The sequence below is a fragment of the Paenibacillus albidus genome, from assembly GCF_014644435.1.
Classification (GTDB): domain Bacteria; phylum Bacillota; class Bacilli; order Paenibacillales; family Paenibacillaceae; genus Paenibacillus_AQ; species Paenibacillus_AQ albidus.
Genome location: NZ_BMKR01000038.1, coordinates 1 through 55,089 on the forward strand (window position 1 = coordinate 1; position 55,089 = coordinate 55,089).

The following is a 55,089-nucleotide window of genomic DNA, read 5'->3' on the forward strand; positions in this document are numbered from 1 at the left end:
TTGAAACATCTGACGAGAATTTGCATTCTCTACCGATTCATCTCCAGCATTCGCATGCTGTAAGAATCCTCTTTGTTTGGATTTCACTTTCGTGAATTCCCACTCACTCGTTGTTCAGTTTTCAAAGATCAATGTCTCGTTTTAACTCTTCACCGCGTCTCAGCGGCGACCTTTATAATATATCATAGCTTCTATCTATTTGGCAAGTGTTTTTTTGAAAAAGTTTATTTTTCAATTTCCTTTGCCGGCTACCGCCTTTAAGACAAGCAAAAGTGGCGCGAGATATAATTTATCACAGCACCACCCTTTTCGTCAACCTATTTTATTAATTAATTGTAAAGCTTATAAAAAACTAAGCGGCAAGGCTTATAATTTCAATGTTTGAACTGTGAAGAACGTCCACCCCAAGCATACTTGGAAAGCTCTTTCTGAGGTGCAAAGCGTGCATACATACGAAATACCGTTTTATATCGGTTAGCAATAGCGTGCCTGATATTTTGGTCCAAACGTTGATCGCTCATATCGAGCAGCATTTCATCAAGCTCTTTACGCAGTACATAGTCCAACTCTTTGCACTCCTTCTCGTTGAACAACATTCCCAACATATGCTCGGCCTCCTTCATGAGATCAAAATTAACAATGTGTCAAAATGCCGTCGGCTGCCTTTATATCATAGAAGTTAATACATTTAAGGGGGAAAGCTGCCTAAATAATCTGCTTACACTAGATTAACCCGAGTGCTGCATTTGTAACCATAATTTGAAAAATCATTACGGTTTTACCATGCTATCAATCCCCTGGTCCTAAAGCCTCGTAATTTTGACTTTACTGTTATGCTCAATTTCCATAAATTTTATGATAAAAGAGAAAATGTAATTGTACTTTCAATAACCGCCGCTATAAGCAGCAGAATAACAATCCATATTGAAGCCGTTAAGGTCTGGCGCATAAAGAAGGACCAATCAGCTTCTCTTCCCGTCGAGCGGGCTGAGCGTTTGAAGAGGCTGCCCGCAACCTTTGCTCCGAACTGCAATCCAAAAGCACAGGCAATGATAATGGCTGGAATCTCGATGATCCCGTGCGGCAGCAGCCCTTTTACGATCAATGTGAACAAGTCCTGGCCCTGCAGGATGGACAAATGAATGATATAGCCGATTACCGCTCCGTTAATTAACAAGAACAAAGCCGGCAATACCCCAAGCAGCGCCCCCAGAAATATGATAACTACACCTTTAATGCTGTTGTTCAAAAAAATAAAGATAAAAAAGCTCCATTGCGGGTTGTCTGAATCCCTGAGGTTGTTGCTGATTTCACTTAGTCCCTCGAGCTGCTGAATTAGAAGCTTTTCCATCGCCCCTGTTCCAATCCACCCGATTATGCCTCCTGCTATGAATAATATCGTTGCAAGGAGCAGCGCTTTGCGAATGCTCTTTACATCCTTTATAAACGTGAGAAACGATAACATAGAAACCTCCTGATAATTGGGATCTGTCATATATAAGGTCATAACCCGTCGGTACGAGCATACATTTAGAACAAACAAGCATTTCACATGGGAGAGGAGCGCTGTCATTCATGAATTCTTTTTATGTATTCAGCGGAAAAAAGATAAAACGGTTCCTTTATATCTTTGCCGCTATGCTTCTTGCCGCCGGTGTGGTGTATATCGAGAGGGGTAACATGACCGTATTCTCGGAAGCTGCCCCTTCTGCGATTTACAGTGTGCCGACGGAGAAGAAGCTGATTGCCCTGACCTTTGATATTAGCTGGGGGGAAAAGCGTCCCGAACCGATTCTGAAAGTGCTGGAGGATAAGAAAGTCGATAAAGCAACCTTCTTTTTGTCCTCGCCATGGAGCAAGACACATCCGGAGATTGTTACCAAAATCAAAAATTCCGGGTATGAGATCGGCAGCCACGGTCATAAGCATGTCAATTACAGCACGCTTAGCAGTGAAGAAATTCGTAATCAGATCTCAACTGCACACACTACACTTACCGAATTGACCGGAACTGCACCGAACCTGATCCGCATGCCTAATGGCGATTTTGACAAAAGAGTCCTGCAGGTCGCAAACGATCTCGGTTATAAAGTGATCCAATGGGATACCGACTCCCTCGACTGGAAAAACATCGGCGTCGATAATATTGTGAAACGGGTGACTACTAAAGCTCATCCTGGAGACATCGTCCTTCTGCATGCCAGTGATTCCTGCAAACAGACCCATGAAGCGCTCCCGCGCATTATTGATGAGCTGCGCAGCCAAGGTTATGAGTTCGTTACAGTCTCCGAGTTAATCAGCCAGAGCAGCGCAGAAGGCAAAGAAGTGCGCGACTCCGCCTATCTAAATGACAGTCTGGAGAATTCCGCAGGAATGTAACAGACCTTCATTCAATCCCGGGTACCGCAATTCCCGATCTATGGCCGGAAGCCTACAAAATTAATGTCGTGGAGAAATGAGCTCCGAGATATCGGGTGTGGGGGTGTCCAGTTTCGGATAGCTCAGCTCAAGACCCTCCAACGTCTGTACGACAATGGCTAGGGCCAAGTAATTGCGGTACCACCGGTGATTGGCCGGTATCCAGAACCACGGAGCTTGTTCCGTGCTGCTCTCTTTGAAAACATCCTCATAATATTTCTGATAGTCATCCCAGTAACCCCGTTCCTGCAGATCGCTCGCATCAAACTTCCAGTGTTTTTTGGGATCCTGCAGCCGCTCCTGGATCTTCTCCAGTTGCTTCTCCTTCGAGATGTGCAGGAACAGCTTGATCACTGTCGTCCCTTCTTCCACCAGCATCTCTTCAAATTGCCGGATGTAACGGAAACGGCGTTTGGCATCTTCTTTCGACAGATTGCCGTGTACCCGCGGAACCAGTACATCTTCATAATGTGAGCGGTTGAAGGCAGCGATATACCCCCTCGGCGGCGTCTTTTGGTGAACTCTCCACAGGAAATCGTGAGCCTCTTCTTCCAGGGAAGGCTTTTTAAAGCTGGTCACGATAAAGCCCTGGGGATTAATGCCGGAGAATATATGCTTGACCGTGCCGTCCTTGCCGCTGGAATCCATGCCCTGCAGAATGACTAGCAGGGCATGTTTTTTTTGCGCGAACAAAATATCCTGCAGCTCTGCCAGACGCTCTTTAAGTTGGAGTATCTTCACTTCGGCTTCTTTCTTGGAGTCGAGCCCGCCTGTTTCATTCGGATCGAGTGTATGAAGCAGGCCTTTGTTTGTGTCTTTTATCATATAACGCTTGGTGTTCATATATTCCCCTCCCCAAAACTTCATTCCGCCAAGATGATTGCGATGCTTTATGATTAACCTCATCACACCTGTTTTAATCCCCATTTAGGAAGTTAGCCCAAAAACCCCTTCTTCTGAGAACAGAGGAACGGGGCACTGTCATGCGGGTTCATTGGGCAATTGACGGTTTCAGTACACGGTGCAGCATCAAAATTTGGAACGCATTACAAGCAAGAAGCGGGACCACTATAAAGATAGTGGCATTATCTACGCCAATGCGAAGTACACCGATGATCTCCACGATAGTAATCGCTGTCATAAAGAAAAAAGTTGGAATCCACGCAGAGGCGTTGGTGCTTTTGACCTTAAAATAAGATACAGCAATGGCTGTCATTAAAATAAGGACTCCCAGAATCAAATCGGACAACCCGTTCCGCTCTCCGCCCACTACAGTACGGAGGAATGCCAGTTCAAGCAGAGCAAGTACAGCTAGCACCAGTTGTATGTACTTCCACACTTTTCGCGGAAAAACACCGATCCCCGTATAATTCAAAATCAGATAGGCGAAAAATCCAAGCTGGGCATAAACGCTTACAAGCATCCCGTAACCCAAAAGAATCAGAGGATAAATGAAAAAATCAGCCGTACTTTTGAAATCAATCTTGCCGTTCACCGTTTGCAGCGCCAAACCAGCAAGTACCGCTCCCCCCGCTCCAATGAGCAGCGTAGTCCAGAACAAATAAAACCACTTCTTAATACTCAGCCTGTTCACCTCCAAAGTAATCAGATTTATTTTACCAAGGTTACCGTGAAAAAACCATTGCCGTCCAACATTAAATGTAATCCCACGCGGCATACTACGTATCAGGAATTCTAAAAGGAGGGCAGCGCCAATGAAATGGAGAAGGTTATGGTCTCTCGGCTTATCTTTAGGCTGTGCAGTAGCCCTGACGGCTTGCGGAGGAGAACAAAACAGTTCTTCCGGACAGATGGGGTACAAGGAAATGAAGACCATGGTTGTAGATATATTAAAAAGCGATGATGGTAAAAAAGCAGTGGAGGAAGCTTTGTCCAGCCCCAGCTCAGACTCGGAGGGCGGTGGCGGTGGCGGCGGAATAAGCATGAAGATGATGCCGCTGCAGACCACAGAGGAAATCAAGATGGCGGTAAAGGATACGCTGACTGCGCCGGAGTACCAGAAGGAAATCGAAAAAATTATGACCGATCCGCAGTTTGCCGGTGATTTCGCCAAGGCCATCAATAAGGAAAGCAAGGAGCTTCATTTGCAGCTCATCAAAGACCCTACTTATCAAAAATCGGTTCAGGAAATTATGAAGTCGCCTGAAGTGGCCAAAATGTTCCTCGATTTAACCAAAACCTCCGATTACCGGAAACAATCGATGACCATTATGCAGGATGCAATGCAAAACCCTTTATTCCGTATGGAAGTGCTCGGCTTGCTTAAGACGGTGGTGCAGGAAGAGCTTCAACCGAAGGTTGAAAAGAAGGAGAAAAAAGGGGGCGAAGAACAGGGCGGCGACAGCCAGAAACAGGAAGGCGGCGGCGGCGGCGAGGATTCAGGTTCCTAAAAAAAGAGGCCTCCCCAACTTTATGTGCGGGTTGGCCTCTTTCACTGTACAGATCAGGATTGCTCGTATTTGGCAATCAGCTTGTCCGCTACCTCTGCGAACAACAAAGCTGTCGGACTTTCCTCTTTATAGACGGATGGAGAGAAATCAGGCTCGGAGATATGATTGTCCGGCGCCCCCAGCGGCACCTGGGCCAGCAGCTCGGTATGCAGTGTCTCCGCGAGTCTGGCTCCACCGCCACGTCCGAAGATATAGTCCTTCTTACCGCATTCTGAGCACTCGTAATAGGACATATTCTCAATGACGCCAATAACCTCATGATCGGTCTGGAGGGCCATAGCGCCCGCTCTGGCGGCCACAAACGCTGCCGTTGCATGAGGGGTGGTTACAATAATCTCTTTACTGTGAGGGAGCATTTGGTGGACGTCCAGCGCCACATCGCCTGTACCTGGGGGAAGATCGAGCAGCATATAGTCCAGCTCACCCCAATTTACGTCGCCTACAAACTGACGCAGCATTTTACCTAGCATGGGGCCACGCCAAATGACCGGGCTGTTCTCACGGATAAAAAAGCCCATGGACATGACCTTTACTCCAAAACGCTCAACGGGAATAATTATGCCTTCCTCTACCACTGGCCCTTCTTCAATTCCCATCATATCCGGAATGCTGAAGCCATAGATATCGGCATCAATGAGGCCGACTTTTTTGCCCTTACGTGCAAGAGCTACGGCCAAATTCACCGTAACCGTTGATTTACCCACTCCCCCCTTGCCACTGGCCACAGCGATAAATTTCACGCCGGAGTTCTCATTGAGTAAATCATGGTTTTCCATCCCTGCAGCATGTCCTTTGCGCTTCACTTCCTCCTTTGTGGGAGATTCCTCTTCGGAGCCGGTACCCCGCAAAAGAGAACGTTCATAGTCTGTGGCATCACGCAGCCGGATGTGGACATTGTCCACTCCGCCTTCTTGCAGACGGTCACGGACCTGTTGCTCCAGCTCCATACGGTTATGCTCCTCATTATCGAGGCAGACAATCGACAAGGAGATCCGATCTTCTTTGATCATAATATCGCGAATCAGCTGTAAGTCGATCAGGCTTTTTCCGGATTCCGGGTCTGTAATAGTCTGCAGCAGTTCCTGAATTTGTTCCCTGGTCAGCATGGAAAAGCACCTCTATTTTCTGCCGGATCAGATTCCTCCGGTATTTTCGTCTATTATAGCATTACCTTTCTGGCGATGAGTAGTCCTTCCCGGACTCAGACGATGCAAAACTAAGGATTCCCCGGTAAATGCTGGTTGCGACTTTACGCTGGTAGATGTCATCCCCCAGCAGCGCAGACTCCTGCGGATGAGACAGGAAACCGACTTCCACCAGGACAGATGGCATGGTCAGCATTTTTAGAAGATACACCGTATTCACCGTCTTGGCAACACGGTCTGTATTCTCCAGCGTAGCTCTCAGTTCCGCCTGCAGGGATTCCGCCAGCGCCTTGTTATTCTCATGATTGGGATAATAAAAGGTCTGAGCCCCGCTCCAGCGGCTGGAAGGAACACTGTTCATGTGTATACTCACAAAGAGGTCCGGCCCCTTCTCCTCAATGCTTCTGACCCTTTGTTTGAGATCCTCTGTCTTCCGCTTGGAGTAACCTTTGGTAAGGTCCTGAGCGAGATCATAATCGCCCTCCCGGGTCATTACCACAATAGCCCCAGCCTGCTGCAGGTAATCACGCAGATATAGCGAGACGGCTAAATTAATGTCCTTCTCAATGAGCCCCTCCCGGCTCACCGCCCCCCCATCAGGCCCGCCATGGCCAGCATCAATGGCAATGATTTTACCGGACAATGGCAAGCTCCAGTAATTCAAGGTTTTGGCGGTTGGCATATCATACGCTATAATTCCGATCATTAATGCCAGCAGCGCCATGCCCAGCATGCTTTTTTTGATACTGCTCCAGGTAATCCAGACCGAGACTTTACTGTGTTTTCGGCCAGACATAACAAAGACCCCCTCGTCCCGATAGATTCTACTCATCTATATGGGACAAGAGGGCCAAATAGTACTGGCTCTGTTTACTTAAGCTGTCACTTCTTGAGACATTCCTTCAATCAGGACCTTGGCAACTTCGGGACGGGTAAACTCCGGCGGCGGGCATTTCCCGTCACGCAGCAGGCCGCGTACTTTGGTGCCGGACAATGTCATGTGATCCTCACTGGAGTGAGGGCAGGTTTTGTTCGAAGCCATATTTCCGCATTTGGTACAGAAGAAGCTGTGTTCAAAGAACAACGGCGTAATTCCCAGTTCTTCCGCAGTAAAATTCGAGAAAATCTGCTGTGCTTCATAAGTGCCGTAATAATCGCCTACACCGGCATGATCGCGCCCAACAATAAAGTGGGTGCAGCCGTAATTTTTCCGCACCATAGCATGGAATATCGCTTCTCTTGGTCCTGCATAACGCATCGCTGCCGGGAACACACCAAGAAAGGTGCGGTCCTTCGGATAATAGTTCTCGAGCAGCACCAGATAACTCTTCATACGCACATTCGCCGGCACATCATCCGATTTGGTCTCGCCGACCAGCGGATTCAGGAACAATGCGTCTACAACCTCCATAGCGCATTTCTGAATATATTCATGCGCCCGGTGAACCGGATTGCGAGTCTGGAAACCTACAACAGTTCTCCAGCCCTTCTCAGCAAAAATTGTACGCGTCTCTGCCGGATCAAAGTAGAACTCTCCGAACTTCTCAGGCCGGGGGCGGTTCAGTACAGTAATAGGTCCCCCTACATACGTGGAAGGACGGGCCAGCAGCTTGCTGACACCAGGGTGTTCAGGGTCTGTAGTCTTAAATACATTCTGCGCCTCTACATTCTGATCCACGTTATAAATACTCTCAACATCCAGTAATCCATAAATTACGCCGTCTTCTTCACCGATCAGCGACACCTGGTCACCTACAGTCAGGCTGGCGGCTACGTCATCCTGGACGGCCAGAGTAACTGGAATACTCCAAACCGTACCATCAGCCAGACGCATGTTTTGGACTACGGAATGATAATCCTGCTCGTTCAAAAAACCGGTAAGCGGCGAGAAGGCTCCCACAGCAATAAGATCCAAATCCGAGATAGTCCATGTATTAATAGCGATCGACTTGTTGTTCCCTGCTGCCAGCAGCAGCTTATCGCGCTGCTCCCCTTCTGCCAAGCGTGAGACCAGTGTTCCACCATGCGGAAGTATTGATGTCATTCTGCATTCTCCTCTTCATCTCTTGTCACTGTGTACTGTTCATCTTATTTGTGAAGGCCGCACTCCGTCTTCTCCGACCCGGACCAGCGTCCGGCACGAGGATCTTCTCCAGGCATAACTGCACGGGTACATTGCTCACAGCCGATACTTGGGAAATTGCGGTCATGCAGCGGGTTATAGGTGACATTATTCTCTCTGATATAGTTCCAGACATCATCAGTGGTCCAATGCGCTATTGGATTAAATTTAACAAGGCCGAATTTATAATCATATTCTACTTTTTTGGAGTTGGCACGGGTTGGCGCCTGATCACGCCGGATTCCTGTGATCCAGGCATCGTATTGAGAAAGAATTCGCGTAAGCGGCTCTACCTTGCGAATAGCGCAGCACTGGTTCGGGTCAACAGTCCATAACGCATCACCGTATTGAAGCGCTTGTTCCTGCGGAGTGATCTGCGGTGATACCCGCACAAATTCCAGCCCGTATTTCTCAGCCATTACATCTCTGGTCTCATATGTTTCTTTAAAATGAAAATCGGTATCCAGGTAAAATACATCTGTTGTGGGGCTTATTTTGTGCAGCATATCTACAAGGACCACATCTTCGGCACCGAAGCTGCAGGCAAAGGTTATATTAGGGAAAGTATCAACCGCCCAGCGGATAATCTCCTCTGGGGAAGCGTGCTCCAACTCCTCAGCTTTAACCTTGATCAATTCTTCTTTCTCCAGCAAATTCATGATCCTATTCCTCCATCCAAATATACAAATAGGCAAGTACACCTTATCCACCGCTAATACCAACTATTCTTATATGGAATAGTATATAGGTTTCACAGGGGAAGTCAATGAATTTGTAGTAAAAAAACGCTGATGTACGGGAGAGTGTAGCCTGTTGACTGGAGTTTCTTTTTTGACCGGGGAGACCTTCTGAAGATTAACGCAAGGAGGTTAAGACATAATAAAAACCCCTGGCCAGATAGGCCAAGGGTTGAAATTCCTTGATACACAAGGGATATTAACGTTTCGAGAACTGAGGTGCACGACGTGCAGCCTTCAAGCCGTATTTCTTACGTTCCTTCATACGTGGGTCACGAGTCAGGAATCCGGCTTTCTTGAGTGAAGGACGGAATTCAGGATCAGCTTTGAGCAATGCACGGGAAATCCCGTGACGGATTGCGCCTGCTTGACCAGAGATACCGCCGCCATGAGCAAGTACGATTACATCGTAGCTGTTCAGGGTTTCAGTCAGGTTCAAAGGTTGTTTTACGATCAATTTGAGTGTTTCCAAATCGAAATATTCATTGATGTCGCGTTTGTTGATGACAATGCGTCCTTCACCCGGTACGAGACGAACACGTGCTACCGAATGTTTACGACGACCTGTCCCATAGTATTGTACTTGTGCCATGAAACTGTCCTCCCTTATCTTATCCGCGAAGTTCGTAAACTTCTGGTTTTTGTGCTGCGTGTGGATGCTCGACACCTGCATAAACTTTCAATCTCAGCTTCATGTGGTTACCTTGACGAGTCTTAGGAATCATGCCGTGTACAGCAGATTCGATTACACGTTCAGGCTTCGTATTCAGCAGAGTTTCAGCATTAGTAACTTTCAGGCCACCTGGGTGCATCGAGTGACGGTAGTATTTCTTGTTTTGCAATTTCTTACCTGTCAGGTGAATCTTCTCAGCGTTGATAACAATGACGAAATCCCCTGTATCAACATGTGGAGTGAATTGCGGTTTGTGTTTGCCACGGATCAAAGCAGCGGCTTCGCTTGCCAAACGACCAAGTGTTTTGCCTTCGGCATCAATGATGTGCCAATTGCGCTCAACTTCGTTCAGCTTCGCCATATAGGTGGTACGCATGAATGTTTCCTCCTTGTTCTCGTACGAAAATCTGCTGTTTCGTATATCTTAATTTCTCATTAGTTTACGATTATGTGAGTAAAGCAAAGCATTTTTTGGCATTTTCCTGATCGGGGCTGTGGGATAGCCATCAAGAAAACACAACTTTTATATTACAGCATAAACATGATAAGTGCAAGTGATTTCTAAACTTTCAGCCTACTTTTTTCAAGTGAAAATATAGGTGGATTTGTTCAGTCCACGCTCTCGTCATATTCCACACTCCACAGTGCAAGCCCCTTCGCCATTGCTGTTGGACCTGCAGCTGCCCGGTTGCAAGCCGCTAATATATCAGCCACATCATCCGCCTGAAGTTTGCCTTCTCCAACATGAATCAGCGTCCCCATAATAATACGAACCATGTGCTGCAGAAATCCGCTGCCGGTTATAAAAGTATGGATCACTCCCTGGTCCAAAGATCCGGGTCTGCACATACTCCGGTCTACTTCCATATGAGCTTCAAAGATCGTACGTACATGTGAGGTCTTTGTAGACCGTCTTGACGCAAACGAAGTGAAATCATAGGTTCCCACCAGATGTGTCAGCCCCTGCTGCATGGCCGCAATATCCAGCTTCACCGGATGGTGCATCTGCCAGCGGCGTTGAAACGGATCCGGGAACCGGTTGCCGCTAATCGTGTACCGGTAGGTTTTACGCTTCGCTCCCCTACGGGAGTGGAACGAGAGCGGAACCTCCCTTGCCTCAGTAACAACGATATCTTGCGGCAGCCTGGCGTTTAAGGCCAGACACCAGCGTTCCAGCGGAATTTGTGAGGAGGTGATGAAGTTGAACGGCTGCCCGTAAGCATGCACACCTGCATCCGTACGTCCTGAGGCTGTTATTTTAAGCTCCTCGCCCGTCAGATGCAGTATAGCTTGTTCCAGCCGGTCCTGAATCGTATTGCCCTTAGGCTGGGTCTGAAAGCCATCATAGCCGGTCCCGTCATAATTGACTTTCATCAATAGATTACGCATTTCATTCTCCTGCCTATCCATTCTCGTGCTTCAAAAAAAAAGAGCCCCTGATGGAGCTCCTTCTATTGCTTACAAACTACGCGCGGTCTACCAGTTCAAGATAAACCATAGGCGCAGCGTCGCCACGACGAGGCCCCAGCTTCAGGATACGAGTGTATCCGCCTGGACGCTCTGTGTAACGAGGAGCAATATCAGAGAACAATTTTTGGATTGCATCTTGTTCACCGTCAACTGTCTCGCGACGTACAAATGCTGCTACTTGACGGCGAGCATGAAGATCGCCCTTTTTCGCTTTAGTAATCAATTTCTCAGCGATGGAACGAACTTCCTTCGCTTTGGCTTCCGTTGTCTGGATGCGCTCGTACAAGAACAAATCCGTTACCATGTCGCGGAATAATGCTTTACGCGCACTGGAATCACGGCCCAATTTTTGGTATGCCATGTTTTTCCCTCCTTTACTCTAGCAATCGGATCACTATTCTTCTGTCCGGAGTCCCAAACCAAGTTCCTCCAGCTTTTCCTGAACTTCTTCCAAAGATTTGCGACCAAGGTTACGCACCTTCATCATATCTTCTTCAGTCTTCGTGGTCAGCTCCTGCACGGTGTTGATACCGGCACGTTTGAGGCAGTTGTAAGAACGGACAGAAAGATCAAGCTCTTCGATTGTCATCTCAAGCACTTTTTCTTTTTTGTCTTCTTCTTTTTCAACCATAATTTCGGCGTCTTTCGCTTCATCCGTAAGACCTACGAATAATACGAGGTGCTCGTTCAAAATTTTGGCTCCGAGGCTTACCGCCTCTTCCGGTCTGATGCTGCCATCTGTCCAGATTTCCATTGTCAACTTGTCGTAGTTGGTTACTTGACCAACACGAGTGTTGTCAATAACATAGTTCACACGGGAAATTGGTGTGTAGATAGAGTCAACCGGGATAACACCAATCGGCTGGTCATCGCGTTTGTTACGGTCCGCTTGGACATAACCGCGACCACGGCCTGCAAAAATGCGCATGTGAAGTCTCGCGCCAGGTCCCAGCGTTGCAATGTGAAGATCCGGGTTCAGGATCTCGACGTCGCTGTCCGCACGGATATCACCTGCGGTAACGACGCCTTCCCCTTCAGCATCAATCTCGAACACCTTCTCTTCGTCTGAATGAATCTTCAGAGAAAGAGCTTTGAGGTTCAAGATGATTTCTGTCACATCTTCCATTACGCCAGGAACGGTCGAGAACTCATGCAGAACGCCGTCAATTTGGACCGAAGTCACTGCGGCTCCCGGAAGGGAGGAAAGCAGGATCCGGCGAAGCGAGTTCCCCAGAGTCGTGCCATATCCACGTTCCAGCGGTTCAACTACGAATTTCCCATAGGTTCCTTCATCATTGGCTTCTACGGTCTCAATCTTCGGCTTTTCGATTTCTATCACGAGTGTACCCCTCCTTCAAACGTCGCTCCTATATGAAACAGTCACCCCATCAGGTGCATCATGTAGTATGCCTAAACACCTATTATTAGCAGATGCGTCAGAATTATACCACACTCACAATTCTGATTTCACTATACGCGACGACGTTTCGGCGGACGGCATCCATTATGAGGAACCGGAGTTACATCTTTAATGAGGTTAACTTCAAGACCAGCGGCTTGAAGGGAACGGATGGCTGCTTCGCGGCCCGCGCCCGGTCCTTTAACCATAACCTCAACGGATTTCATGCCGTGTTCCATAGCAGCTTTCGCTGCCGACTCAGCTGCCATTTGCGCTGCAAACGGAGTTGATTTACGGGAACCTTTAAATCCTTGGCCGCCGGAGCTTGCCCAGGAAATTGCATTACCGTGAGGATCCGTGATGGTAACGATGGTGTTGTTGAACGTGGAACGAATATGTGCCACGCCGCTTTCGATATTTTTACGGTCGCGACGTTTGGTACGTACGACTTTTTTCGGTTTAGCCATTGTCTCTTATCCCCCCTTATTATTTCTTTTTGTTTGCTACTGTACGACGCGGGCCCTTACGGGTACGGGCATTCGTTTTGGTGCGTTGACCGCGAACAGGCAATCCACGACGGTGGCGAACACCGCGGTAACAGCCGATCTCGGTAAGACGCTTAATATTCAAGGAAATTTCACGACGAAGGTCACCTTCAACCTTAACTGTCTTGTCGATCGTTTCACGCAGTTTGCTGACTTCATCTTCCGTCAAATCACGGACACGTGTGTTAACGTCAATGCCTGTTTCATTAAGAATTTTCTGGGAAGTCGTTTTACCGATTCCGAAAATATAAGTCAAGGCGATCTCAACGCGTTTGTCACGTGGCAAATCCACTCCAGCTATACGAGCCATTTTACGCTACACCCCCTTCTTATCCTTGTTTTTGTTTGTGTTTCGGATTTTCGCAAATTACCATAACAGTCCCTTTGCGGCGGATGACTTTGCATTTCTCGCAAATGGGCTTTACAGAAGGTCTTACCTTCATGCTAATTACCTCCTCAAAGTTCTGCGAAGCAAAACTTTTTTCGTAGTTCCCATCTATTTACGGTAAGTTATACGACCCTTAGTCAAATCATAAGGCGATAACTGCACGACCACTTTGTCTCCGGTCAATATACGGATAAAGTGCATCCGCAATTTCCCGGATACATGGGCAAGTATTTGATGACCGTTCTCAAGCTCAACCTTAAATGTAGCATTCGGCAACGGTTCAAGAACCGTTCCTTCCACTTCAATGACATCTTCCTTAGCCACAGTTAGTCTCCTTTCTCTACAGCACTTATTCCGGCAGGCCTGCATACTTCATCACTGCAAAACGCAGTTTTCCGTTTGTAACCCGTCCGGTTTCTTCCAAACTGTTCACAATCTCGCTGCTGATGAAGGGTATGAGCTCCAAATGAAGAATATTCTTCTTCTTGGGCTGGTCAAACTTGCGTTTGTCCCCATCGGCAATATATACAAATCTGCTATCAACAACTGCGATAACAACGGCAGCCTCTCCGGCATCTTTGCCTTTGAGAATTCTCACCAATTGACCAACCTGCGGGCTGCTCCCAGTATTCACGTGAAGATCACCTACGCATTCAGTTTTGTGAAAATTTCCATGCCGTCCGGAGTAACAGCTACTGTATGTTCGAAATGAGCACACAATGAACCATCTACCGTAACGACCGTCCAGTTATCTTCCAGTGTTCTGACATACCGTTCACCTGCGTTAACCATCGGCTCGATCGCAAGCACCATGCCTGGTTTCAGCCGCGGTCCGCGGTCCGCTGTGCCATAATTCGGAATTTGCGGTTCTTCATGCAGTTCTGCCCCAATGCCATGGCCGACATACTCGCGTACGACTGAGAAACCAGCCTCTTCGATGTATTGCTGGATAGCATGGGAGATTGTAAACAAGCGCACATCCGGCTTCACAAGCGCCAGTCCTGCGTACAAGGAGCCTTCCGTAACGTCCAGCAAACGCTGAGCTTCTGCGGAAATGCTGCCCACTCCGTAGGTCCAGGCGGAGTCGCCGTGATAACCACGGTATTCTGCACCGATATCGAGCGTGATAATGTCGCCTTCCATCAATTTGCGTTTACCTGGAAATCCATGCACCAATTGTTCGTTGACTGAAGCGCAAATGCTGGCAGGAAAACCATTGTAGTCTTTGAAAGACGGCACAGCACCTTGACTGCGAATGTATTGATCGGCGATTCTGTCGAGCTCTCCAGTTGTGATCCCAGGCTCAATGGCTTGGGAAATCAGTCGGTGACTCTCGGCAACAATTCGACCAGCTTCCCTCATAAAGGCAAGTTCCTGTTCGGATTTACATATGATCATTACATTAACCCCGCAATAAAGATACTATTTCGGAAGAAACGACATTGATTTCGTTCTCTCCGTTTACCTGGCGCACAAGACCTTTATTATCATAAAACGCAAGCAAAGGCGCTGTTTTATTATCGTACTCATCCAGGCGCTTGCCTACACTCTCTTCGTTGTCATCCGGACGTTGATACAATTCACCGCCATCAATGTCACAAATGCCATCTTGCTTCGGCGGATTAAAAATCAAATGGTAGGATGCTCCGCATACAGTGCAAATCCGGCGTCCTGTAAGGCGCGCCATCAGCAAGCCGCGGTCTACATTCAAGTTGACGACATGTTCCAGCGAGGTGTTCAAGCGGCTTAGAATTTCATCCAGCGCTTCCGCTTGCGAAAGGGTTCTTGGAAAGCCATCCAATAAAAAACCTTTTTCGCAATCGGACTGCTGCAGCCGTTCTTCAACAATCCCAATGGTCACATCATCCGGCACAAGCAAACCTTTGTCGATATAGGATTTGGCTTTAAGTCCAACAGGAGTCCCCTGCTTGATTGCCAAGCGGAATGCATCACCTGTCGAAATATGAGGAATACCAAGTTCTTTCACTACAACTGCTGCTTGTGTTCCCTTGCCTGCCCCAGGAGGGCCCATGAATAAAATGTTCACGATTTCTCTCTCCCCCCAAAAGTTCGCCACCAAGCAAGAAACAGCACAATAGGTGCCGGGAAGTCTGTAAACCTCAAGCTTCGCCGGAACCTATCAACTATTTATTGATGAAGCCTTTGTAATGGCGTTTGATCAGTTGGCTCTCGATCTGCTTCATGGTATCCAATGCGACACCGATAACGATCAGGATGGAAGTACCACCAATCTGAACGGAATCAGGCAACCCGGAGAGCTTTCCGAAAAATACAGGAAGTACGGATATTACCGCCAAGAACAGCGCGCCGGACATGGTCAGGCGAGACATTACTTTGGTTAAGTATTTCTCCGTTGCTTTACCAGGGCGGATACCCGGAATATATCCACCATTCTTCTTCATGTTGTCAGCCATCTGCTGTGGATTCATCTGAACAAACGTGTAGAAGAACGTAAATCCAATGATCATTACCACATACAGAACCATACCAAGCGGCTCATTAAACTTCAGGTTGCCAGCAACCCATTTCGCCCAGTCATGTGTTGACCAGAAGCTGGAGAGTACAACCGGAAATTGCAGCAGAGATACAGCGAAAATGACAGGGATAACGCCTGCTGCATTAATCTTCAGCGGAATATGCGTATTCTGTCCACCATACATCTTGTTGCCGACTACGCGTTTGGCATATTGCACGGGAATCTTCCGTATTCCTTGCTGTACGAAGATTACCCCTGTAATGATGGCCACAAGCACGATCACAACAATCACGACTTTAAGAATATTCAGGAACATTTGATCCGGCTGAATAAAGCTGGACTGAGCCGTAGCCACGATATGTCCCGGAACGCCTGCGACGATTCCCGCAAAAATCAGGATCGAGATCCCGTTTCCTATTCCCTTCTCGGTGATCTGTTCACCAAGCCACATCAAGAAAGAAGTACCGGCTGTCAAAATAATGGCAACCAGCAAGTAATCGGCAAAGGTCGCATTAGGCATCATCTGAGTTCCATAAATTCTGTTAAAACCTATAGAGGTTGCAAAACCTTGGATCAGAGCCAATATTACAGTACCGTAACGGGTAATTTGCGCCAACTGCTTTTTCCCGTGCTCCCCTTGTTTAGCCCATTCGGCAAACTTGGGTACTACATCCATCGACAACAATTGCACGATGATGGAAGCGGTAATGTACGGGTAAATACTGATCGCAAAGATTGAGAAGTTTTTGAGAGCACCACCTGAGAAGGTGTTCAAAAGACTCATCAACGCGTCACCAGTCTGATTCGCCGATTCTAAAACATCTTTATTCACACCAGGAACTGGTACAAATGATCCGATGCGGTAGATGAACAGAACAAACAAGGTGAACAAGATCTTTTTGCGCAAATCTTCGACATGCCAGATATTCTTAAGCGTCTTGAACATTAGATCACCTCGGTTTTACCGCCGGCAGCCTCGATTTTCTCTACCGCAGATTGAGAGAACTTATTAGCTTGCACAGTCAATTTAACGGAAATTTCGCCATTGCCGAGAATCTTAATGCCGCTTTTGGAATTCTTGACAACACCAGTTTCCATGAGCAACTGAGGAGTCACTTCTGTTCCTTCTGCAAAGCTATTCAGATCTTCAAGGTTCACAATCGCATACTCTTTACGGGTAGGATTAATGAAACCACGTTTAGGCAGACGACGATAGAGCGGGTTTTGTCCACCCTCGAAGCCCGGACGTACACCACCGCCGGAGCGGGAGTTTTGACCTTTATGGCCACGACCGGAAGTTTTACCGTTTCCGCTACTAGGACCACGACCAACGCGATTGCGTTCTTTGCGGGAACCCGGTGCCGGAGCAAGTTCATGTAACTTCATCGTTTGCACCTCCTTATGTTTGTTAATTTATACGAGGCGATTAGCCTTCAATTTCAGTAACAGATACTAGGTGACTCACTTTGTTGATCATTCCGCGAATTGCAGGATTGTCATTGTGAACCACTGTCGAGTTGAGTTTCCGCAGGCCGAGCGTCTTAACAGTAACACGTTGTGTTTCTGGACGTCCGATTACGCTGCGCACGAGGGTAATTTGCAATTTTGCCATTGACGTTCCCTCCTTAACCGCGTAATTCTTCGACAGATTTGCCACGAAGTTTCGCGACTTCTTCAATGCGTTTCAGGCGGGAAAGTCCCTCCAAAGTTGCATTGACCATATTCATGGAATTCGAAGAACCCAAAGATTTTGTTAAGATGTCGCCAACGCCTGCCAATTCCAATACCGCACGAACTGGGCCGCCGGCGATAACGCCTGTACCTTCGGATGCTGGTTTCAGCAGCACGCGTCCTGCGCCAAAGTGACCAGTAACCAGGTGGGGAATCGAAGTTCCTACGATTGGAATGTGAATCAGGTTTTTCTTGGCGTCTTCAATGCCTTTACGGATGGCATCCGGAACTTCGCCGGCTTTACCGATACCAGCACCGACGTAGCCATTGCCATCGCCCACAACAACGAGTGCACTAAAGCTGAAACGGCGTCCGCCTTTTACAACTTTTGCTACACGGTTAATGTGTACAACTCTTTCTGTCAGCTCTAAACTGTTCGGATCTACACGCAAGTCGTTAACCTCCTTTTAAGAATTATTCTAGAATTCAAGACCAGCTTCGCGAGCTGCGTCAGCCAATGCTTGAATCCGTCCATGGTACAAGTATCCGCCGCGGTCAAATACAACCACTGCATATCCTTTTTCTTTAGCACGCGCAGCGACCAATTGGCCCACTTTGCTTGCAGCTTCAACGCTGCCGCCATTTCCGATCGTAGCACTCAATTCTTTATCCAGAGTGGAGGCAGATACGATAGTAGTGCCTGTCACATCATCGATCAATTGAGCGTAGATGTGTTTCGAAGAACGGAACACATTCAAACGTGGACGCTCAGTAGTTCCCTGAATTTTCTTACGAACACGCAGGTGTCTTTTGAGACGAGCCTTGTTTTTATCCTCTTTTGTAATCATGACTTCCCTTTCACTCCCTTCAGTTTGCCGTAAACAGCTTCACTTTAAGATGCACGGGGTATCTTACAATTAAGGGTCAGCTGGTTATTTTTTCTTACCAGCTTTACCTTCCTTGCGGATGATACGCTCGCCTTCGTATTTAATACCTTTACCTTTGTACGGCTCAGGTTCACGTACGGAACGAATTTTGGCAGCATAAGCGCCAACGCGTTCTTTGTCGATACCTCTAACGATGATCTTCGTGTTCGCAGGAACCTCGAACTCGATACCCGCTTCCGGTGTAATTTCAACCGGGTGGGAGTAACCAACGTTCAGTACGATTTTATCTCCGGATTTGCTTGCACGATATCCGACCCCAACCAGCTCCAGAGATTTCGAGAACCCTTCAGTCACACCGCTAACCATGTTGCTGACAACGGAGCGGGTTGTGCCGTGAAGAGAACGATGCATTTTGTTATCCGACGGGCGGACAACGGTAATTTCGTTATTTTCAACTGTAACCTTCATGTCTTTATGAAGCTCACGAGTCAAAGAACCTTTTGGACCTTTTACTGTAATAACGGTGTTGTCCAAAGTGACATCTACACCGCTAGGTACTGCGATTGGTTTGCGACCAATACGAGACATGTGTTGCACCTCCTTATCTTGTGACGTTTATTACCAAATGTAGCAGACAACTTCTCCGCCGGATTTAGATTGACGAGCTTCTTTGTCGGTCATAACTCCCTTAGACGTGGAGATAATCGCGATCCCAAGGCCGCCGAGTACACGAGGCACTTCGTTGCTCTTCGTGTAAACGCGAAGGCCTGGTTTACTGATTCTTTTCAAACCGGAAATAACGCGTTCTTGGTTCGGGCCGTATTTCAAGAAGATACGGATAATCCCTTGTTTGCTATCTTCAACGAATTCAGCATCACGAATGAAGCCTTCACGCTTCAAGATGTCCGCGATTTGTTTTTTCATTGTCGAAGCAGGCATTTCTACCGTTTCGTGACGCACAGTGTTGGCGTTACGAATACGAGTAAGCATATCTGCAATAGGATCAGACATAGTCATGTGTGTAAACCTCCTTCCCGTTTATAAACTTCTTACCAACTTGCTTTTTTGACGCCAGGGATCTGGCCTTTATAAGCTAATTCACGGAAACAAATTCTGCAAATTTTGAACTTTTGCAGTACCGAATGTGGGCGACCGCAACGCTCGCAGCGTGTATATGCACGCACTTTAAACTTAGGCGTACGTTGTTGTTTAACTTTCATTGAAGTTTTTGCCACTTAGCCTGACACCTCCTAAACATTTTCGGAGAATTAGATCAACCGTCCTTATTTCGTGAAAGGCATTCCCAGCTGCGTAAGCAACTCACGGGATTCCTCGTCCGTCTTAGCAGTCGTTACGATAACGATGTCCATACCGCGGACTTTATCCACTTTATCATACTCGATTTCCGGGAAGATCAATTGTTCTTTAAGACCCAGTGTGTAGTTACCACGGCCGTCAAAAGCCTTGTTCGATACACCACGGAAGTCACGAACGCGTGGAAGCGTTACGTTGACCAATTTATCCAAGAAGTGATACATACGCTCGCCGCGCAGTGTTACTTTTACCCCAATCGGCATGTTCTCGCGCAGTTTGAAACCGGCGATGGATTTCTTGGCTTTAGTGATTACCGGCTTTTGACCAGCGATCAACTGCATGTCATTAACTGCAGCGTCAAGCACTTTGGAGTTTTGAACAGCGTCACCCACACCCATGTTGATGACAATCTTCTCGATCTTAGGCACTTGCATAACAGTCGTATAGTTAAACTTCTGCATCAAAGCAGGTGTAATTTCATTCAGAAAACGTTCTTTCATTCTTGCTGCCATGAAGATTTAACCTCCTTTCTTTAGAACTATATTAGTCGATAATCTCTCCGGATCTCTTAGCTACCCGAACCTTCTTACCGTTGTCCAATACTTTGTAACCGATACGGGTTACTTTACCGCTCTTCGGATCAATGTGCATTACGTTGGACACATGGATCGAAGCCTCTTGCTCAATAATTCCACCCTGTGGATTCAGCTGGTTCGGCTTTTGGTGTTTCTTCACCATGTTGACGCCTTCTACCAGGACACGGTTTTCACGAGGATAAGCAGCGATGACACGGCCTTTTTTACCTTTGTCTTTCCCGCTGATCACAAGTACCACGTCGTCTTTCTTCACGTGCAGTTTATTGTTATGGGATTCCAGAACTTTTTTCACTCTAGGCATTTAATTACACCTCCTATAACTGACCTTTAGGGTCGTGCAGGTCTATTGTTTTAGATAACTTCCGGTGCCAAGGAAACGATCTTCATGTAGTCCTTGTCGCGAAGTTCGCGAGCCACTGGTCCGAAGATACGTGTTCCGCGCGGGCTTCTGTCGTCTTTAACAACAACAGCTGCATTTTCGTCAAATGCGATGTAAGAACCGTCTTTACGGCGTACGGAACGCTTAGTGCGAACAACAACCGCTCTAACAACATCACCCTTTTTGACAACGCCGCCTGGTGTTGCTTGTTTAACCGAACAAACGATCAGATCGCCGATTGCTGCTGTACGGCGTCCAGTACCACCCAGTACGCGGATACACATCAGTTCCTTCGCACCAGAGTTGTCAGCCACATGCAAACGTGTAAATGGTTGAATCATTATAATTTCCTCCTTCCGGGAAAAATCATTAGATTATCTTAGATGATAACCGCTGCTTCCACTACTTCAACCAGTCTCCAACGTTTGTCCTTGGACAGGGGACGAGTCTCCATAACTTTAACGATATCACCAATTTTCGCAACATTTTGCTCATCATGTGCTTTGAATTTCTTCGTAGACTTGATGCGCTTGTGATACAAATTGTGTTTTTTATAGGTTTCAACAGCAATTACGATGGTTTTATCCATTTTGTCGCTGACCACTTTACCGATTAGCACTTTACGTGCATTACGTTCTTCGCTCATAGTTAGCCTCCTTCCTGAATACGGATGTTTACATCCGCCCTCACTTAACTAATCCCAAGCACTCTTTGATGGATAACGGTTTTAGCACGAGCTATTTCCTTGCGCACGTCACGAATCCGAGTTGGGTTATCCAGTTGGCCAGTTGCCAATTGAAAACGGAGATTGAAAAGTTCTTCTTTGAATCCTGCGATCTTTTGTTCAATCTCGGCAGTGGTTAAGTTGCGAAGTTCATTAGCTTTCATTTGCTTCACCACCCAATTCTTCACGTTTCACAAACTTAGTCTTTACAGGCAGCTTGTGAGCGGCAAGACGCATCGCTTCACGAGCGATTTCTTCCGACACGCCTCCGAGTTCGAACATAATCTTGCCCGGTTTAACTACGGCTACCCACTTCTCAACGTTACCTTTACCACTACCCATACGAACCTCAAGAGGTTTTTGAGTAATAGGCTTATCTGGGAAAATCTTGATCCAAACTTGACCGCCACGTTTGATATAACGTGTCATCGCGATACGGGCAGCTTCGATCTGACGGTTAGTAATCCAAGAAGGCTCCAGAGCTTGCAGACCGAATTCACCGAAGTTCAATTCAGTTCCGCCTTTTGCCATACCCTTCATGTGACCGCGTTGTTGCTTGCGGTGTTTTACGCGTTTTGGTACCAACATGATTAGTTGCCTCCTTCCTGAGCAGCTTGTTTCTTAGCTGGGGGAAGAACTTCTCCACGGTAGATCCATACTTTTACGCCGATCAAGCCGTAAGTAGTATGTGCTTCTGCTGTTCCGTAATCGATATCGGCACGAAGCGTATGAAGTGGAACTGTTCCTTCGCTATAACCTTCTGAACGGGCAATCTCAGCTCCGCCAAGACGTCCGCCTACTTGAGTTTTAATCCCTTTTGCACCGGAACGCATAGTTCTTTGAATCGCTTGTTTCAAAGCACGACGGAACGATACACGACGCTCCAATTGTTGTGCAATGCTCTCAGCAACAAGAATTGCATCCAGCTCAGGGTGTTTGATTTCGTTGATGTTGATGTGCACTTTTTTGCCGCCGGCGATAGCAGTAACTGCGCTGCGAAGTACTTCTACTTCTGCGCCGCCTTTACCGATAACCATACCTGGCTTAGCAGTGTGAATTGTAACATTTACGCGGCTTGCCGCTCTTTCGATCTCGATATGGGAAACAGCGGAATCCTTCAATTTGCCTTTAAGGTATTCCCGGATTCTTACATCTTCCATCAGAAGAGTTCCGAAATCTTTCCCTGCATACCATTTAGATTCCCAATCGCGAATAATACCGATTCGGAGTCCGACTGGATTTACCTTTTGACCCACGTGTTATCCCTCCTTATTTCTCAGATACCACTAATGTGATGTGGCTGGTACGTTTATTGATCCGGCTTGCGCGACCCATGGCGCGTGGACGGAAACGTTTCATCGTTGGACCTTGGTTAACGAAAACCTCGCTAACGAACAAGCTGTTCACATCCAAAGAATAATTGTGCTCTGCATTGGCAATTGCCGAGTTCAGCAGCTTCTCAACAACCGGAGAAGCGGATTTCGGAGTGTGGCGAAGAATTGCAATTGCTTCCCCCACTTGCTTACCGCGAATCAAGTCAACAACCAGTTTCGCTTTACGAGCGGAAATCCGCACCGATCTAGCATGCGCTTTTGCTTCCATTGTTTTCCCTCCTCTCGAACGAAGACCTTAATTATCTTCTCGTTTTCTTATCGTCACCCGCGTGGCCTTTGTAAGTACGTGTTGGCGCGAACTCGCCCAACTTGTGACCTACCATATCTTCCGTTACGTATACAGGCACGTGTTTGCGGCCGTCATATACACCAAACGTATGTCCGATAAACTGAGGGAAAATGGTTGAGCGACGGGACCAGGTTTTAACTACGACTTTCTTGTCTGCCTCGTTCAGTTCCTCAACTTTTTTCAGCAGGTAGCCATCAATAAACGGCCCCTTTTTTAAACTGCGACCCATGTGTGAATCCTCCCTTCATCCGGTTCTTCAAACCGCGAATCGACGCTTCGCGCTAAGCTAACATGCCAGAAGCGTCTTATTTCGTGCGGCGGCGAACGATATATTTATCAGATGCCTTGTTTTTCTTACGCGTTTTGTAACCCAGGGTTGGTTTGCCCCAAGGAGACATAGGCGATTTGCGTCCGATTGGAGCACGGCCTTCACCACCACCGTGTGGGTGATCGTTCGGGTTCATTACAACACCGCGTACTTCAGGACGTTGGCCAAGCCAGCGACTGCGTCCGGCTTTACCGATTTTGATCAATTCGTGATCTTCGTTACCTACGGAACCGATCGTTGCACGGCAAACGCTCAAGATTCTGCGAACTTCGCCGGAGTTCAAACGAACGGATACGTATTTCTCTTCCTTACCAAGCAATTGGGCTTCTGTACCAGCAGCACGAACCAATTGTCCGCCTTTGCCTGGTTTCAGCTCAATGTTGTGGATAACTGTACCTACCGGGATGTTCTCCAGTGGAAGAGTGTTACCAATTTTGATGTCGGCCTTAGGACCGGACTCTACTTTATCCCCAACTTTAAGGCCTTTAGGAGCGATGATGTAACGTTTCTCTCCGTCAGCATAGTGGATCAAAGCGATATTGGATGTGCGGTTCGGGTCATACTCGATCGTAGCAACGCTACCTGGTATGCCGTCTTTAGTCCGCTTAAAGTCGATGATACGGTATTTACGTTTGTGTCCGCCGCCATGGTGACGAACCGTAATTTTACCTTGGTTGTTACGTCCCGCTTTTTTGCTCAGCGGCGCAAGCAACGATTTCTCTGGCTGGTTTGTTGTGATTTCTTCAAACGTAGACACGGACATAGCGCGTCTTGCCGGAGAGGTCGGTTTGTACTTTTTGATTGGCACTGTAGTTCCCTCCTCACTTCACAGAGTTTTATTCAGCCGCTTCAAAGAATTCAAGCGGTTTGCTGTCCGGGCTAAGCTTAACGATGGCCTTTTTCCATTCCGGAGTATAGCCGGAATATTTGCCGTAACGTTTCAGTTTGCCAGGTACGCGCATTGTGTTCACATTTGTTACTTTTACTTTAAAAATAGCCTCGACAGCTTTTTTAATTTCGGTCTTGTTAGCACGGATATCCACTTCAAAAGCGTATTTCAATTCGCTCATGTATTCGGATGTGCGTTCCGTAATCACCGGACGTTTAATTATATCACGAGGATCTTTCATTACGCGAACACCTCCTCTACCTTCAGAACTGCTTCTTTAGTGATAATCAGTTTGTCGTACGTCAGTACGTCAAGAACATTAATGCCGTCAGCCGCTACGAATTTCACCCCAGGGATGTTACGAGCGGAAAGAGCTACGTTATCATCATAGCTTGTTGCTACGATCAACGCTTTGCGGTCTACTTTCAGGTTGTTCAGAATCGCTGCGAATTCTTTCGTCTTCGGAGCATTCATTGTCAAGCTATCCAATACGATAATGTCTTGATCCAATACTTTGGAAGACAATGCGGATTTGATGGCCAAACGACGAACTTTCTTAGGCAGTTTCCAGGAATAGCTGCGTGGAGTTGGTCCGAAGACTACGCCGCCGCCTTTCCATTGTGGAGAACGAATGGAGCCTTGACGAGCACGACCTGTACCTTTTTGTTTCCAAGGCTTACGTCCGCCGCCACGCACTTCAGAGCGTCCTTTAACTTTGTGAGTACCACGACGCAGGGAAGCTCTTTGCATAAGCGCAGCTTCGTGCAGTACATGCACATTCGGTTCAATACCGAACACTGTCTCACTCAATTCAACTTCGCCAACTTCGTTACCACTGATATTAAAAAGTGTTACTTTTGGCATTTCATGTTCCTCCTTTCTTCAGTAATTATTTCTTAACGGTTTGTTTAACTTTCACGAAGCTGTTTTTAGGGCCCGGAATTGCGCCTTTAACCAGCAATACATTACGTTCTACATCAACCCGGATAATTTCAAGCTTTTGAACCGTGATGGTCGTATGACCCATGTGTCCTGGCAGGCGTTTGCCCTTAGGAACGCGGTTAGCTTGAATGGAACCCATCGAACCCGGTCTTCTGTGGTAACGCGATCCGTGTGCCATTGGTCCGCGGCTTTGTCCCCAGCGTTTGATAACACCTTGGAAACCTTTACCCTTGGATGTACCAGTTACGTCAACAAATTCGCCTTCTGCGAAGATATCAGCCTTCAGCTCTTGTCCAACCTCGAGAGACCCGAGGTCAACACCGCGAATTTCGCGAACGTAGCGCTTAGGTGTTGCATTTGCCTTTTTGGCGTGACCCTGTTCAGGCTTGTTGGAGCGGCTCTCTTTCTTATCGGAGAAACCCAACTGCACTGCTTCATATCCGTCGATATTCAGGTCTTTCTTTTGCAGTACCACACAAGGTCCAGCTTCGATAACCGTAACCGCGATTACGTTACCTTCTGGAGTAAACACTTGAGTCATACCGAGTTTTTTTCCTAAGATACCTTTCAATGTTGACACCTCTTTTCATCCTTAAAGTTACTTAATAATAGAATTACAATTTAATTTCGATATCTACACCGGACGGCAGGTCCAAGCGCATCAAGGCATCCACAGTTTGTGGTGTTGGGTTCACAATGTCGATCAGACGCTTGTGAGTCCGCATTTCAAACTGCTCACGGGAATCCTTGTACTTGTGTACCGCACGTAGAATTGTAATGATTTGTTTCTCAGTTGGCAACGGAATCGGACCGGATACACCTGCACCCGAACGTTTTGCCGTTTCAACGATTTTCTCTGCGGATTGATCAAGAATTCTGTGGTCGTATGCTTTCAAACGAATACGAATTTTTTGCTTTGCCATTTTATTCCCTCCTTCTATCGCCCAATTTGGTATCGGACATACTCCGTGAAAATTTTCCGACCTCGTCCCCATGGCAAAGGGGCCGGGTGTGTCAGTAACCTCTCACATCATCGCAACGTCTCAGAACAACATTTATTATTATATATAATAGGCGGCGGTATTGCAAGAGTAAATGCAAAAAGAATGTATATTTTTTTGCAGCCTGTGTATTCCTTCATGAATTTGGGCCAAATCTAATCAAAAAGCAAGTGAATTCAATATATCTCTACGTACACACCGCTTCTACTCCATTATTTTTCACTTCATCTAACCCGATTTCAGCTATGTCATTTAATGCTCTGATGTTTCTGATATGAATATTTCTTTTACAGACCTCGATGATACGATTTTCTTCAAAAAAGTTCAGCTTTCGACTTAAGGTTTCCGGCGTGGTGCCGATCATGGCTGCAATCTCTTTTTTAGCCGCAGGAAGTGTGATGAAATCGTTTATTGCCTGATCTCCTGACTGAAGGCCGATTTTGGAGTACAGGTGCAGAAGCAGCTTGGCCAATCTTTTATCCACATCCAGAATGTGCAGAGCTCCTGCCCACTCCTCAGCTTGACGAAGCTGTTCACTCATGGTCATGAGGAAGCTGTATGCAAGGTCTGCGTTCTGCTTGATAAGCGGTATCAGGTCTTTCCGGTGAATGCGGCATACTCTACCGTTCTCCAGCATCTCTGCAGTCGCGTAATGCTGCTTATTCTGCAGGATATCAAACTGTCCGAAATAATCGCCAGGGAACAAAAATCTCAGGTTGTGCTGTTTTCCTTCATGGCTGATTTGCGATAGCTTCATTAACCCATTATTCAGAACATACAACGAGTCGGCCGGCTGGCCTTCCCTAAATACAATACTTCCTTTGCTGTATGGACTGGATTCAGTAATGGCTGCAATTTTAGCAAGCTCAACCTCAGCCAGCCCCTTAAATACCGGTACAGCCTGAACACATAAATCCGTATGACAACACGTACTCCGCATGCCGCTCTCTCCTTCCACTGCATATCCACACCATAGCATCATATCTAAATAGGCCCCGTGATTTCCCACACATTAATAGATAAAAATTGATCTAAATCAAGGAATATTCCTCTTTCCTCTGGCACAATAAAGATATAAAAACAAAGCAACAGGAGGTGAACCTCATGAAGAGCTACACATTTGAGGATATGAAAAAGATGAATCGGACTACACTGGGAGATATGGTCCCCCTGGAGCTGTTCCGTACCATCCGCCTAATTGGATTAAACCAGGGTCTTCCGATGGGGGGTAAAAGCACGACGCTCACCATTGGCCGGAAGATAGGCGAAAGCTTGCCTGTTAAGACCATTGATGAACTGCTGAAGATTTTTACAGATCTAAAAATAGGAATCCCCCGTATTATTCACAAGGATGAACGCAAGCTTAATATTGTTGTGGATGACTGCTTTTGCAAAGGCTTGCCTACACTGGAGGAGGAGAAGATGGTTTGTGATTTGGAAGGAGCTATACTTGAAGGAGCCCTTTCCAAAATGTTTAATAGCAAGGTTTCAGTAAAAGAGATCAAATGTAATGTCAGCGGTCATGAGCATTGCGAATATGAAGTCCGGCTATAATTCATACCCAATCAAAGGAGAGATTATCATGGAAAAACAATTACTTACAGAGGCCATTCAGTATAAAGAGGAGCGCTTTACCAAACGGATTCTGTTCAAAAAGGATGATAGTGTTGTGTTTGTGCTTAACTTCATGCCCGATCATGAACTGCCTGCACATACTCATCCTGAGGCGGATGTATATATCCATGCTTTGAGTGGAGCGGGTACGATTACAGTGGACGGACAGGAGCATCCATTTAATCAGGGTGAAGTCATCCACATTGGAGGAGAAGAAACCTTTTCATACCGGAACACCGGTGATGTTCCTTCCTCACTCTATGTAGTGCTTAGTAAGATTCCAAGTCCTGCTTACGCTGAAAATATATAAGGACTCTAAACTGGTCGCTAAAGACTCTGCCCTAATTAAGATAGGGCGGAGTTTTTTTATATGATTAAATGACAAAAAACAAGGACTCTTCCTAAGAAAGAGTCCTTGTCTATTTATCTCGCAGCTATCCTAACGGATAGAAACGAAATTATTTTTGGATGGAAGCTACGCTACCCGCTCCAACTGTACGGCCACCTTCGCGAATGGAGAATTTAGTACCTTCTTCAATAGCGATAGGGGAGATCAGGGAAACAGTTACAGTGATGTTGTCACCAGGCATAACCATTTCAGTACCTTCTGGCAGGTTGATGATGCCAGTTACGTCAGTTGTACGGAAGTAGAACTGTGGACGGTAACCAGTGAAGAATGGTTTGTGACGTCCGCCTTCTTCTTTAGTCAAAACGTAGATTTGAGCAGTGAACTCAGTGTGTGGCTTAACGGAGTTCGGTTTAGCCAATACTTGGCCACGCTCGATGTTGTTACGGTCTACACCACGAAGCAAAGCTCCGATGTTGTCGCCGGCTTGAGCGGAATCCAGCAATTTACGGAACATTTCTACGCCCGTAACTACGGATTTCTTAGTTTCTTCGTGAATACCAACGATTTCGATTTCTTCTCCGACTTTAACTGTTCCGCGTTCTACGCGACCAGTTGCCACAGTACCGCGGCCAGTGATGGAGAATACGTCCTCGACAGGCATCAAGAAAGGTTTGTCAGTTTGACGCTCTGGAAGTGGGATGTATGTGTCGATAGTTTCGAACATTTCCACGATCTTTTGAGCGTAGTCACCGTCTGGGTTTTGCAGAGCTTCACGAGCAGAACCACGAATGATTGGAGTGTCGTCGCCTGGGAAGTCGTACTCGCTCAGCAAGTCGCGAACTTCCATTTCAACCAATTCCAACAACTCTTCGTCTTCAACCATGTCGCATTTGTTCAAGAATACAACGATGTAAGGAACGCCTACTTGGCGGGACAACAGGATGTGCTCGCGAGTTTGTGGCATAGGGCCATCAGCTGCGGATACAACCAGGATCGCTCCGTCCATTTGCGCTGCGCCAGTGATCATGTTTTTAACATAGTCGGCGTGACCAGGGCAGTCTACGTGTGCGTAGTGACGGTTAGGAGTTTCATATTCAACGTGAGCTGTGGAGATAGTGATACCGCGCTCGCGCTCTTCTGGAGCCTTATCGATTTGGTCGAATGCTACAGCAGCACCACCGTATTTTTTGGACAATACAGTTGTGATTGCAGCAGTCAGAGTCGTTTTACCATGGTCGACGTGACCAATAGTACCGATGTTAACGTGCGGTTTGTTACGTTCAAACTTTGCCTTTGCCATTTGAACAGTTCCTCCTTAATGTGGGGTTCCTATATTTGAGCCGCCCGGGTGAGTTTCTTAGGATGACTGACTGGTTGCCTGGACGGCAAGGTTAAAACGGGTAATTATTCTCCGCCTTTGTTCTTGGCTACGATTTCTTCAGCAATGGATTTAGGTACTTCCTCATAGTGAGAAAGTTCCATCGAGAATACGCCGCGTCCTTGAGTACCGGAACGAAGAGTTGTGGAGTATCCGAACATTTCGGAAAGAGGTACCTTTGCACGGATAATTTGCGCTCCACCACGGGAATCCATACCTTCGATTCTACCGCGACGGGAGTTCAGCATACCCATTACATCGCCCATGTATTCCTCTGGAACAGTTACTTCCACTTTCATGATTGGCTCAAGCAAAGCTGGTTGACATTTCTCTTTAGCTGCTTTAAGCGCCATCGAGCCGGCAATCTTGAACGCCATTTCGTTGGAGTCAACATCATGATAGGAACCATCTACGATGGTAGCTTTAACGTCTACAAGCGGGAAGCCTGCAATAACGCCATTCTTCATTTGCTCTTCAATACCCGCAAGTGCAGGAGCGATGTACTCTCTTGGTACCGAGCCACCGACAACTTTACTTTCGAACTGGCTGCCAGTACCTGGCTCGAGGGGTTCAAATTCAACCCATACGTGACCGTACTGACCGCGACCGCCGGATTGGCGAACGAACTTGCCTTCGACGCGAGCAGGTGCCTTGAACGTTTCGCGGTAAGCAACCTGTGGTTTACCCACGTTGGTTTCTACTTTGAATTCACGACGCATACGGTCGATGATAATGTCCAAGTGAAGCTCACCCATACCAGCCAGGATCGTTTGGCCTGTTTCTTCATCGGTATGTGCACGAAGAGTAGGATCCTCTTCAGTCAGCTTACCGAGAGCAACGCCCAATTTATCTTGGTCGGCTTTGGTTTTAGGTTCAACTGCGATTTCAATAACCGGATCAGGGAAGTTCATGGACTCCAAGATAACCGGATGTTTCTCATCACATAGTGTATCACCTGTGCTTGTATCTTTCAAACCTACCGCTGCTGCGATGTCGCCAGAATATACAATTGTAATTTCTTGGCGGCTGTTCGCATGCATTTGCAGGATACGGCCGATACGTTCGCGTTTGTTCTTAGTAGCGTTAACTACATAAGAACCAGACTCCAGAACACCGGAGTATACGCGGAAGAATGTAAGTTTACCAACATAAGGGTCAGTCATGATTTTAAATGCCAGAGCCGAGAATGGTTCTTCATCCGAAGAATGACGAATCGCCTCAGTTCCATCCTCAAGATGACCTGTAATAGAAGGCACATCAACAGGAGATGGCAAGTAATCTACAACAGCGTCCAGCATAAGCTGAACCCCTTTGTTGCGGTAGGAGGATCCAACAATTACAGGGAAGATCTTAACTTCAACTACGCCTTTGCGCAGAGCAGCTTTGATCTCATCAACTGTAATTTCTTCGCCTTCCAGGTACTTCATAGTCAGATCTTCGTCAAGTTCAGCAACCTTCTCGATTAACTCGAGACGAAGCTCCTCAACTTGTTCCAGATACTCAGCTGGAATATCCGTTACTTCAATGTTCTGACCCAGGTCGTCCTTGAACATATGAGCTTTTTGCTCAACCAGGTCAATAATACCATTGAAGTCGTTCTCTGCGCCGATTGGCAGTTGAATTGCAACTGCATTGGCTTGCAAGCGATCACGCATGCTTACGATAACGTTAAGGAAATCTGCACCGATAATATCCATTTTGTTCACATATGCGATACGGGGAACACCATAACGGTCAGCCTGTCTCCATACAGTTTCAGACTGAGGCTCAACGCCCTCTTTCGCACTAAAAACGCCAACTGCCCCATCCAATACACGCAGGGAACGTTCAACTTCAACAGTGAAGTCAACGTGTCCTGGGGTATCAATGATATTGATGCGGTGACCTTTCCATGCAGCAGTTGTAGCAGCGGAAGTAATCGTAATTCCGCGCTCTTGTTCTTGTTCCATCCAGTCCATTGTAGCTGCACCCTCGTGAACTTCACCGATCTTGTGCGTACGGCCTGTGTAGAAAAGAATCCGCTCAGTGGTAGTAGTCTTACCAGCATCAATATGCGCCATGATCCCGATATTACGTGTATTTTTTAAGGAGAACTCTCTTGCCATGAAATGGGTCTCCTTCCAAAATAGAAGTTATTTGTACGACTATAATCCTACCAACGGTAGTGAGCAAACGCTTTGTTTGCTTCAGCCATTTTGTGTGTATCTTCACGTTTCTTGACGGAAGCGCCTGTGTTGTTGGAAGCATCGATAATCTCAGCCGCCAAACGCTCTTCCATAGTCTTCTCGCCGCGGTTGCGGGAGTAGTTTACAAGCCAACGTAATCCCAAAGCAGTACGTCTTTCCGGTTTAACCTCGATAGGCACTTGGTAGTTGGCACCGCCGACACGACGAGCTTTAACTTCCAATACCGGCATGATGTTCTTGATGGCAGCTTCGAAAACTTCCATCGGTTCTTTACCTGTACGTTCTTCAATCAACTTGAACGAATTGTACAGAATGCTTTGAGCGACACCTCTTTTACCACCCAGCATAATACGGTTAATCAAACGAGTAACCAACTTGCTATTATACAACGGATCTGGCAATACGTCTCTCTTAGTAACTGGACCTTTGCGTGGCATGGATATCCCCCTTTCTTATTGTTTATTATTCAGAAGCTTTCTTATTTCTTAACTTTCGGACGTTTCGCACCATACTTGGAACGAGCTTGCATCCGGTTAGCTACACCTGCAGTATCGAGTGCGCCGCGAACGATGTGATAACGAACCCCTGCAAGGTCCTTAACTTTTCCTCCGCGCAGCAATACAACGCTGTGCTCTTGAAGATTATGTCCGATCCCCGGGATATAAGCAGTTACCTCGAGACGGTTCGTCAAACGAACACGGGCATACTTACGAAGTGCTGAGTTTGGTTTACGTGGTGTCATGGTACCTACACGAGTGCACACACCGCGTTTTTGCGGAGCGCTCAAATTTGTAGTCTCACGCTTCAGGGCGTTGAACCCTTTTTGCAGAGCGGGAGATTTTGATTTTTCGATTTTGGCTTGACGACCTTTACGAACCAATTGATTGATTGTTGGCATGTTGTTGCCACCCCCTTCCTGAAATAATGATCGATTTACGAACAAACTTTAAGTCCACAGACCCAGGTGGTTCATAAAAAGACAAATGAAAAGTCCTTGCTCCGAAGTGTGTACCCCCGGTACAAAAACATTCTCTAGCTATTGTTTTAAGACGGCTGCCATCGCAGCGCCAACTTCAATTCCGCAGGCTTTGCCTAAATTCAGCATGGTGTCCACATAAGTGATCTTCACACCTTGTTTATTGCAAAGCATAACAATCTTGGAAGTAAGCCTTTGATCTCCGTCCTCTGCCACATAGACTTCTGCAGCTTGGCCCAATTCCACCGCCTTGACGGTTTGCTTGGTACCGATCTTGACCTGAGCATCCTGTAGTCCTCTATCATTAGTCAATATTATTACCTCCAATGAATTAAGGATAACATGGCTACTCACGCACCTTAGACATTTTAGCATTATCAACAGGCGATGTCAAGAACATCAGCAATGAAAATTATATAGGTCACAGCAGGCAACCGCGCCCCCCTTCAAAGGGTGTGACGCGATTGTACACTGGCAGTGATTTATATTACTCGGCAGGAACAGGCTCTAAAGACTCTTCCGTGCTTTCTTCATTAGGATCACTCAGCTTAACATTACGGTAGCGGTTCATACCTGTACCGGCAGGAATCAGCTTACCGATGATAACATTTTCTTTCAGACCGAGAAGTTTATCCACTTTTCCTTTGATCGCAGCATCGGTCAAGACACGTGTAGTCTCTTGGAAAGACGCAGCGGACAGGAAGGAATCCGTCTCGAGCGAGGCTTTGGTAATACCCAGCAGTACCGGTTTGGCAACTGCAGGCTCTTTGCCGGAAAGAATGGCTTCTTTGTTGGCTGCCTCATATTCATGAATGTCCGCAAAAGCGCCCGGCAGGAGAGTAGTGTCTCCAGCGTCGATAATCCGGATTTTGCGCAGCATTTGTTTGATCATAACTTCAATGTGCTTATCATTGATCTCAACGCCCTGGTTACGGTATACACGCTGCACTTCTTGCAGAATGTAGTTCTGTACCCCGCGGATCCCCTTGATACGCAGCATTTCTTTAGGGTCAATCGAACCGTCGGTCAGCTCATCGCCGGCCTCGATCTCTTGCCCTTCACTTACACGCAGACGCGAACCGTAAGTAATCGAATAAGTCTTCGATTCCGCTTCACCTTGAACCTCGATTTCACGGCGGTCCTTCGTTTCACGGATTTCTTTGATTACGCCGTCGATTTCACTGATTGTAGCCTGACCTTTAGGGTTACGGGCTTCAAACAGCTCCTGAATACGCGGCAAACCTTGGGTAATATCATCGCCCGCAACACCCCCGGTATGGAACGTACGCATGGTGAGCTGAGTTCCCGGTTCACCGATGGATTGAGCGGCGATAATACCGACTGCTTCACCGATTTCCACGTGTTTGCCTGTTGCCAGGTTACGTCCGTAACATTTCTTGCAGACGCCGTGACGGGCACGGCAGCTGAGGACGGAACGGATTTGCAGCTTGGTAACACCTGCATTGACAATTGCCTCCGCTTTATCGGAGTCAATGAGGTCATTGCGATGAACGATGATGTCGCCAGTCTCAGGGTGACGGACAGTCTCGAAGCAGTAACGGCCTTCAATACGGTCGTACAGATCCTCAATAACCTCTTTGCCATCCTGAATACGGCTAACCATGAAGCCTTTATCCGTACCGCAATCCTCTTCACGAACGATAACGTCCTGAGCCACGTCAACGAGACGACGTGTCAAGTAACCGGAGTCCGCTGTACGCAGCGCTGTATCGGCCAGACCTTTACGCGCTCCGTGGGTAGAGATAAAGTACTCGAGGACGGTAAGTCCTTCACGGAAGTTCGCCTTGATCGGCAATTCAAAAATCCGGCCCGATGGTGTAGCCATCAGTCCACGCATACCGCCCAGCTGGGTGATCTGCGATTTGTTACCCCGCGCTTTGGAGTCAACCATGAGCATGATCGAGTTGAAACGATCCATCGATTTCAGGAGGACGTTCGTCAGATCATCCTTCGTCTTCGACCAGATCTCAATAACACGGTCATAACGCTCATCATTGGTGATGAGACCACGACGGTATTGGTTCGCAACCACATCAACCTTAGCCTCGGACTCTTTAAGAATCGTGACTTTTTCTTCCGGCACGATAACATCCGATACGGCAACCGTAACACCGGAACGTGTGGAATAGGTGAAGCCGAGTTGTTTGATTTTATCCAGAATCACGGAGGTTCTGGTTGTATGATAGGTCTCGAAACAACGGGCAATGATCAGACCCAGATATTCCTTACCTACAGCACTTGCTTCCGGAGCAGACTGGATCAGTTCGCGGATGTCGGCACCTTTTTCGTAGATAAAGTATTTCTCAGGCGTTCCGTGCAGCAAGTTGGTTTTGGTAGCTTCGTTGATGTACGGGAAACTGCTCGGATAGATTTCGTTGAAGATAATCTTGCCGACCGTCGTAATCATCATCGCTTCCTGTTGTGCTTCAGTGAAGCAGGTTTTGCCCAGTGCTTTGACCGGAATCGCCACACGTGCATGCAGACCCGCTGTTCCGCGCTGGTAAGCTGATACAGCTTCGTTCACGGTGCGCAGAATCATGCCCGTACCCTTCTCTTCCTTGTTGTCCATGGTCAGGTAGAATGTACCGAGGACCATATCCTGGGAAGGGGTAACAACCGGCTTGCCATCCTTAGGGTTCAGAATGTTCCCGGATGCCAGCATAAGGATACGTGCTTCCGCTTGCGCTTCTGCAGACAGAGGTACGTGTACCGCCATTTGGTCACCGTCAAAGTCGGCATTATAAGCCGTACATACGAGCGGGTGAAGACGAATGGCGTGCCCTTCTACCAGAATCGGTTCAAAGGCTTGAATACCGAGACGGTGAAGCGTAGGGGCCCGGTTCAGAAGGACCGGATGCTCTCTGATTACCTCTTCAAGCACATCCCATACCTCAGGACTAACACGCTCTACTTTGCGCTTGGCGCTCTTTATGTTGTGGGCAAGGCCCTTGTTAACTAATTCTTTCATAACAAAAGGCTTGAACAGTTCCAGAGCCATTTTCTTAGGCAGGCCGCACTGGTACATCTTCAGGTACGGACCTACAACGATAACGGAACGACCGGAATAGTCAACCCGTTTACCGAGCAAGTTCTGACGGAAACGTCCTTGTTTACCTTTCAGCATATGGCTGAGAGATTTGAGCGGACGGTTACCCGGACCGGTTACCGGACGGCCACGGCGGCCGTTGTCGATAAGGGCATCGACGGCTTCCTGAAGCATCCGTTTCTCGTTCTGTACAATAATGTCGGGAGCGCCCAGATCAAGCAGTCTTTTGAGACGGTTGTTCCGGTTGATTACCCGGCGGTACAGATCATTCAAGTCGGACGTGGCAAAACGGCCACCATCCAACTGAACCATTGGGCGAAGCTCCGGAGGAATGACCGGAAGCACATCCATGATCATCCAATCAGGTTTGTTGCCGGAGTTGCGGAATGCTTCAATGACTTCCAGACGTTTGATAGCCCGGTTACGGCGCTGGCCTTGGGCCGTGCGCAGTTCTTCTTTGAGGAATTCCAGTTCTTTTTCAATATCAATATCCTGAAGAAGCTTCTTCACTGCTTCAGCACCCATACCCGCCTGGAATCCGTAGCCATATTTTTCACGGTAGCTGCGGTATTCTTTTTCGGAGAGCAGTTGTTTCTTCTCCAGCGGTGTTTCGCCCGGATCTGTTACAACATAGGATGCAAAGTAGATGATCTCTTCCAGGGATCTTGGAGACATATCCAGAGCCAGACCCATACGGCTTGGAATCCCTTTGAAATACCAGATATGTGATACCGGAGCTGCCAGCTCAATGTGGCCCATACGTTCACGGCGAACCTTGGCACGGGTAACTTCCACACCGCAGCGGTCGCAGACTACGCCCTTATAACGGACACGTTTGTATTTACCGCAATGACATTCCCAGTCTTTTTGAGGTCCAAAGATGCGCTCACAAAAAAGACCCTCTTTTTCCGGTTTCAGTGTGCGATAGTTAATGGTTTCCGGTTTTTTAACTTCTCCGCGGGACCAAGAACGAATTTTTTCCGGAGATGCGAGCCCGATTTTCATAAATTCAAAATTGTTAACGTCCAACAAGGAGCAACCCTCCTTAACCTAATCCTGATTTAGTACCGCATAGCCCTCCCTTGATGGTTGCATCAAAAGAGGGCACGGTCCTTTTTGTAATGAAATTGATACTGGCTAATTACTCTACTCCGACTTCCGAGCCTTCCAGATTGAGGCTGAGCTTGTCGCCTGACGTCTCGTCCTCATCATCCAATTCTTTCATCTCAATCTCCTGCTCGTCACCGCTGAGGATCTTAACATCCATCCCGAGAGACTGCAGCTCCTTGATCAATACCTTGAATGATTCAGGAACACCCGGTTCCGGCACATTCTCGCCTTTGACAATGGATTCGTACGTTTTGACACGACCAACCACGTCATCGGATTTCACGGTCAAAATCTCTTGCAAGGTATAGGCAGCACCATAAGCTTCCAGCGCCCACACTTCCATTTCCCCGAAACGCTGTCCACCAAACTGAGCTTTACCACCCAGCGGCTGCTGTGTAACGAGTGAGTAAGGACCTGTAGAACGGGCATGAATTTTATCATCAACCATGTGCGCCAGTTTGATCATGTGCATGACACCGACCGTAACTTCGCGTTCAAAGCGTTCGCCTGTCCGTCCGTCATACAGTATAGTTTTACCATTGCGCTGCATACCAGACTCTTCCATCGTATCGAAGACGTCATTCTCACGCGCTCCGTCAAATACCGGTGTGGCAATGTGAATCCCCAGACGCAGGGCAGCCATACCGATATGAACCTCCAGCACCTGTCCGATATTCATCCGTGAAGGTACGCCCAGCGGGTTCAGTACAACCTGCACCGGTGTGCCGTCTGGCAAGAATGGCATATCTTCTTCTGGCAGAATACGGGCAACGACACCTTTGTTACCGTGACGTCCGGCCATTTTGTCGCCTTCAGAAATTTTACGCTTCTGAGCGATATAGACACGAACCAGTTGATTTACGCCTGGAGGCAGCTCATCGCCGTTCTCGCGGGTAAACACTTTGACGTCCACGATAATACCATCACTACCATGTGGTACGCGCAAGCTGGTATCACGAACTTCACGGGCCTTCTCTCCAAAGATCGCGTGCAACAGGCGTTCTTCTGCTGTCAGCTCTGTTACTCCCTTAGGTGTAACCTTACCAACGAGAATGTCGCCGGCACTGATCTCGGCACCGATGCGGATGATGCCGCGCTCATCAAGATTGCGAAGCGCTTCTTCTCCAACGTTTGGAATATCACGTGTGATTTCCTCAGGTCCCAGCTTCGTATCACGGGCTTCCGATTCGTATTCCTCAATGTGAATCGAGGTATACACATCTTCTTTCACCAGCTTTTCACTCAGCAGGATCGCATCCTCGTAGTTATAACCTTCCCATGTCATGAACGCAACAACTACGTTGCGGCCAAGAGCGAGTTCGCCCATTTCCGTGGAAGGTCCATCTGCGAGAATGTCACCTTTCTTAACAACGTCCCCACGTTTAGCCAGCGGACGCTGGTTAATGCAAGTCCCTTGGTTCGAACGCATAAATTTGTGTAATTTATATTTAACGATATCGCCTTTGACTTCCTTGCCTTCAACGACTTCGACACGACGCAGCCAAATTTCATTAGCTGAAGAACGTTCGATAATCCCGTCATACTTGGAAACAATACATACGCCGGAATCCTTGGCGGATTTATGTTCCATCCCAGTTCCTACAAGCGGAGCTTTCGGAATAAGAAGCGGAACGGCCTGACGTTGCATGTTCGATCCCATCAGTGCGCGGTTGGAGTCATCGTTCTCAAGGAACGGAATGAGCGCCGTAGCGACGGATACGACCTGCTTAGGTGATACGTCCATGTAGTCGACTCGATTACTAGGCATCGTCGTAATGTTATCGGAGTCCTTGTTGTAACGAACGATAACCATATCTTCCTTGAAGGAACCCTCTTCGTCGATCAGCACATTCGCCTGGGCAACTACATAGTTATCCTCTTCATCGGCGGTCAGATAATCGATCTGTTCAGTTACCCTGCCTGTCTTCGGATCCACCCAACGGTACGGAGCTTCAATAAAGCCGTATTCATTGATGCGGGCAAAGGTGGACAAGGAGTTGATCAACCCGATGTTCGGACCTTCCGGTGTTTCGATTGGACACATCCGGCCATAGTGACTGTGATGGACGTCGCGCACTTCAAAGCCCGCGCGTTCACGGGTCAGACCGCCGGGTCCCAGTGCAGAAAGACGACGTTTGTGCGTCAGTTCCGCAAGCGGGTTCGTTTGGTCCATAAACTGCGACAGCTGTGAACTACCAAAGAACTCTTTAATTGATGCAATAACAGGGCGAATGTTGATCAGGGCCTGAGGCGTAATCGCATTGGCATCCTGGATGGACATTCTCTCACGCACAACACGCTCCATACGGGACAACCCGATGCGGAACTGGTTCTGCAGAAGTTCGCCTACAGAACGCAGACGGCGGTTACCCAAGTGGTCGATATCATCCGTATTGCCGATACCGTGCAGCAAATTAATAAAGTAGCTGATTGAGGATATAATATCAGCCTGAGTAATATGCTTGACCGACTTGTCGATGTTGCCGTTGGCGATCAGCTTGATAACCCGGCCTTCTTCAATTGGCGAGAATACGTCAATCGTTTGCAGCGGAATATCTTCGCTGTCCATTACCCCACCGCTTACACGGTAGTTCTTATGGGCAACATTCTTTTCAAAATAAGGAATCAGCTCATCCAAAAGACGGCGATCCACCATCTGGCCGGATTCAGCAAGAATTTCTCCCGTAGCTTCATCAACCAAAGGCTGAGCCAGACGCTGATTGAACAGACGGTTCTTGATGTGGAGCTTTTTATTGATTTTGTAGCGGCCTACATTGGCCAGGTCGTAACGTTTTGGATCAAAGAAACGCGCAACCAAGAGGCTCTTGGCATTGTCAAGTGTCGGTGGTTCGCCCGGACGCAGACGCTCGTAAATCTCGATAAGCGCTTTTTCGGTAGAGTCCGTGTTGTCTTTATCCAGCGTGTTGCGAATATATTCATCATTGCCAAGCAGTTCCAGAATTTCGGCATCACTGCCGAAACCGAGAGCACGCAGAAGTACAGTAACCGGAATTTTACGAGTCCGGTCGATACGGACATACATGATGTCCTTAGCGTCGGTCTCAAGCTCCAGCCATGCTCCGCGATTCGGAATCACTGTGGCGGTGTAGGTTTTTTTGCCGTTCTTATCCACTTTTGTGCTGAAATAGACGCTTGGAGAGCGAACCAACTGGCTGACAATAACCCGTTCTGCACCATTGATAATAAAAGTGCCGGTCTCCGTCATCAGCGGGAAATCTCCCATGAACACTTCCTGCTCTTTGACCTCACCGGTCTCCTTATTAATGAGCCGCACCTTCACCCGCAGAGGAGCCGCATACGTCACGTCCCGCTCTTTAGCGTCGTCAACCGTATATTTCGGTTCACCCAGGCTGTAGTCAATGAACTCTAGTACCAAATTTCCTGTGAAATCCTGGATCGGCGAGATGTCCTGAAACATTTCCCGCAATCCTTCCTCCAAAAACCAATCATAAGATTTTTGTTGGATCTCGATCAGGTTCGGGACCTCGAGTACCTCGTTAATTCTCGCATAGCTTCGCCGAGTGCGTCGACCATACTGAACAAGATGTCCTGCCAACTTTACTCACCCCTCATGTCTACTCACTTAAAAATTTGATTGCGAACCCTTGTTTGGACCCGTATAATGGAACCATACAGAAGGATTCGGCCCTAAATAAAAGAAAAGCCCTCATCGAAATCTTTCGAATAAAGAGCGCATTTATCCACGGCCAAAATACTCCTTATCCAGTAGATTTGCCCAAAACGTACATATTATACGTCAGCAAGCAACAGTTTATGCGCTATCCCCTTTTGTCCCGGCGACCTTCGCCGATAATCACAACAGAGAACGGAATTCGCAAAAACATGCCGTACGGCATGCGCTTGCCGGTCGACAATATATCACTTGACATTTCAGCAAACTAAAGACATGGAGCCTATCTTAATACTGACATTTTATAATAATAACACTATGAATATCGCATGTCAATAGCCTATCGACTTTTATTTATTTTTGTGCTCTGATAACCCGATAGCCTTTGTCTTTCCCCACTTCTTCCACTACCGGAAACAAACTTTCCAGCTTGGCTACCGCCGAGGGAGCACCCTGCTTCTTCTGAATTACAATCCACAGATTTCCGCCATCATTCAAATGACTGTAAGCTTCCTCAAAAATCTGATGCACAACCGCTTTACCTGCACGAATCGGAGGATTGGTCAGAATCACATCGAACTTCTGTCCGGAGAGAGCGCCAAGCACATCACTTTCCATAACCGTTACATTCCGAATTCCATTATGCTGCGCATTTTCGCGAGCCAGCTCTACCGCCCGGCTGTTGATATCGACCATAGTTACATGCCCCGCAGGAGCAAGATAAGCTGCACTGATCCCGATAGGCCCATAGCCACAGCCCACATCAAGTACGGATGAACCCTCGGGAATATCCATAGCTTCAATCAGCACACGGCTCCCGTAATCGATATCTCCTTTGGAAAAAACACCGGCATCGCTCGTAAAGCGAAAGCTTTTCCCCCGCAAAACCGTTTGAATGGTGCGTCTGTCATGGCGGACTTCCGGCTGCTGTGAGTAATAATGCTGAGACATCCCTATCCTCCCTTTCTTCTATGCTTTAACCCTAGTTTATTATAAAACAAACCCCTTGAACAAGTTCAAGGGGTTTGCCTGAATAGAAGGAATTACTTCACTTCTACAGCTGCGCCTGCTTCTTCCAATTTTGCTTTAGTAGCTTCAGCGTCTTCTTTGCTTACTTTTTCTTTGATTGCTTTTGGTGCGTTGTCTACGAGGTCTTTAGCTTCTTTCAAGCCCAGGCCTGTGATTTCGCGAACGATTTTGATAACGTTGATTTTGGAAGCGCCAGCGCCTGTCAAAATTACGTCGAATTCGGATTGCTCTTCAGCAACTGCTGCTGCTGCGCCGCCGCCTACAGCTACTGGAGCTGCTGCAGTTACACCAAATTCTTCTTCGATTGCTTTAACCAGATCGTTCAGTTCCAATACGCTCATGCCTTTAATTGCTTCCAAGATTGCTTCTTTACTCATGATTGAACCTCCATTTTATATTAAAATTTGTTTGTGGTAACGATTATACAGCCAGAAGTACAAGCTTAAGCGCTTTGTTCTTCTTTTTCTGCAACAGCTTTAACTGCAAGCGCGAAGTTGCGCATTGGAGCTTGAAGCACGCTAAGCAGCATGGACAGCAAACCATCGCGGGATGGAAGCTCAGCCAATGCTTTCAGTTGGTCAGCATCAATTACGCGACCTTCCACAACGCCGCCTTTAAGTTTCAACGCGTCGTTTTTCTTGGCGAAATCATTCAAAATTTTGGCTGGTGCTACCGCATCAGTTTCACTGAATGCGATCGCAGTAGGCCCAGTCAGAACTGCGTCGAGTTCTGTCAACTCAGCTGCAGCCGTTGCACGGCGAAGCAGCGTATTCTTCAGGACTTGAAACTCAACGCCAGCTTCGCGAAGCTGCTTACGCAGTTCGGTTACTTGCGAAACGTTCAATCCGCGGTAGTCTGCAACAACAGTAGTAATACTGTTTTGCAGTTTGCCAGTTACGACATCAACCGCATCCTGTTTAGCTTGGATTACTTTTGCATTTGCCAATGTATACACCTCCTGAAATTTATGTGACGGCGACCTCTCCTGAAGATCATTCGCCGCTCCTACGCAGGCATTAGAAAAGCCTCCGCAGAATCACGAAGGCTTGATAAAACGAAAGCTGCACGGGCGAGCCCGGCATTTCTTGTTTCTATCAGAACACCTCGGTAGGAGATTAAGCCTTAAGGCACCTACTGTCTACGGTAAGCATATTCAAGTCCAAGAATGAACACCTTAATTCTTCACAACTGTTATAGATTATCAAAGATAACTACGAGAGTCAATCCCCAATTATCTGAAGACGGTTGTGTTTACACGAGCACTCGGTCCCATAGTGGAAGAAATCGAGATGCCTTTAAGGTATACACCTTTAGCAGCAGCCGGTTTCGCACGGTTCAGAGCGTCGATAAGAGCTTTAAGGTTCTCGTTAAGTTGATCAGGATTAAAAGACACTTTGCCGATTGGCGCGTGAATTTGACCCGCTTTATCGAGACGGTATTCGATTTTACCGGCTTTGATTTCTTGCACAGCCTTGGAAACATCGAATGTAACTGTGCCTGCTTTAGGGTTAGGCATCAAACCTTTACCACCAAGCAAACGACCCAGTTTACCGACTTCACTCATCATATCAGGTGTAGCTACGCAGACATCAAAGTCAAACCAGCCTTGTTGAATTTTGTTGATCATATCTTGATCGCCAACAAAATCAGCGCCGGCAGCTTCTGCCTCTTTCGCTTTTTCACCTTTTGCAAATACAAGCACACGTTGTGTTTTGCCTGTGCCGTGAGGCAGGACAACAACACCACGAACTGCTTGGTCTTGTTTACGTGGGTCTACGCCCAAACGTACTGCTGCTTCAACGGTTTCGTCGAATTTGGCAGTCGCAGCCTTTTTCACAAGCTCAACGGCTTCTGAAGGCTCGTAAGTTGCTTCGCTGTCAATCAGCTTGGCAGCTTCTTGGTATTTCTTACCATGTTTAGCCATGAAAAGTTCCTCCTTTGTGGTGTTAGCGGAAATTCCTCCCACATAATACGGTTAGATAACCGTTCTATCGAAAATGATTAGTCTTCGATTGTGATACCCATACTGCGGGCAGTACCTTCAACCATACGCATAGCAGCTTCTACAGATGCAGCGTTCAGATCGGGCATTTTTTGTTCAGCGATTTCACGAACCGCTGCGCGGCCCAGTTTCGCTACTTTTTTCTTGTTTGGTTCACCGGAACCTTTTTCTACTTTCGCAGCGATGCGAAGCAAAACGGCAGCCGGAGGAGTTTTGGTGATGAATGTGAACGAACGGTCTTCAAATACTGTAATTTCAACCGGAATGATCAAGCCAGCCTGGTCGGCAGTACGAGCATTAAATTCCTTACAGAATGCCATGATGTTGACACCTGCTTGACCTAACGCCGGACCTACTGGAGGCGCTGGATTCGCTTTCCCTGCAGAAATTTGCAGTTTCACCATTTTAATAACTTTTTTAGCCATGAGTGACACCTCCTTGCGTGAGTAGTGGTCTTCGAACACCTAACGGCGCTCTCCCACAAGAAACCCTTGCGTGCTGTTATATTTTCTCCACTTGAGTGAAATCCAACTCCAGCGGGGTTTCCCGTCCAAACATATTAACATGTACCTTGATCTTGCTCTTGTCAGCCAAAATCTCTTCCACGGAGCCCACAAAATTCGCAAAGGGACCAACCATAATACGCACGGATTCCTTGATTTCGAAATCAATCTTCGCTTTAGGTTCAACCATACCCATATGCTTCAGAATTTGTTCTACCTCTTCCGGAAGCAAAGCGGTAGGTTTGGACCCTGAACCTGTCGAACCCACGAATCCAGTAACGCCCGGTGTATTGCGCACAACATACCAGGAATCATCGGTCTGAACCATTTCGACCAAAACATAACCGGGGTAAACTTTACGCATGACGGTCTTTTTCTTACCGTCCTTGTTTACGATTTCTTCTTCCATAGGAACAAGAACGCGGAATATTTTGTCTTCCATGCCCATGGACTCAACGCGCTTTTCCAAATTGGCTTTGACCTTGTTCTCATACCCTGAATAGGTATGAACGACATACCATCTTTTTTCCATACCAAGCCACCTGGGACCTCTCTAAATAATCCTTTCGATCACAGCGGAAATACCGATGTCCAGAACCCAGAAGTATAGAGCGACCACTACAATTGTACCGAGAACGATCAATGTGTAGTTTTTCAGTTCCTTACGACTAGGCCAGCGAACTTTTTTGAGTTCGCTCCAGCTCTCAGTGAAAAAGGAAAACAAAGACTTGAAACTACGTTTCACGCCGACTACACCTCCAAAAAACTATCTGGTTTCGCGATGAGGAGTTTGCTCGTTACAGAACTTGCAAAATTTCTTCATCTCCATGCGGTCGGGGTGATTTCGCTTGTTCTTGGTTGTAGTGTAGTTGCGTTGTTTGCAACTAGTACAAGCCATAGTAATAATTACCCGCATGATGTGCACCTCCCGAAGACGTCCTTCTAACGGTAAAATTAGAAGACGCAAATATTGATCCTAAAAAAAAGCCGCGAATTTAGGCCTACCTAAAACACTTTAGCACAATGTCAAGGTCTGTGTCAACGAAAGAATTCCCGGCTGCACTGGGTAATTTCGGCTGTTCCGTAGTCGTGGGCGTACCCGGTCTTTGAACGTATTGCTTCCTTCTCACTTCGCTGTCTTCCCTATCATTATGGAGCATTCCGACTGTGTATAAACCTGCTTCCAACGGCAAGCGACCTAATCCGTTCCACAGAACGAATTATCAAGCGACAAATTTACTAAGCTTCTCAACTAGATCAATCAAAAAAAGACTCGTAGTCCGAGCCTTTCCTGAACATTATATCATCAATTGTCACGCACTTCCAGATATCTTTCCAATTTACGCTTTACTCGCTGCAGAGCATTGTCAATCGACTTCACATGCCTCTTCAAATCTTCGGCAATCTCCTGATAAGATCGCCCATCCAGATACAGCATAAGAACTTTACGTTCCAGATCACTAAGGATCTCCGCCATCTTATCTTCCAGCCCGATGAACTCCTCCTGATTAATAATCAGCTCTTCCGGGTCCAGCACCTGGGTGCCGCAAATGACATCCATCAGCGTCCGGTCAGAGTCTTCATCGTAAATAGGCTTGTCCAAAGAGACATAAGAGTTAAGCGGAATATGCTTTTGACGGGTAGCCGTCTTGATGGCAGTAATAATCTGACGCGTAATGCAGAGCTCGGCAAATGCCTTGAATGAAGAGAGCTTATCGCCCTTGAAGTCACGAATGGCTTTGTATAAGCCGATCATGCCTTCCTGAACAATATCTTCACGGTCCGCTCCAATAAGAAAATAAGAACGGGCCTTGGCACGTACGAAATTACGGTATTTGTTAATTAAATGCTCCAATGCGCCACTGTCGCCACCACGGAAAACCTCGACAATATCTTCATCGCTTATGAAATCATACTCGGACAGCATTAATTCCTTGAGGTCGACACTCACCAAGAATCCCCCCGGCTGCAACGCAAGACACATCGTTACTTCGCAAAATATACGATCAGTATATATTATGTTACCTTACAACGTCAACCGCAGTTTGTCCAAAAACACTCACCAATAACAAAAAATGGAATGCTATGCATTTCTCCAAGTCATTTCATCCATTTCTATTTATTGCCTGCGCCAATCTTCCAGCCTGCTGCGGACCTCAGGTGGAAGCTTATCTTCAAGAGAATGACGCGAGGAGCGGACACTGCCCGGCTCTATTGCTTTTTTGACCTGCTTCTGGTTTTCTTCCACTTCCAGACGCAGTTCTCTCGCGGAAATCCGCAATGCTCCTTGGGCAAAAATCACATGCTGCTCCACAAAGTCACTGGTAGCAACATAGATTTGCCTGCGGCGATGGGCGAACTCAACTACCAGCCGTTCGATGCATTCATCCGCCGTTTCCTTTTCCTTTGTGAAGAACACCTGCACTTTGCCTTGTACAAACGAACGCCCCAAACCTGGTACACGGTATGCATCAAAAACGGCAATGACCCGCCGGCCGGTATACGCCTGGTAATCCGCGAGCATATCGAGCAACCGGTCTCGTGCTTCCTGCATGCCGCTATGCGATAATGCCGCCAGTTCCGGCCAGCCGCCAATCATGTTATATCCGTCTACAAGCAGCACATCGCGCCAGTCGGCCATCACTATCCCTGCTGGTTCCGGCGTCGCAGCACCTCATACATAATCACGCCGGCCGCCACCGAAGCATTCAGGGAGTTAATTTTACCGGCCATCGGCAGCTTCAGAAGCACATCGCATTTCTCGCGGATCAAACGGCCCATCCCTTTATTCTCATTGCCAATGACCACCGCAACCGGCCCTGTGAAAATGTCCGATGCATACAAATTCTGATCTGTATCGACATCGGTTCCTACTACCCAGACACCCAGTTCTTTTAGACGGTCAATGGTCTGGCCCAGGTTCGTGACGCGTGCTACCGGCACATATTCCACTGCTCCGGCTGAGGTTTTGGAGACGGTAGCCGTGATCTGTGCCGAGCGGCGCTTCGGTACGATAACCCCGTGCACACCGGTACAATCGGCGGTCCGCAGAATTGAACCCAGATTGTGGGGGTCCTCGATCTCATCCAGCAAAATCAGAAAAGCCGGCTCTCCCTTAGCTTCCGCGGCAGCCAGCAGATCGGAGACCTCCGCATAAGCAAAGGGGGCAGCCTGCGCAACCACTCCTTGATGCTGCACTCCCGGAGCAAGCTGATCCAGCTTGCGTTTGTCTACATGCTGGATGACAATCCCCGCTTTACGCGCTTCCGCCACAATAGGGGCAGTCAGATGTTTTTGCGCGGTTTCGGCAATCCATATTTTATTCAAGGTGCGGCCGGCACGAAGCGCTTCAAGCACTGAATGCTTGCCGGCGAGTATTTCTTCTTCCGTCTTAACTTCTTCTTCCATGTTCATGCCTCCTGTTCTCTATGTTTCGTTCAGCCGGTCAAGGCCGGTTCATCACAAATTCTATACTGCTGTGCACAAGCTCCTGTAATCTTTCATGCTGTCCGGTGTAATACAAATGTCCAATCAGACACTCAAAAGCGGTAGCATGACGGTACTCCAGCACATTGGCGTTCTTCGGGATCGTCCCCGATTTGGCGTTCCGGCCTTGGCGGGCAACGGATTGTTCCTCTTCCGTAAGCACCGGCTCCAGATGGGAAAGGATGGCACTCTGCGCTTTGGCGGAGACCAGGCTGGTTGCCGTGCGGTGCAGATGGCCCGGCCGCAGATTCGGCAGCGAGACCAGATACTGCCGGACGGCAACTTCGTAAATAGCATCCCCTACGTACGCAAGCACAATCGGCGAGATCAGCCGCGTTGGCTTGGAAGGCTCATAGGGAAACCAGCCCTGCTCAAACTTTGCATCCCCGCCGCTCATTTACGACGCCACCGCATCCCCTGCGGTGTATCTTCCAGCAGGATGCCCATTGCGTTCAGTTCGTCGCGGATCTCATCGGACCGGCTCCAGTTCTTATTCTTCCGGGCTTCCGTACGTTCGGCAATCAACCGCTCTACCTCTTCGCTTGCCACTTCTTCTGCAAGTTCGGCAACAAGGCGAAGCACCGCATTCATTTCTTCAAAAGCTTTCTGCAGCGCAGCCAGATCGGCAGCTGCCGCCTCCTGATTCGCGAGCGTCTGATTTGCAAGGCTTACCCAATCGAACACAGCGGTAATAGCATCCGGAGTATTGAAATCATCCTGCATTTTGGCATGATAATTGGCCACAATGGCCGACAGCTTATCGTTCAGCTCTTCGCTTGCCGGAGCTTCGGCAGCTCCTCCCGCAAGTTCCAGACGGTGCCGCACATTCCCTGCAGCCAGCGTGATCCGCTCAACGCTTTTTTCCGCAGAATTCAGCGAATCCTGGGTAAAGCCCAGCGGATTGCGGTAATGTGTCGACAGCATAAAATAGCGGATGACACCTGCTTTGTAACGGGCGCGGATATCTTTGACCAGCAGCCCGTTTCCGAGCGATTTCGACATTTTTTCGTCCCCGATATTGAGGAATCCGTTATGCATCCAGTAGCTCGAGAGCGGTTTCCCGGTCAGCGCCTCAGTCTGTGCGCATTCGCATTCATGGTGCGGAAACTGCAGATCCTGGCCTCCGCCGTGAATATCCATGACATCTCCAAGAAACTCGCGGGCCATGGCCGAGCATTCAATATGCCAGCCGGGTCTTCCCTCACCCCAAGGGCTTTGCCAATAGACTTCGCCAGGTTTTGCCGCTTTCCAGAGAACAAAATCCTCCGGCTTCTCTTTACGGGAGTCCACTTCCACACGTATTCCAAATTGAAGCTCCTCCAGCTTTTGGCCCGAGAGCTTGCCATAGCCTGGGAACTTGGAGGTGCGATAGTAAACATCGCCGCCATTTTCGTAAGCAAAACCTTTCGCTTCCAGGTCCTTGATGAAATCAATAATCAGGTCCATGCTCTCCGTCACCCGCGGGTTCATCGTCGCCGGCTTCACATCAAGACCCTTCAGATCCTCATAATAGGCCGCGATGAACATCTCGGCAATTTCGGCTACCGTCGTGTTCATTTCTTCGGCTTTGCGGATCATCTTGTCATCCACATCCGTAAAGTTGGTAACATAACGCACTTCATTGCCAAGCTGCTCCAAATAACTCCTAACCGTATCAAAAACAATAACCGGCCGCGCATTCCCGATATGCATATATCCGTAAACGGTGGGCCCGCATACGTACATCTTTACTTTACCCTGTTCCTGGGGTATAAATTGCTCCTTGCTGCGGGTCATTGTGTTATAAATCTGTAAGGCCATCTAAAGTTCCATTCCCTTCACTTTAAATTTCATAGTCGCCAATGTACTGCTGACTCTCTATTCTCCGCTGCTCGGTTTTCTGTTGGTCTTCTGTACCTAGCCGCTCTCTGATTTCTTCGATTTCTTTTTGCAAAAAACGGAGAGAATCGACAAGCGGATCGGGCATCTTGGTATGATCCAGCCGATCGGAAACCCGCTCCCCGTTGCGTTTGACCACACGGCCAGGGTTGCCTACAACCGTACTGTTGCTGGGTACCTCACGGAGGACAACTGCATTCGAGCCTATATTGGAATTATCGCCAATCCGGAACGATCCGAGTACCTTGGCCCCGGAGCCGATAACGACATTGTTGCCGACCGTGGGGTGGCGTTTCCCCTTTTCCTTGCCCGTCCCCCCAAGGGTTACCCCTTGATAAATAATCACATCATCGCCGATCTCGCAGGTCTCCCCAATGACAATTCCCATCCCGTGGTCGATAAACAGGCGATTGCCGATAACCGCTCCGGGGTGAATCTCCACACCGGTCATGAATCTGCTGAACTGGGAAACCATCCGCGCCAGTGTAAACCAGCGGCGCTTAAAAAAAGAGTGGGCAATCCGGTGCCACCAAATAGCATGCAATCCGGCATAGGTGAAGACAACCTCGAACCAGCTGCGGGCGGCGGGATCGTTGTCGAAAACTGCCCGAATGTCCGATTTGATATGCTTAAACATTGCGGTTCTCCTCTTCATGACTTCCCCCGCTTCCTGATAACAGGGATCAGGGAAGGTATTGTCTTCAGGGCTTTGCTTACTTCAGGGTTGTAAGCAGAACAAAACAAAAACGCCCCTGCAGCATAAAGCTGCAGAGACGTGTATACGCGGTCCCACTCTGCTTGAACAAAACCATCCCACGCTAATTCAGGGCTGGAAGGTTTCATCCCTCTTAAGCGTCTTTAACGGCAACGTTCCCGGCACAATCTAACGTCCCCCGCAAGGAACGCTCAATCATGCAGCTCACAGGCGCATGTTCCGCGATGGACAAATGAATAACTCTCAGCCCGAAAGGCAGTGCCTCTCCCCGGTTATTCTCTCTGGCAATTGTCCTCTATGCACGTACTTTTCCTGATCATAGCTGTTATTATATTCTTCTATCTTAGCGAAAAGATGCGGAGCTGACAAGGGGGAGTCCCCCGTTCCACGCGGACTTACGCCCCTTTAATTTGCGATTTCAAGCGTTCGATGACACGGTCCCGCCCAAGCAGGGCAATCGTTGCATTCAGATCACGCCCGTGGGTTTGTCCGGTCAACGCGACACGAATCGGCATAAACAATGCTTTTCCTTTGTGCCCCGTTTCTTTCTGCACTTGTTTGATAAGGATAGCCATGTTGCTCGCAGTGAATTCTTCAGCGGCTTCGATCTTGGCCAGGAACGCGGCCAGCACTTCGGATACCTGACCTTCAGCCAGAATCTGAGCCCCTTCAGTCTCAAGCTCCAAATGACTGCGGAAGAACAGCTCCGACAGCTCAACAATATCTGAAGCCGACGTCATCTGCTCCTGATACAGGGCTACGAGGCTCTCTGCCCAAGCCTGCTGCTCCTCAGTCAGTTCAGCAGGCAGTCTGCCTGCTTTCTGCAGATGAGGGATAGCCAGTGTCGCAATCCGCTTAGGATCGGCATGTTTGATATAGTGATTATTCAAATGTGCCAGCTTGTGCTTATCGAACACAGCCGGGCTTTTGGACAAACGGTCCGCAGTAAAAATAGAGATGAGTTCTTCCTTGCTGAAGATTTCTTCTTCTCCCTCCGGCGACCAGCCAAGCAGAGAAATGAAATTGATCATCGCCTCCGGCAGGTAACCCAGATCGTCATACTGCTCAATAAATTGAATCACGGATTCGTCGCGTTTGCTGAGTTTCTTATGGTTGTCGCCGACAATCAGCGTCATATGCCCAAACAACGGCGGTTCCCAGCCCAGTGCTTCATAAATCATCAGCTGGCGCGGTGTGTTGGAGATATGGTCTTCCCCGCGCAGCACATGGGAAATCTTCATCAGATGATCGTCTACTGCTACAGCGTAATTATAGGTAGGGATTCCGTCTTTCTTAACGATGACAAAATCGCCCGTTTCTTTGGTATCAAAAGAAATACTGCCCTTTACGATGTCGTCAAACGTATACGTGCGGTCTTCCGGAACCCGGAACCGGATGCTCGCTACACGCCCTTCCGCTTCAAAGGCCAGGCGCTCAGCTTCCGTCAGATCGCGGTGTCTGCCCGAATAACGCGGTGTCTCTCCACGGGCCGTCTGTTCTTCGCGTTCCGCTTCCAGCTCTTCTTCCGTGCAATAGCAGCGGTAAGCCAAGCCGCGGTCCAGCAGTTCCTGCGTATATACCCGGTACAGATCCAGACGCTCTGTCTGGCGGTAAGGGCCGTATTCTCCGCCTACATCAATGCTTTCATCCCAATCAATACCCAGCCACTTCAAATACTTCAGCTGGCTTTCTTCGCCTCCGGCGATGTTGCGCTTGATGTCCGTATCTTCAATACGGATAATAAATTTGCCGCCTTTGTTACGGGCAAACAAATAGTTGAACAAAGCCGTTCTGGCGTTACCGATATGTAAATGTCCCGTAGGGCTCGGTGCGTAACGCACCCGGACTTCATCTGCCATGTCAATCCCTCCGCTTCCTATAGTTAGAAATAGGCTATCCTGTAGTCATTTCAAGATGATACCACATCTTGGAGCAGACAAACAATAGATTGTGCCGCAATCCCTTCGCCGCGTCCAGCAAATCCAAGCTGCTCAGTAGTGGTCGCCTTCACATTGACTTTGGAGGGCTCCGCGCCCAATGCACGCGCGATAATCTCGGTCATTTGCGGAATGTAGGGAGCCATTTTGGGCTTCTGGGCAATGATTGTTGAATCAATGTTCCCAAGCTTGTACCCGCGCTCACACGCAAGCGCCCAGACTTGCACCAGCAGCTTCAGGCTGTCGGCGTCCTTAAAAGCCGGATCGGTATCCGGAAAATGCCTGCCGATATCCCCAAGCCCCAATGCGCCCAGTATCGCATCAGTTACCGCATGCAGCAGCACATCGGCATCGGAGTGCCCCAGCAGTCCTTTTTCATACGGAATTGTAACCCCCCCGATAATACACGGCCTTCCTTCTACCAATTGGTGCACGTCAAATCCTTGCCCTACTGCAATCATGTTATCCCTCTCCCCTGTTTCTTTGTATGAATTCTGCAAAATCCAGATCTTCCGGTGTCGTAATCTTAATATTCCTGTAGCTTCCCTCCACCACAGACACCGCAATACCGGCACGCTCTGCCAGACTGGCATCATCGGTGCCAAGGAATCCGTCCCTCTCCGCCGCCTCATAGGCCAAACGCAGCTCAGACGCACGAAAAGTCTGCGGGGTCTGAATCGCCCACAGACTTCGCCGATCCGGCGTAGACAGCACTTTGCCGTCACTGTCTACCTGCTTGATCGTATCCTTCACCGGCACCGCAAGTACCGACGCCCCGACCTGCCTGGCCCGTTCATAACAAGCCTCAATCTCGCTCGGCTGCACAAACGGGCGAACCCCGTCATGGACCATTACCCAAGTGCTGTTCAGCTGCAGCAGGCCATTGTACACCGAATGCTGACGCTCGGCCCCACCGCAGACAACACCTGTTACTTTGTCCAGCTTATAGGTATCGATCCACTCCCGGCATCGCTCCATATCCTGATCCCCGGTCACCAGCACAATTTCAGAGATCAGCTTGTGCTGCTGAAAGACCTCCAGGGTATGCACGATGATCGGTTTGCCTTTAAGCAGCAGATACTGCTTGCTCTCCGCTGTCCCCATCCTTGTTCCTCTGCCTGCCGCCACCATGACGACGCCTACACTGTTTGACATGACTTTAGGCTCCTGTCTTTCTTAGCTATCCCCATCATAACTTGTTTGGTGAGCATTTCCAAGCCAATTGAGCCCTGAGGGGACAGTTCCATAAGAAGACTATTGCGCTTTTTCCAGCAGCTTGGGCTTGGCGAAGATCATCCGACCCGCTGAGGTTTGCAGCACACTGGTGACGAGAACTTCCATCGTCGTTCCAATATATTCGCGTCCGCCTTCCACTACAATCATCGTGCCGTCATCAAGATACGCCACACCTTGTCCATGCTCCTTGCCGTCTTTGATCACCTGGACAATAATCTCTTCGCCAGGAAGAACGACAGGCTTCACCGCATTGGCCAGATCATTAATATTTAGGACAGACACTCCTTGCAGCTCACATACCTTGTTCAAGTTAAAATCATTGGTAACAACTTTCCCGCGCAGCACCTTGGCCAGCTTGACCAGCTTGCTGTCCACTTCGGAGATCTCCTCGAAGTCCCCTTCATAGATCAGCACCTTCACATCCAGCTCCTTCTGGATTTTGTTAAGGATATCCAGCCCGCGCCGGCCGCGATTTCGTTTGAGCAGATCGGATGAATCAGCTATATGCTGCAGCTCCTCCAGCACAAATTCCGGTATGACGATCGTCCCTTCAATAAATCCGGTTTTGCAAATATCGGCAATCCGCCCGTCAATGATAACGCTGGTATCCAGAATTTTGTGCTCTTCTAGCCCCCGGCCTTCGGGTTCAGCGGATTGCCCCCAGCGCCCTGTAGTCCACAGTGCAGCCAGTTCGGTTTTCTTCTCCAGTCCGACCCGCAGTCCTATATAACCCAGCACAAGCGTAACAGCCACCTGTAGCAGTTCTCCCGCCTTCCCCAGCCAGGACATGGCCGGATAGAGCAGCAGTGACAGCAGCAGCCCTCCAGTCAGCCCTGCGGCACCGGCAGCCAGTTCATTCATAGGTATGCGCGAACAAAACAACACCGCCTCCCGAAGCTTCGAACCTCCCCATTCCGCGCACAAAGTCGCCGCAAACGAAAAAATAATGGCACCCAGCACCCCAAATAAAATGCTTCCTTCCACCGGCAAGTTTTCTCCCAGCTTCGCCATTCCAAGCGGAAATCCTCTCTCTGCAGCATGGTATATCGAATAACCGGACCAGGCCCCGCTGAGCCCGGCAAATAATACAATCAATCTTTTCCACATGACTTACGCACCTCCTTTTATTCATCCTGAAGTGATATGTTCCTCACCAGTATGTTCCAATTTTCAGGACGATAATCGTCGGCCGCATGGTTTTTTTACGAGGCTGTACCGTTCTCCGGGAAGTTTAGGCTTACAGCAGCTTCTTTCGCGGTTGAAAATAGGCGAAGGGGTGGATATAATGAACTCAATTAAGAACCCGGGGGGAATGGATAATGAGCGCACCAAGTTTACAGGCCTTTCAGGATCAAGTCTCGGAACTGCTGCTCCGTCACCGCAGTCTTCTGGATGTTCTGTCCAAGAACGGCCAGAGCAGCGCGTCCGTCAATCGTGCCGTCGTCAAAGCCATTACGGAATGCGGATGTATTCAATTGCATGCCACCAAGCAGGTATTTGAACCCGGAGCCGGGCTGGAGCAAGCCAAGGAGCAGGCTGGGACACATGTTGAAGGTCATCTGTGCGAGAACTGCCGTGAGGTGATCGGCTCCGAGCTGGGGCGGGAGCTGTTCTATATGTCCGCGCTGTGCAACCTGCTCGATATCAATATGGACGAGATTGTGGTCAAAGAGTCTCAGAAATGCGCTACAC

The 55,089-nt window shown here is 48.1% G+C and carries 72 protein-coding genes, 1 pseudogene and 1 other annotated feature (1 of these 74 only partly in view); of the genes and pseudogenes, 5 read left to right on the top strand and 68 right to left on the bottom strand.

What is annotated here, in order from left to right:
• Positions 1 to 374: 374 nt before the first annotated feature.
• On the bottom strand, positions 375 to 605 hold the full coding sequence (locus tag IEY53_RS27990) for a hypothetical protein (protein WP_036692450.1): 231 nt from the start codon (positions 603 to 605) through the stop codon (positions 375 to 377).
• A gap of 248 nt (positions 606 to 853) precedes the next feature.
• On the bottom strand, positions 854 to 1,465 hold the full coding sequence (locus IEY53_RS27995) for a stage II sporulation protein M (protein ID WP_189030863.1): 612 nt from the start codon (positions 1,463 to 1,465) through the stop codon (positions 854 to 856).
• Positions 1,466 to 1,575: 110 nt separating this feature from the next.
• Here IEY53_RS27995 and pdaB point away from each other — a divergent pair, with 110 nt between their 5' ends.
• Positions 1,576 to 2,379 carry a polysaccharide deacetylase family sporulation protein PdaB gene (gene pdaB / locus IEY53_RS28000; RefSeq protein ID WP_189030865.1) on the top strand — a complete coding sequence of 268 codons (804 nt, stop codon included), beginning with the start codon at positions 1,576 to 1,578 and terminating at the stop codon, positions 2,377 to 2,379.
• Positions 2,380 to 2,439: 60 nt separating this feature from the next.
• Here the strand turns inward: pdaB and IEY53_RS28005 are convergent, their stop codons facing one another.
• Positions 2,440 to 3,261 (bottom strand): PPK2 family polyphosphate kinase, encoded by an 822-nt coding sequence (locus tag IEY53_RS28005; protein ID WP_189030867.1) that lies wholly within the window; start codon positions 3,259 to 3,261, stop codon positions 2,440 to 2,442.
• Between the two features lie 148 nt (positions 3,262 to 3,409).
• Entirely contained in the window at positions 3,410 to 4,003 is a 594-nt protein-coding gene (locus IEY53_RS28010) for a KinB-signaling pathway activation protein (RefSeq protein WP_189030978.1), read from the bottom strand.
• Between the two features lie 130 nt (positions 4,004 to 4,133).
• Between IEY53_RS28010 and gerD the strand changes: the two genes are divergently transcribed.
• Entirely contained in the window at positions 4,134 to 4,829 is a 696-nt protein-coding gene (gerD, locus tag IEY53_RS28015) for a spore germination lipoprotein GerD (RefSeq protein WP_189030869.1), read from the top strand.
• 53 nt (positions 4,830 to 4,882) lie between these two features.
• Here the strand turns inward: gerD and salA are convergent, their stop codons facing one another.
• The 39 genes and pseudogenes from salA to IEY53_RS28210 all read right to left on the bottom strand — a co-directional run bounded on the left by salA (position 4,883) and on the right by IEY53_RS28210 (position 27,219).
• On the bottom strand, positions 4,883 to 5,995 hold the full coding sequence (salA, locus tag IEY53_RS28020; protein WP_189030871.1) for an iron-sulfur carrier protein/transcriptional regulator SalA: 1,113 nt from the start codon (positions 5,993 to 5,995) through the stop codon (positions 4,883 to 4,885).
• Positions 5,996 to 6,056: 61 nt separating this feature from the next.
• Complete coding sequence (cwlD, locus tag IEY53_RS28025) at positions 6,057 to 6,830, bottom strand: N-acetylmuramoyl-L-alanine amidase CwlD (RefSeq protein ID WP_189030873.1); 774 nt, start codon at positions 6,828 to 6,830, stop codon at positions 6,057 to 6,059.
• A 78-nt stretch (positions 6,831 to 6,908) separates the two neighbouring features.
• The gene (gene sat / locus IEY53_RS28030) at positions 6,909 to 8,078 is read right to left on the bottom strand and encodes a sulfate adenylyltransferase (protein ID WP_189030875.1); all 1,170 of its coding nucleotides are present in this window, start codon (positions 8,076 to 8,078) and stop codon (positions 6,909 to 6,911) included.
• 44 nt (positions 8,079 to 8,122) lie between these two features.
• Entirely contained in the window at positions 8,123 to 8,815 is a 693-nt protein-coding gene (locus IEY53_RS28035) for a phosphoadenylyl-sulfate reductase (RefSeq protein ID WP_189030877.1), read from the bottom strand.
• Between the two features lie 277 nt (positions 8,816 to 9,092).
• The gene (gene rpsI / locus IEY53_RS28040; protein ID WP_189030879.1) at positions 9,093 to 9,485 is read right to left on the bottom strand and encodes a 30S ribosomal protein S9; all 393 of its coding nucleotides are present in this window, start codon (positions 9,483 to 9,485) and stop codon (positions 9,093 to 9,095) included.
• A 19-nt stretch (positions 9,486 to 9,504) separates the two neighbouring features.
• Positions 9,505 to 9,942, bottom strand: a complete 438-nt coding sequence (rplM, locus tag IEY53_RS28045; protein ID WP_189030881.1) for a 50S ribosomal protein L13 — start codon at positions 9,940 to 9,942, stop codon at positions 9,505 to 9,507.
• Positions 9,943 to 10,175: 233 nt separating this feature from the next.
• Positions 10,176 to 10,955, bottom strand: coding sequence for a tRNA pseudouridine(38-40) synthase TruA (gene truA / locus IEY53_RS28050; RefSeq protein ID WP_189030883.1), 780 nt, complete (start codon positions 10,953 to 10,955; stop codon positions 10,176 to 10,178).
• 76 nt (positions 10,956 to 11,031) lie between these two features.
• Entirely contained in the window at positions 11,032 to 11,397 is a 366-nt protein-coding gene (rplQ, locus tag IEY53_RS28055; protein WP_019908254.1) for a 50S ribosomal protein L17, read from the bottom strand.
• Positions 11,398 to 11,430: 33 nt separating this feature from the next.
• On the bottom strand, positions 11,431 to 12,375 hold the full coding sequence (locus IEY53_RS28060; protein ID WP_189030885.1) for a DNA-directed RNA polymerase subunit alpha: 945 nt from the start codon (positions 12,373 to 12,375) through the stop codon (positions 11,431 to 11,433).
• A 131-nt stretch (positions 12,376 to 12,506) separates the two neighbouring features.
• Entirely contained in the window at positions 12,507 to 12,902 is a 396-nt protein-coding gene (gene rpsK / locus IEY53_RS28065) for a 30S ribosomal protein S11 (RefSeq protein WP_019908251.1), read from the bottom strand.
• 19 nt (positions 12,903 to 12,921) lie between these two features.
• The gene (rpsM, locus tag IEY53_RS28070) at positions 12,922 to 13,290 is read right to left on the bottom strand and encodes a 30S ribosomal protein S13 (protein ID WP_189030887.1); all 369 of its coding nucleotides are present in this window, start codon (positions 13,288 to 13,290) and stop codon (positions 12,922 to 12,924) included.
• Between the two features lie 19 nt (positions 13,291 to 13,309).
• Complete coding sequence (gene rpmJ / locus IEY53_RS28075; protein WP_003322638.1) at positions 13,310 to 13,423, bottom strand: 50S ribosomal protein L36; 114 nt, start codon at positions 13,421 to 13,423, stop codon at positions 13,310 to 13,312.
• Between the two features lie 53 nt (positions 13,424 to 13,476).
• A complete protein-coding gene (gene infA, locus IEY53_RS28080; protein ID WP_017692098.1) occupies positions 13,477 to 13,692 on the bottom strand; it encodes a translation initiation factor IF-1 in 216 nt (71 codons plus the stop codon).
• A 2-nt stretch (positions 13,693 to 13,694) separates the two neighbouring features.
• Positions 13,695 to 14,002, bottom strand: a pseudogene (locus IEY53_RS28085) (hypothetical protein).
• An 11-nt stretch (positions 14,003 to 14,013) separates the two neighbouring features.
• The gene (gene map, locus IEY53_RS28090; protein WP_189030891.1) at positions 14,014 to 14,766 is read right to left on the bottom strand and encodes a type I methionyl aminopeptidase; all 753 of its coding nucleotides are present in this window, start codon (positions 14,764 to 14,766) and stop codon (positions 14,014 to 14,016) included.
• A 4-nt stretch (positions 14,767 to 14,770) separates the two neighbouring features.
• Positions 14,771 to 15,415, bottom strand: coding sequence for an adenylate kinase (locus tag IEY53_RS28095; protein ID WP_189030893.1), 645 nt, complete (start codon positions 15,413 to 15,415; stop codon positions 14,771 to 14,773).
• Positions 15,416 to 15,512: 97 nt separating this feature from the next.
• The gene (secY, locus tag IEY53_RS28100; RefSeq protein ID WP_189030895.1) at positions 15,513 to 16,811 is read right to left on the bottom strand and encodes a preprotein translocase subunit SecY; all 1,299 of its coding nucleotides are present in this window, start codon (positions 16,809 to 16,811) and stop codon (positions 15,513 to 15,515) included.
• Entirely contained in the window at positions 16,811 to 17,251 is a 441-nt protein-coding gene (gene rplO / locus IEY53_RS28105) for a 50S ribosomal protein L15 (protein WP_189030897.1), read from the bottom strand. Before rplO ends, secY begins: the two co-directional genes overlap by 1 nt.
• A gap of 40 nt (positions 17,252 to 17,291) precedes the next feature.
• The gene (rpmD, locus tag IEY53_RS28110) at positions 17,292 to 17,477 is read right to left on the bottom strand and encodes a 50S ribosomal protein L30 (protein ID WP_175370341.1); all 186 of its coding nucleotides are present in this window, start codon (positions 17,475 to 17,477) and stop codon (positions 17,292 to 17,294) included.
• Positions 17,478 to 17,490: 13 nt separating this feature from the next.
• Entirely contained in the window at positions 17,491 to 17,988 is a 498-nt protein-coding gene (gene rpsE, locus IEY53_RS28115) for a 30S ribosomal protein S5 (protein WP_036652980.1), read from the bottom strand.
• A gap of 27 nt (positions 17,989 to 18,015) precedes the next feature.
• Positions 18,016 to 18,384: a 50S ribosomal protein L18 gene (gene rplR, locus IEY53_RS28120; RefSeq protein ID WP_189030899.1), complete on the bottom strand. Its 369-nt coding sequence runs from the start codon at positions 18,382 to 18,384 to the stop codon at positions 18,016 to 18,018.
• A gap of 84 nt (positions 18,385 to 18,468) precedes the next feature.
• On the bottom strand, positions 18,469 to 19,011 hold the full coding sequence (rplF, locus tag IEY53_RS28125) for a 50S ribosomal protein L6 (protein ID WP_189030901.1): 543 nt from the start codon (positions 19,009 to 19,011) through the stop codon (positions 18,469 to 18,471).
• A gap of 30 nt (positions 19,012 to 19,041) precedes the next feature.
• Positions 19,042 to 19,440, bottom strand: coding sequence for a 30S ribosomal protein S8 (gene rpsH, locus IEY53_RS28130; RefSeq protein ID WP_019908239.1), 399 nt, complete (start codon positions 19,438 to 19,440; stop codon positions 19,042 to 19,044).
• 32 nt (positions 19,441 to 19,472) lie between these two features.
• A complete protein-coding gene (locus IEY53_RS28135; protein WP_013312154.1) occupies positions 19,473 to 19,658 on the bottom strand; it encodes a type Z 30S ribosomal protein S14 in 186 nt (61 codons plus the stop codon).
• Positions 19,659 to 19,706: 48 nt separating this feature from the next.
• The gene (rplE, locus tag IEY53_RS28140) at positions 19,707 to 20,249 is read right to left on the bottom strand and encodes a 50S ribosomal protein L5 (RefSeq protein WP_189030903.1); all 543 of its coding nucleotides are present in this window, start codon (positions 20,247 to 20,249) and stop codon (positions 19,707 to 19,709) included.
• A 31-nt stretch (positions 20,250 to 20,280) separates the two neighbouring features.
• Entirely contained in the window at positions 20,281 to 20,634 is a 354-nt protein-coding gene (rplX, locus tag IEY53_RS28145; RefSeq protein ID WP_019908235.1) for a 50S ribosomal protein L24, read from the bottom strand.
• 50 nt (positions 20,635 to 20,684) lie between these two features.
• The gene (gene rplN / locus IEY53_RS28150) at positions 20,685 to 21,053 is read right to left on the bottom strand and encodes a 50S ribosomal protein L14 (RefSeq protein WP_036680556.1); all 369 of its coding nucleotides are present in this window, start codon (positions 21,051 to 21,053) and stop codon (positions 20,685 to 20,687) included.
• Between the two features lie 38 nt (positions 21,054 to 21,091).
• Positions 21,092 to 21,358 (bottom strand): 30S ribosomal protein S17, encoded by a 267-nt coding sequence (rpsQ, locus tag IEY53_RS28155; RefSeq protein WP_189030905.1) that lies wholly within the window; start codon positions 21,356 to 21,358, stop codon positions 21,092 to 21,094.
• A 44-nt stretch (positions 21,359 to 21,402) separates the two neighbouring features.
• Positions 21,403 to 21,600, bottom strand: a complete 198-nt coding sequence (rpmC, locus tag IEY53_RS28160; protein ID WP_019908232.1) for a 50S ribosomal protein L29 — start codon at positions 21,598 to 21,600, stop codon at positions 21,403 to 21,405.
• Positions 21,590 to 22,024, bottom strand: coding sequence for a 50S ribosomal protein L16 (gene rplP / locus IEY53_RS28165; protein WP_020427064.1), 435 nt, complete (start codon positions 22,022 to 22,024; stop codon positions 21,590 to 21,592). Before rplP ends, rpmC begins: the two co-directional genes overlap by 11 nt.
• A 2-nt stretch (positions 22,025 to 22,026) precedes the next feature.
• Positions 22,027 to 22,692, bottom strand: coding sequence for a 30S ribosomal protein S3 (rpsC, locus tag IEY53_RS28170; RefSeq protein ID WP_189030907.1), 666 nt, complete (start codon positions 22,690 to 22,692; stop codon positions 22,027 to 22,029).
• Positions 22,693 to 22,705: 13 nt separating this feature from the next.
• A complete protein-coding gene (gene rplV / locus IEY53_RS28175) occupies positions 22,706 to 23,038 on the bottom strand; it encodes a 50S ribosomal protein L22 (protein ID WP_036680546.1) in 333 nt (110 codons plus the stop codon).
• A 31-nt stretch (positions 23,039 to 23,069) separates the two neighbouring features.
• Positions 23,070 to 23,348, bottom strand: coding sequence for a 30S ribosomal protein S19 (rpsS, locus tag IEY53_RS28180; RefSeq protein ID WP_038597069.1), 279 nt, complete (start codon positions 23,346 to 23,348; stop codon positions 23,070 to 23,072).
• 76 nt (positions 23,349 to 23,424) lie between these two features.
• Entirely contained in the window at positions 23,425 to 24,255 is an 831-nt protein-coding gene (rplB, locus tag IEY53_RS28185) for a 50S ribosomal protein L2 (RefSeq protein ID WP_189030909.1), read from the bottom strand.
• 28 nt (positions 24,256 to 24,283) lie between these two features.
• The gene (gene rplW, locus IEY53_RS28190; protein ID WP_189030911.1) at positions 24,284 to 24,577 is read right to left on the bottom strand and encodes a 50S ribosomal protein L23; all 294 of its coding nucleotides are present in this window, start codon (positions 24,575 to 24,577) and stop codon (positions 24,284 to 24,286) included.
• Positions 24,577 to 25,200 (bottom strand): 50S ribosomal protein L4, encoded by a 624-nt coding sequence (gene rplD, locus IEY53_RS28195; protein ID WP_189030913.1) that lies wholly within the window; start codon positions 25,198 to 25,200, stop codon positions 24,577 to 24,579. Before rplD ends, rplW begins: the two co-directional genes overlap by 1 nt.
• Positions 25,201 to 25,225: 25 nt before the next feature.
• Complete coding sequence (gene rplC / locus IEY53_RS28200; protein ID WP_189030979.1) at positions 25,226 to 25,849, bottom strand: 50S ribosomal protein L3; 624 nt, start codon at positions 25,847 to 25,849, stop codon at positions 25,226 to 25,228.
• A 43-nt stretch (positions 25,850 to 25,892) separates the two neighbouring features.
• On the bottom strand, positions 25,893 to 26,201 hold the full coding sequence (gene rpsJ, locus IEY53_RS28205; RefSeq protein ID WP_005544556.1) for a 30S ribosomal protein S10: 309 nt from the start codon (positions 26,199 to 26,201) through the stop codon (positions 25,893 to 25,895).
• 265 nt (positions 26,202 to 26,466) lie between these two features.
• Positions 26,467 to 27,219 carry a Crp/Fnr family transcriptional regulator gene (locus IEY53_RS28210; protein ID WP_189030915.1) on the bottom strand — a complete coding sequence of 251 codons (753 nt, stop codon included), beginning with the start codon at positions 27,217 to 27,219 and terminating at the stop codon, positions 26,467 to 26,469.
• 164 nt (positions 27,220 to 27,383) lie between these two features.
• On the opposite strand from IEY53_RS28210, the gene IEY53_RS28215 reads away from it, so the two are divergent.
• On the top strand, positions 27,384 to 27,833 hold the full coding sequence (locus IEY53_RS28215; RefSeq protein ID WP_189030917.1) for a V4R domain-containing protein: 450 nt from the start codon (positions 27,384 to 27,386) through the stop codon (positions 27,831 to 27,833).
• Between the two features lie 28 nt (positions 27,834 to 27,861).
• Positions 27,862 to 28,203 carry a cupin domain-containing protein gene (locus tag IEY53_RS28220; RefSeq protein ID WP_189030919.1) on the top strand — a complete coding sequence of 114 codons (342 nt, stop codon included), beginning with the start codon at positions 27,862 to 27,864 and terminating at the stop codon, positions 28,201 to 28,203.
• A 148-nt stretch (positions 28,204 to 28,351) separates the two neighbouring features.
• Here the strand turns inward: IEY53_RS28220 and tuf are convergent, their stop codons facing one another.
• From tuf to IEY53_RS28345, 25 genes are all read right to left on the bottom strand, one after another.
• Positions 28,352 to 29,542, bottom strand: coding sequence for an elongation factor Tu (gene tuf / locus IEY53_RS28225; RefSeq protein ID WP_189030921.1), 1,191 nt, complete (start codon positions 29,540 to 29,542; stop codon positions 28,352 to 28,354).
• 104 nt (positions 29,543 to 29,646) lie between these two features.
• Positions 29,647 to 31,725: an elongation factor G gene (fusA, locus tag IEY53_RS28230; protein ID WP_189030923.1), complete on the bottom strand. Its 2,079-nt coding sequence runs from the start codon at positions 31,723 to 31,725 to the stop codon at positions 29,647 to 29,649.
• A 47-nt stretch (positions 31,726 to 31,772) separates the two neighbouring features.
• Positions 31,773 to 32,243 (bottom strand): 30S ribosomal protein S7, encoded by a 471-nt coding sequence (gene rpsG, locus IEY53_RS28235; RefSeq protein ID WP_087918354.1) that lies wholly within the window; start codon positions 32,241 to 32,243, stop codon positions 31,773 to 31,775.
• Between the two features lie 41 nt (positions 32,244 to 32,284).
• The gene (gene rpsL / locus IEY53_RS28240; RefSeq protein WP_189030925.1) at positions 32,285 to 32,704 is read right to left on the bottom strand and encodes a 30S ribosomal protein S12; all 420 of its coding nucleotides are present in this window, start codon (positions 32,702 to 32,704) and stop codon (positions 32,285 to 32,287) included.
• Positions 32,705 to 32,842: 138 nt separating this feature from the next.
• On the bottom strand, positions 32,843 to 33,094 hold the full coding sequence (locus IEY53_RS28245) for a ribosomal L7Ae/L30e/S12e/Gadd45 family protein (RefSeq protein WP_189030927.1): 252 nt from the start codon (positions 33,092 to 33,094) through the stop codon (positions 32,843 to 32,845).
• Positions 33,095 to 33,269: 175 nt separating this feature from the next.
• Entirely contained in the window at positions 33,270 to 36,881 is a 3,612-nt protein-coding gene (gene rpoC / locus IEY53_RS28250; protein ID WP_189030929.1) for a DNA-directed RNA polymerase subunit beta', read from the bottom strand.
• 109 nt (positions 36,882 to 36,990) lie between these two features.
• A complete protein-coding gene (gene rpoB, locus IEY53_RS28255; protein ID WP_189030931.1) occupies positions 36,991 to 40,536 on the bottom strand; it encodes a DNA-directed RNA polymerase subunit beta in 3,546 nt (1,181 codons plus the stop codon).
• Positions 40,537 to 40,965: 429 nt separating this feature from the next.
• The gene (locus tag IEY53_RS28260) at positions 40,966 to 41,562 is read right to left on the bottom strand and encodes a class I SAM-dependent methyltransferase (RefSeq protein WP_189030933.1); all 597 of its coding nucleotides are present in this window, start codon (positions 41,560 to 41,562) and stop codon (positions 40,966 to 40,968) included.
• A gap of 92 nt (positions 41,563 to 41,654) precedes the next feature.
• Positions 41,655 to 42,017, bottom strand: coding sequence for a 50S ribosomal protein L7/L12 (rplL, locus tag IEY53_RS28265; RefSeq protein ID WP_189030935.1), 363 nt, complete (start codon positions 42,015 to 42,017; stop codon positions 41,655 to 41,657).
• Between the two features lie 65 nt (positions 42,018 to 42,082).
• Positions 42,083 to 42,586: a 50S ribosomal protein L10 gene (gene rplJ / locus IEY53_RS28270; RefSeq protein ID WP_189030937.1), complete on the bottom strand. Its 504-nt coding sequence runs from the start codon at positions 42,584 to 42,586 to the stop codon at positions 42,083 to 42,085.
• 63 nt (positions 42,587 to 42,649) lie between these two features.
• Positions 42,650 to 42,802 (bottom strand) — a sequence feature (ribosomal protein L10 leader region).
• A gap of 69 nt (positions 42,803 to 42,871) precedes the next feature.
• Positions 42,872 to 43,564, bottom strand: coding sequence for a 50S ribosomal protein L1 (rplA, locus tag IEY53_RS28275; RefSeq protein ID WP_189030939.1), 693 nt, complete (start codon positions 43,562 to 43,564; stop codon positions 42,872 to 42,874).
• A 77-nt stretch (positions 43,565 to 43,641) separates the two neighbouring features.
• Entirely contained in the window at positions 43,642 to 44,067 is a 426-nt protein-coding gene (gene rplK / locus IEY53_RS28280) for a 50S ribosomal protein L11 (RefSeq protein ID WP_189030941.1), read from the bottom strand.
• Between the two features lie 76 nt (positions 44,068 to 44,143).
• Positions 44,144 to 44,677 carry a transcription termination/antitermination protein NusG gene (nusG, locus tag IEY53_RS28285; RefSeq protein ID WP_036680499.1) on the bottom strand — a complete coding sequence of 178 codons (534 nt, stop codon included), beginning with the start codon at positions 44,675 to 44,677 and terminating at the stop codon, positions 44,144 to 44,146.
• A gap of 21 nt (positions 44,678 to 44,698) precedes the next feature.
• Positions 44,699 to 44,890 carry a preprotein translocase subunit SecE gene (gene secE, locus IEY53_RS28290; protein ID WP_189030943.1) on the bottom strand — a complete coding sequence of 64 codons (192 nt, stop codon included), beginning with the start codon at positions 44,888 to 44,890 and terminating at the stop codon, positions 44,699 to 44,701.
• A gap of 21 nt (positions 44,891 to 44,911) precedes the next feature.
• Complete coding sequence (gene rpmG, locus IEY53_RS28295; RefSeq protein WP_189030945.1) at positions 44,912 to 45,061, bottom strand: 50S ribosomal protein L33; 150 nt, start codon at positions 45,059 to 45,061, stop codon at positions 44,912 to 44,914.
• 390 nt (positions 45,062 to 45,451) lie between these two features.
• Entirely contained in the window at positions 45,452 to 46,096 is a 645-nt protein-coding gene (sigH, locus tag IEY53_RS28300) for an RNA polymerase sporulation sigma factor SigH (protein ID WP_189030947.1), read from the bottom strand.
• A gap of 168 nt (positions 46,097 to 46,264) precedes the next feature.
• Positions 46,265 to 46,786, bottom strand: a complete 522-nt coding sequence (locus IEY53_RS28305) for an NYN domain-containing protein (RefSeq protein WP_189030949.1) — start codon at positions 46,784 to 46,786, stop codon at positions 46,265 to 46,267.
• 2 nt (positions 46,787 to 46,788) lie between these two features.
• Positions 46,789 to 47,553: a 23S rRNA (guanosine(2251)-2'-O)-methyltransferase RlmB gene (gene rlmB / locus IEY53_RS28310; RefSeq protein ID WP_189030951.1), complete on the bottom strand. Its 765-nt coding sequence runs from the start codon at positions 47,551 to 47,553 to the stop codon at positions 46,789 to 46,791.
• Between the two features lie 37 nt (positions 47,554 to 47,590).
• Positions 47,591 to 48,028, bottom strand: a complete 438-nt coding sequence (locus IEY53_RS28315) for a Mini-ribonuclease 3 (protein WP_189030953.1) — start codon at positions 48,026 to 48,028, stop codon at positions 47,591 to 47,593.
• On the bottom strand, positions 48,025 to 49,431 hold the full coding sequence (gene cysS / locus IEY53_RS28320) for a cysteine--tRNA ligase (protein ID WP_189030955.1): 1,407 nt from the start codon (positions 49,429 to 49,431) through the stop codon (positions 48,025 to 48,027). The genes IEY53_RS28315 and cysS overlap by 4 nt, the downstream gene beginning before the upstream one ends.
• A 22-nt stretch (positions 49,432 to 49,453) precedes the next feature.
• Positions 49,454 to 50,146: a serine O-acetyltransferase gene (gene cysE, locus IEY53_RS28325; RefSeq protein ID WP_229696409.1), complete on the bottom strand. Its 693-nt coding sequence runs from the start codon at positions 50,144 to 50,146 to the stop codon at positions 49,454 to 49,456.
• A gap of 473 nt (positions 50,147 to 50,619) precedes the next feature.
• A complete protein-coding gene (gltX, locus tag IEY53_RS28330; protein ID WP_189030959.1) occupies positions 50,620 to 52,083 on the bottom strand; it encodes a glutamate--tRNA ligase in 1,464 nt (487 codons plus the stop codon).
• 50 nt (positions 52,084 to 52,133) lie between these two features.
• Entirely contained in the window at positions 52,134 to 52,622 is a 489-nt protein-coding gene (ispF, locus tag IEY53_RS28335) for a 2-C-methyl-D-erythritol 2,4-cyclodiphosphate synthase (protein WP_189030961.1), read from the bottom strand.
• Between the two features lies 1 nt (position 52,623).
• A complete protein-coding gene (gene ispD / locus IEY53_RS28340) occupies positions 52,624 to 53,316 on the bottom strand; it encodes a 2-C-methyl-D-erythritol 4-phosphate cytidylyltransferase (protein WP_189030963.1) in 693 nt (230 codons plus the stop codon).
• Positions 53,317 to 53,415: 99 nt separating this feature from the next.
• Positions 53,416 to 54,504: a PIN/TRAM domain-containing protein gene (locus IEY53_RS28345; protein ID WP_189030965.1), complete on the bottom strand. Its 1,089-nt coding sequence runs from the start codon at positions 54,502 to 54,504 to the stop codon at positions 53,416 to 53,418.
• A 212-nt stretch (positions 54,505 to 54,716) separates the two neighbouring features.
• Between IEY53_RS28345 and IEY53_RS28350 the strand changes: the two genes are divergently transcribed.
• A protein-coding gene (locus IEY53_RS28350; protein WP_189030967.1) for a nucleoside triphosphate pyrophosphohydrolase family protein crosses the window boundary here: on the top strand, positions 54,717 to 55,089 show its 5' portion. It continues 23 nt past the right edge of the window; only the first 373 of its 396 coding nucleotides appear in the window; the start codon lies at positions 54,717 to 54,719; the stop codon falls past the right edge of the window.

Excerpts from the sequence above, each read along its gene's own strand:
- IEY53_RS27990 (WP_036692450.1), bottom strand. The coding sequence starts at position 605 with ATGTTGGGAATGTTGTTCAACGAGAAGGAGTGCAAAGAGTTGGACTAT.
- IEY53_RS27995 (WP_189030863.1), bottom strand. The coding sequence starts at position 1,465 with ATGTTATCGTTTCTCACGTTTATAAAGGATGTAAAGAGCATTCGCAAA.
- pdaB (WP_189030865.1), top strand. The coding sequence starts at position 1,576 with ATGAATTCTTTTTATGTATTCAGCGGAAAAAAGATAAAACGGTTCCTT.
- IEY53_RS28005 (WP_189030867.1), bottom strand. The coding sequence starts at position 3,261 with ATGAACACCAAGCGTTATATGATAAAAGACACAAACAAAGGCCTGCTT.
- gerD (WP_189030869.1), top strand. The coding sequence starts at position 4,134 with ATGAAATGGAGAAGGTTATGGTCTCTCGGCTTATCTTTAGGCTGTGCA.
- salA (WP_189030871.1), bottom strand. The coding sequence starts at position 5,995 with ATGCTGACCAGGGAACAAATTCAGGAACTGCTGCAGACTATTACAGAC.
- cwlD (WP_189030873.1), bottom strand. The coding sequence starts at position 6,830 with ATGTCTGGCCGAAAACACAGTAAAGTCTCGGTCTGGATTACCTGGAGC.
- sat (WP_189030875.1), bottom strand. The coding sequence starts at position 8,078 with ATGACATCAATACTTCCGCATGGTGGAACACTGGTCTCACGCTTGGCA.
- IEY53_RS28035 (WP_189030877.1), bottom strand. The coding sequence starts at position 8,815 with ATGAATTTGCTGGAGAAAGAAGAATTGATCAAGGTTAAAGCTGAGGAG.
- rpsI (WP_189030879.1), bottom strand. The coding sequence starts at position 9,485 with ATGGCACAAGTACAATACTATGGGACAGGTCGTCGTAAACATTCGGTA.
- rplM (WP_189030881.1), bottom strand. The coding sequence starts at position 9,942 with ATGCGTACCACCTATATGGCGAAGCTGAACGAAGTTGAGCGCAATTGG.
- truA (WP_189030883.1), bottom strand. The coding sequence starts at position 10,955 with ATGCGTAATCTATTGATGAAAGTCAATTATGACGGGACCGGCTATGAT.
- rplQ (WP_019908254.1), bottom strand. The coding sequence starts at position 11,397 with ATGGCATACCAAAAATTGGGCCGTGATTCCAGTGCGCGTAAAGCATTA.
- rpsK (WP_019908251.1), bottom strand. The coding sequence starts at position 12,902 with ATGGCTAAACCGAAAAAAGTCGTACGTACCAAACGTCGCGACCGTAAA.
- rpsM (WP_189030887.1), bottom strand. The coding sequence starts at position 13,290 with ATGGCTCGTATAGCTGGAGTGGATTTGCCACGTGACAAACGCGTTGAG.
- rpmJ (WP_003322638.1), bottom strand. The coding sequence starts at position 13,423 with ATGAAGGTAAGACCTTCTGTAAAGCCCATTTGCGAGAAATGCAAAGTC.
- map (WP_189030891.1), bottom strand. The coding sequence starts at position 14,766 with ATGATCATATGTAAATCCGAACAGGAACTTGCCTTTATGAGGGAAGCT.
- secY (WP_189030895.1), bottom strand. The coding sequence starts at position 16,811 with ATGTTCAAGACGCTTAAGAATATCTGGCATGTCGAAGATTTGCGCAAA.
- rplO (WP_189030897.1), bottom strand. The coding sequence starts at position 17,251 with ATGAAGTTACATGAACTTGCTCCGGCACCGGGTTCCCGCAAAGAACGC.
- rpmD (WP_175370341.1), bottom strand. The coding sequence starts at position 17,477 with ATGGCAAAATTGCAAATTACCCTCGTGCGCAGCGTAATCGGACGTCCA.
- rplR (WP_189030899.1), bottom strand. The coding sequence starts at position 18,384 with ATGATTACAAAAGAGGATAAAAACAAGGCTCGTCTCAAAAGACACCTG.
- rplF (WP_189030901.1), bottom strand. The coding sequence starts at position 19,011 with ATGTCTCGTATTGGTCGCAAACCAATCGCAGTACCTAGCGGTGTAGAT.
- rpsH (WP_019908239.1), bottom strand. The coding sequence starts at position 19,440 with ATGACTATGTCTGATCCTATTGCAGATATGCTTACTCGTATTCGTAAC.
- rplE (WP_189030903.1), bottom strand. The coding sequence starts at position 20,249 with ATGGCAGCAAGAATGAAAGAACGTTTTCTGAATGAAATTACACCTGCT.
- rplX (WP_019908235.1), bottom strand. The coding sequence starts at position 20,634 with ATGCCTAGAGTGAAAAAAGTTCTGGAATCCCATAACAATAAACTGCAC.
- rplN (WP_036680556.1), bottom strand. The coding sequence starts at position 21,053 with ATGATTCAACCATTTACACGTTTGCATGTGGCTGACAACTCTGGTGCG.
- rpsQ (WP_189030905.1), bottom strand. The coding sequence starts at position 21,358 with ATGAGCGAAGAACGTAATGCACGTAAAGTGCTAATCGGTAAAGTGGTC.
- rpmC (WP_019908232.1), bottom strand. The coding sequence starts at position 21,600 with ATGAAAGCTAATGAACTTCGCAACTTAACCACTGCCGAGATTGAACAA.
- rplP (WP_020427064.1), bottom strand. The coding sequence starts at position 22,024 with ATGTTGGTACCAAAACGCGTAAAACACCGCAAGCAACAACGCGGTCAC.
- rplV (WP_036680546.1), bottom strand. The coding sequence starts at position 23,038 with ATGGAAGCAAAAGCGCATGCTAGATCGGTGCGGATTTCCGCTCGTAAA.
- rpsS (WP_038597069.1), bottom strand. The coding sequence starts at position 23,348 with ATGGGTCGCAGTTTAAAAAAGGGGCCGTTTATTGATGGCTACCTGCTG.
- rplW (WP_189030911.1), bottom strand. The coding sequence starts at position 24,577 with ATGAAAGATCCTCGTGATATAATTAAACGTCCGGTGATTACGGAACGC.
- rplD (WP_189030913.1), bottom strand. The coding sequence starts at position 25,200 with ATGCCAAAAGTAACACTTTTTAATATCAGTGGTAACGAAGTTGGCGAA.
- rpsJ (WP_005544556.1), bottom strand. The coding sequence starts at position 26,201 with ATGGCAAAGCAAAAAATTCGTATTCGTTTGAAAGCATACGACCACAGA.
- IEY53_RS28210 (WP_189030915.1), bottom strand. The coding sequence starts at position 27,219 with ATGCGGAGTACGTGTTGTCATACGGATTTATGTGTTCAGGCTGTACCG.
- IEY53_RS28215 (WP_189030917.1), top strand. The coding sequence starts at position 27,384 with ATGAAGAGCTACACATTTGAGGATATGAAAAAGATGAATCGGACTACA.
- IEY53_RS28220 (WP_189030919.1), top strand. The coding sequence starts at position 27,862 with ATGGAAAAACAATTACTTACAGAGGCCATTCAGTATAAAGAGGAGCGC.
- tuf (WP_189030921.1), bottom strand. The coding sequence starts at position 29,542 with ATGGCAAAGGCAAAGTTTGAACGTAACAAACCGCACGTTAACATCGGT.
- fusA (WP_189030923.1), bottom strand. The coding sequence starts at position 31,725 with ATGGCAAGAGAGTTCTCCTTAAAAAATACACGTAATATCGGGATCATG.
- rpsG (WP_087918354.1), bottom strand. The coding sequence starts at position 32,243 with ATGCCACGCAAAGGTCCAGTTACTAAGAGAGACGTATTGCCAGATCCG.
- rpsL (WP_189030925.1), bottom strand. The coding sequence starts at position 32,704 with ATGCCAACAATCAATCAATTGGTTCGTAAAGGTCGTCAAGCCAAAATC.
- IEY53_RS28260 (WP_189030933.1), bottom strand. The coding sequence starts at position 41,562 with ATGTCTCAGCATTATTACTCACAGCAGCCGGAAGTCCGCCATGACAGA.
- rplL (WP_189030935.1), bottom strand. The coding sequence starts at position 42,017 with ATGAGTAAAGAAGCAATCTTGGAAGCAATTAAAGGCATGAGCGTATTG.
- rplA (WP_189030939.1), bottom strand. The coding sequence starts at position 43,564 with ATGGCTAAACATGGTAAGAAATACCAAGAAGCTGCCAAGCTGATTGAC.
- rplK (WP_189030941.1), bottom strand. The coding sequence starts at position 44,067 with ATGGCTAAAAAAGTTATTAAAATGGTGAAACTGCAAATTTCTGCAGGG.
- nusG (WP_036680499.1), bottom strand. The coding sequence starts at position 44,677 with ATGGAAAAAAGATGGTATGTCGTTCATACCTATTCAGGGTATGAGAAC.
- rpmG (WP_189030945.1), bottom strand. The coding sequence starts at position 45,061 with ATGCGGGTAATTATTACTATGGCTTGTACTAGTTGCAAACAACGCAAC.
- IEY53_RS28305 (WP_189030949.1), bottom strand. The coding sequence starts at position 46,786 with ATGGCCGACTGGCGCGATGTGCTGCTTGTAGACGGATATAACATGATT.
- rlmB (WP_189030951.1), bottom strand. The coding sequence starts at position 47,553 with ATGGAAGAAGAAGTTAAGACGGAAGAAGAAATACTCGCCGGCAAGCAT.
- IEY53_RS28315 (WP_189030953.1), bottom strand. The coding sequence starts at position 48,028 with ATGAGCGGCGGGGATGCAAAGTTTGAGCAGGGCTGGTTTCCCTATGAG.
- cysS (WP_189030955.1), bottom strand. The coding sequence starts at position 49,431 with ATGGCCTTACAGATTTATAACACAATGACCCGCAGCAAGGAGCAATTT.
- cysE (WP_229696409.1), bottom strand. The coding sequence starts at position 50,146 with ATGTTTAAGCATATCAAATCGGACATTCGGGCAGTTTTCGACAACGAT.
- gltX (WP_189030959.1), bottom strand. The coding sequence starts at position 52,083 with ATGGCAGATGAAGTCCGGGTGCGTTACGCACCGAGCCCTACGGGACAT.
- ispF (WP_189030961.1), bottom strand. The coding sequence starts at position 52,622 with ATGATTGCAGTAGGGCAAGGATTTGACGTGCACCAATTGGTAGAAGGA.
- ispD (WP_189030963.1), bottom strand. The coding sequence starts at position 53,316 with ATGTCAAACAGTGTAGGCGTCGTCATGGTGGCGGCAGGCAGAGGAACA.
- IEY53_RS28345 (WP_189030965.1), bottom strand. The coding sequence starts at position 54,504 with ATGTGGAAAAGATTGATTGTATTATTTGCCGGGCTCAGCGGGGCCTGG.